This is a genomic window from Nonomuraea sp. NPDC049309 (genome assembly GCF_043196965.1).
GTDB classification, from domain to species: Bacteria; Actinomycetota; Actinomycetes; order Streptosporangiales; family Streptosporangiaceae; genus Nonomuraea; species Nonomuraea fastidiosa.
The window spans coordinates 1,804,895-1,859,121 of the sequence record NZ_JBICSH010000001.1; the positions used below are offsets into that span (position 1 = coordinate 1,804,895).

A 54,227-nucleotide genomic window follows, 5' to 3' on the forward strand; every position below is an offset into this window, starting at 1 on the left:
CAGGTGGGCGGCGGCGTCCCAGCGCTTGAGCACCTCGCCGATGTCGAAGTGCGCGCTCTCGCGCACGGTGACCAGCACGTTGGCGGTGACGAACACGTCCACCTCGACGGCGTGCACGCGTTCACCGTCGAAGTGCACCCCGTAGGCGGCGACGAACAGGTGGTTGTCGTAGATGTCCAGCTTGGGGCGCTGGTGGCCGGCCAGCACGTCCTCGACGGCCAGCTCGTGCAGCCCCAGCTCGTCGCCCAGCTTGTCCAGCTCGTCCCGCGTCGGCGAGCACAGGTCGAACCAGACCGTGGCCTCCGGGTCGCCCAGATGCCCGGCGACCTCCCTGATGGGGAAGCCCTCCTTCTCCAGGCGGCCGCCCCGGTACAGACGGGTGTGCATCAGCCCATCCTGGCCAGCAGTGCCGTGAGACGTCGAGCATTGCGCACGGCCGCTCCCCCAGGGTCGTTGTTGAAGTAGACATAGGCGTCGGGCCATGCGGCGTCGCGGACACGGGCGGCCCAGGTCCGCAGCGCGCGCTCTCCGTACGCGCAGGCGGATCTGCCCTCGTGGAGGCGTACGTAACCCCATGGCGCGGTGCGCCAGAACGGCGCCTGCAGCCGGCCCAGCCGGTCGGCCCAGCACAGGGCGGCTCCGCGCGCCCGCAGCACCGCCCGCGTCTCCTCGCTCCACCACGACGGGTGCCGCGGCTCCACGGCCACCCGCACGCCCTGCGGGAAGCAGGCCAGGCAGCGGTCGAGCAGGGCGGGGTCCGCGCTGAGCGACGGCGGGAGCTGCAGCAGGACCGGCCCCAGCTTCTCCGCCAGCCCGGCCGCGGCGGCCATCAGCCGCGCCACCGGCTCCTCGGGCTGGTTCAGCCGCCTGATGTGGGTGAGGAACCTGCTGGCCTTGACCGCCATCACGAACCCGGGCGGCGTGCGCTCGCGCCAGGAGGCGAACACCTCCCTGCTCGGCAGCCGGTAGAAGGCGTTGTTGCTCTCCACGGTGGGGAACTCGCGCGCGTACGTCTCCAGCCACAGCCGCTGCGGCACCCCCTGCGGATAGAGCACCCCGCGCCAGTCCTTGTACTGCCAGCCCGAGGTGCCGACCAGCCACGTCATGCCGTTGCGTCTACCCCGGCCCGCCGGGTGCAGTACTGTCCTGCTTCGTCAGGCCGAGGAGGACCTTGCACGCGATGGGCGCCAACCATGCGCACGGCACCGCCGTCTCCCGTTCCCGCGCCTCGCGGCGTACCGTGGTGGCCGGAGTGGCCGTCCTGGTGCCGCTGGCGATCATCACGCTGGCCGCGCTCGTCTGGCTCTGGCCGGAGGGCACGACCGAGGGGCCCGCGCCGGAGTCCGGCGTCGAGCGGCTCACCGGCACGGTCACGAGCGTCACGCTGACGCGCTGCCCCGCCGCTCCCGAGGGCGCGCCCGAGCCCGATCCCGCCACCTGCGGCAAGGCCGTCGTCAAGCTGACCGAGGGCCGCGACAGCGGCAGGAACGTCGAGCTGCGGCTGCCGAGCGGTCCTGGGGCGCAGCACTTCGCGCCCGGTGACGACGTGATCCTGCTGCGCGACGCCGACGGCGCCTACCAGCTCTCCGACCACGACAGGTCGATGCCGCTGTGGCTGTTCGGCGGCGCGTTCGCGCTGGCGGTGATCGCGTTCGGGCGCTGGCGCGGGGTGACGGCGCTGGCCGGGCTCGCGGTGACGTTCGTGCTGCTGCTGACGTTCGTCATCCCCGGCATCCTGGAGGGCAGGCCGCCGATGCTGGTGGCCATCGTCGGATCGGCGGCGATCATGCTGACCGTGCTCTACCTGACGCACGGCTTCTCGCTCTCCACGTCGGTCGCGGTGCTCGGCACGCTGGCCAGCCTGACGGTCACCGGGCTGCTGTCGTACGCGGCGCTCGGCCTGGCCGGCCTGAACGGCGTCACCGACGACAGCGCGCTCACCCTCGGCATGAGCCTGTCCATCGACACGCAGGGCCTGCTGCTCGCCGGGATCATCATCGGCTCGCTCGGCGTGCTCGACGACGTCACCGTCACCCAGGCCGTCACGGTGGCCGAGCTGGCCCGCGCCAACCCGTCCTACGGCTTCGCCCGCCTCTACCGCGCGGCCGGGCGCATCGGGCGCGCGCACATCGCGTCGGTGATCAACACCATCATCCTGGCGTACGCGGGGGCGTCGCTGCCGCTGCTGCTGCTGTTCAGCATCGGCGCGCAGCCCCTCGGCCAGGTGCTGACGACGCCGGTGATCGCGCAGGAGATCGTGCGCAGCGTGGCCGGCACGCTCGGGCTCATCGCGGCGGTGCCCATCACGACGGCCCTGGCCGCCCTGGCGGCCCTCCGCGACCGTGATCACGACCGTGATCATGACCGGCCCGATCCCGAGCCGGACGACGTGGGCGGCTTCTGGGACGACGAGCCCCCGCGCCGGGGCCGTGGTGACCGGAGCCCCGCGGACCGGGAGCCCGGCGGTTTCTTCACGCCCCGCGAGGCCGAGCCCCCGCGCCGGGGGGAGCCGCAGCGGGCGGCGCGGCACCGGCGTCGGGCGGGCGCCTGACGGCCGGGCTCAGCAGGGCTCCAGGCTGCCGTCCACGCGCAGCTTGCGCCGGGCGCGCTCGTAGAACGTGGTGCCCAGGCGGACCACCTTGGCCGCGCCGGGCCAGGCGGTCACGGTGATGCTGTCGCCGGGGCCGAGGTGGCCCATCACGTTGCCGTCCACCTCGACGGCCAGCCGCCCGCTGCTGGGCAGCACGGTGAGCGTCACCTCCTCGTCGGCGGGCAGCACCAAGGCCCGGTTGAAGGCCGAGTGCGCCGCGGCCGCCACGACCAGCACCGCCTCCACGCGGGGCGAGACGATGGGCCCGCCGGCGGAGAAGCTGTAGGCGGTGGAGCCGGTGGTGGTGGCCACGATGACGGCGTCGGAGGAGTAGCGGACGAACGGGCTGCCCGCCGGGGTGACGGCGACGTTGGTCAGCCCGCAGCCGGGGATGCGGACGAGCGCGATGTCGTTGAACGCGGTCACCTCGGTGCCGTTGACCGCGCTGCGGATGGCCATGCGCGGCTCGATCGTGTACTCGTGCCGGTCGATGGCCGACAGCGTCTCCGCCAGCTCGTCGACGCCGATCTCGGCGAGGAAGCCCAGCTTGCCGAGGTTGACCCCCAGGATGGGCGTCGGCCGCCCGGCGAGCAGCCGCATCGTGCGCAGCATCGTGCCGTCGCCGCCCAGCCCGACGAGCAGGTCGGCCCGCTCGACCAGGGCGTCGGCGTCGACCGGGACGGCGGTGCAGTCGATGCGGCCCACCTCCTCCGGCAGGCCGAGCACGGTGGCGCCCTTGTCGGCCGCCCACCTCAGGATGACGTCGATCGCCTTCTTCGAGTCGCGCTGGGGGTGCAGCACCAGCCCGACCGTCCCGACCATGCCCATGCCGCCAACCTTACGTGGGCCGCGGCGATGCGGGCGCAACGGGATCGGGATCTTGCCCGCCCGCGGGTCCGGTAGCGTCGTGCGCATGCGGCTTCATGTGGGATGCGCGATGTGGGCGCACGCGCGGTGGCAGGGGCGTTTCGTGCCCGCCCACCTGCCTCAGGCCGAGCGTCTGAGGGCGTACGCGGGGTGGTGCGACGCGGTCGAGGGCAACACCACGTTCTACGCCACCCCGGCCCGCGCGACGGTCGAGTCGTGGGCGGCGCAGACCCCGCAGGACTTCCGTTTCGTGGTCAAGCTGCCCAAGGCGGTCACCCACGAGCACCGGCTGATGGGCGGCGAGGCCGAGCTGCGGGCGTTCCTCGACGCCATGGAGCCGCTGGGGCCGCGCGTGCACGCGCTCTGGGTGCAGGTGCCCGGCTCGTTCGGCCCGAACGACGCCGGCGCGCTCGCGGCCTTCCTGCGCAGGATGCCCCGGGAGCACCGCTACGCCGTGGAGGTGCGCCATCCGGCGTTCTTCACCGACGAGCGGGCGGCCCGGCTGCTGGAGCGGGTGCTGGACGGCGCGGGCGCCGAGTGGGTGCCGTTCGACACCACGGTGATGTTCGCCGCGCCGCCTGTGAGCGACGCCGAGCGTGAGGCGTGGGAGCGCAAGCCGCGCCTGCCCCGCCGCACCCGCGCGCTCACCGCCCATCCGATCGTGCGCTACCTGGGCCGCGACGACGAGGAGCGCACGGTGGCGGGCTGGCGGCCGTGGGTGGACACGGTCGCCGCGTGGCTGCGCGAGGGCCGCTCGCCGACCGTGTTCGTGCACACCCCGGACAACGCGGACGCGCCTGCGCTGGCCCGCCGCTTCCACGACGAGGTGCGCGCGCTGGTGCCGGAGCTCGCCCCGCTCCCCGACCCGGAGCCGCACCAGCCGCTCACGCTCTTCTGAGACGGCTGGGGGCGGGCGGCCGTGGGCCGCCCGCCGTCAGCGGACCAGGCAGGGGCGCTTCGGGTCGAACGTCCACCCCTTGATGAGGTACTGCATGGCGATGGAGTCGTCGCGCGCGCCCAGCCCGTGGCGGAGGTAGCGCTCGTGCGCCTCGGCCAGCGCGTCCCTGTCCAGCTCGACGCCGAGCCCCGGCTTGTCGGGCACCCGCACCGCGCCGTCCTCGATCTTCAGCGGCGAGGTGGTGAGCGCCTGGCCGTCCTGCCAGATCCAGTGCGTGTCGAGCGCGGTGATCTCGCCCGGCGCCGCCGCCCCGACGTGGGTGAACATGGCCAGCGAAATGTCGAAGTGGTTGTTGGAGTGCGAGCCCCAGGTCAGCCCGAAGTCGTGGCAGAGCTGCGCGACGCGCACCGAGCCTGCCATCGTCCAGAAGTGCGGGTCGGCCAGCGGGATGTCCACCGCGTCCGCGCGTACGGCGTGGGCCAGCTCCCGCCAGTCCGTGGCGATCATGTTGGTCGCGGTGGGCAGCCCGGTCGCCCGCCGGAACTCCGCCATCGTCTCCCGCCCTGAGAAGCGGCCCTCGGCGCCGCAGGGGTCCTCGGCGTAGGCGAGCACACCGCCGAGCCCCCGGCACAGGCGTACGGCGTCGGCCAGCAGCCAGCCGCCGTTGGGGTCGAGCGTGACGCGGGCGCCGGGGAAGCGGCGGGCCAGCGCCTTGACCGCCTCGACCTCCTCCTCGCCGGGCAGCACGCCGCCCTTGAGCTTGAAGTCGGTGAAGCCGTAGCGCTCCTGTGCGGCCTCGGCCAGCGCCACCACCGCGTCGGGGGTGAGCGCCTCGCGGCGGCGCAGCTTCGACCAGCGATCCTCGCCCTCGTCGTCGACCAGGTAGGGCAGGTCCGTCTTGCCGGGGTCGCCGACGTAGAACAGGTAGCCGAGCACCGGCACCCGGTCGCGCTGCCGTCCCTCGCCGAGCAGGTCGGCGACGGACAGGCCGAGGTACTGGCCGTGCAGGTCGAGCAGGCAGGACTCGATGCCGGTGACGGCGTGCACGGTGGTGCGCAGGTCGAAGGTCTGCAGGCCGCGCCCGCCGGCGTCGCGGGCGGCGTAGCGGCCGGCCACCTCGCGCAGCAGGGCGCGGTAGCGGGCCACCGGCCGCCCGCCGAGCAGCGCGGCGGCCTCCTCGATGGTCTGCCTGATGGCCTCGCCGCCGGGCACCTCGCCCAGCCCGGTGCGCCCGTCGGAGTCGGTGACGATGACGACGTTGCGGGTGAAGAACGGCCCGTGGGCGCCGCTCAGGTTGAGGAGCATGCTGTCGTACCCGGCGACCGGGACGACCTCGACGCTCTCGATGGTGGGCGACATCTCGGGAGGTCCCCCCTAGCTGATCTTGTTGATGAGCGCGGTCAGCTCGGCGAGCTCGCCCTCGGTGAGGTTCTGCAGCGGCGGGCGCACCGGCCCCGCGGGACGGCCGACGGCGGTCAGCCCGGCCTTGATGATAGAGACCGCGTATCCCTTCATGCGATCGCGGATGTCGAGGTAGGGCAGGATGAACTCGCGGATGCGCCGGTAGACGGCCTCGCGGTCCTGGGCCAGCACGTCGGCGTAGAAGTCGAGCGCGTACTGCGGCACGAAGTTGAAGATGGCCGACGAGTAGGTGCTCATGCCGAGCTGCAGCAGCGGCAGCGCGAAGGTCTCGGCGGTGGGCAGGCCGCCGATGTAGGCCAGGCGGTCGCCGACGGCGGCGTAGATGCGGGTGAGGTTCTCGATGTCCCCCACGCCGTCCTTGAAGCCGATGAGCGTCGCGTTGCGGTCGACGAGCGTGGCGACGGAGCGGTCGTTGAGCACGGCGTTGGCGCGGCTGTAGACGATCACGCCGAGGCCGGTGGCCGAGCAGACGGCGGAGATGTGCTCGATCAGGCCCTGCTGCCCGGCCTCGGTGAGGTACGGCGGCATGAGCAGGATGCCGTCGGCGCCGGCCGCCTCGGCGGCCTTGGCCTGGGCGACGGCGTTGGCGGTGCCGCCGGTGGCGGGGGCCATCACGGGGAGGCGGCCCTTCACCTCGTCCACGGCGGCGCGGACGACCCGGTCGATCTCCTCGCCGGTCAGCGAGAAGCCCTCACCCGTGCCGCCGGCGGCGAACAGGCCGGCCACGGGGTAGCCGCTCAGCCAGGACAGGTGCTCGCGGTAGCTCTTCTCGTCGAACTGCAGGTCATCGGTGAAGTGGGTCACGGGGAACGACAGCAAACCGCTCTTGAGCTGGCTGGCCAACTCCTGCGGGGAGTAACTGGGCATGACGAGGCTCCTCGCTTGACATGCGGCCGTGGGGTTTCCCCGCACCGGCTGAAAGGTCCGACGTCCGCCAGGCTAGGAAGAGGAGCGATTCCTGTCCAAGTGCGATTCTCTATCCCGTGATGCCGTACGAGCATCACTCGCCGCGCGGCCCCCCGATGTCGGGCAGCAGCTCGAGCACCCGGCCGAGCGCGGGGTTGGTGGAGTTGCGGTCCCAGATGACGTGCAGCTCGACGGGTTCGCCGGTGGCGGCGGCCGGGTCGAGGGGGTCGCCGCCGCCGCGCACCAGGTCGCAGAAGGCGACGCCGTCCACGCCGAGCGAGCGCGCGCTCGCCGGGACGAGGGCCACGCCGCGCCCGGCCGCGACCAGCAGCACGGCGGTGAGGATCTGGTGGACCTGCTGCTCGATGCGCGGGTGCGCGTTGGTGAGGAAGCGGACGGTCAGCTCGTGGAAGTAGCGCGACTGCACGGGGTTGTAGCTGATGACCGGCAGGCCGTCGAAGTCGTCGGGGGCGAGCGGCCGGCCGAGCGTGGCGAGGCGGTGCCCGGCGGGGACGACGGCGCACAGCGGCTCGCGGAAGACGATGCGCGAGTCGAGGGTGGCGATGTCGAACGGCGGGCGGGCGAGGCCCAGGTCGAGCTCGCCGCGCAGCAGGCCGTCCACCTGCCCGGCGGTGACCCGTTCGTGCAGGATGACGTCGATGTCGGGGAGCTGCTCGGCCAGGCGGCGCAGCAGCGTGCCGAGCATGCTGATGGCGGAGACGGCGGTGAAGCCGAGCCGTACGGTGCCCGCCGCGCCGCTCGCGATCCTGCGCGCCCGGTCCCCTGCGGTGTCGACCAGGGAGAGCATGCGCCGGGCGTCCTCGAGGAAGCCGCGGCCCGCGTCGGTGAGCACGACGCGGCGGTTGTCGCGTTCCAGCAGCCTCACGCCGACCGCCCGTTCCAGCTTCTGGATGTGGCGGCTGAGCGGCGGCTGGGTCATGCGCAGCCGATCAGCGGCGCGGCCGAAGTGCAACTCCTCCGCGACCGCTACAAATGCCCGTATCTGATCGAGTGTCAGCATGATGCCGCAAGAGTATCACTTGATACCGAAATGACGTTGGACAGGCATCAAGCCAGGTCCCTAGTCTCCGGAGAACCGCACAGCGGAAACCTTGCCGTAACCTGACGCAACTCCATCTCCGCGCACAGAAGATCCACGGGCGCTCCTCGCCCGCATGAAGGAGAAGTCCATGCCGACATCTCGGACAGCCCCCCGCCGCATCCTCATGGGTGTCGTCGGCGTCGTCACCGCGATGACGCTGACCGCGTGCGGTGGCGTCAAGACGACCTCCTCCGGTGGCGGCGACGGGGACTATCCGTCGGGCAACATCGAGTTCAGCGTCGGCGCGTCCGCCGGCGGTTCATCCGACCTCATCAGCCGCGCGCTCGCCCAGGGCATCGCCAAGGAGCTCGGCGTCTCCGCGCCCGTGATCAACAAGCCGGGCGCCAACGGCGCGCTGGTGGCCAAGGAGCTGCAGGCCGCCAAGCCCGACGGATACAAGCTCGCCGTGCAGAACGCCTCGCTGTTCACCATCACCCCGCTCACGGTGTCGCCGTCCGAGGCCGTCAAGATCGAGGATTTCGACGTCATCACCGGCGTCTCGCGCGACGACTACGTGATGGCCACCAACCCCAAGTCCGGCTTCACGTCGATCGACGACATGAAGAAGGCCGGCAAGACCATCCGGTACGGCACCACCGGCGTCGGCACCGGCGCCCAGCTCGCCTCCGCGCTGACGTTCAAGACCGCCGGCATCGACGCCACGGCCGTGCCGTTCGACGGGGGCGCGCCCAACCTGACGGCCCTGCTCGGCAACCAGGTGGACGTCTCCACCATGCAGATCGGCGAGGCCATCGAGAACATCAAGGCCGGCAAGCTCGTCCCGCTCGCCGTCTTCTCCAAGGAGCGCATCCCCTACCTGCCCGACGTCAAGACCGCCATCGAGCAGGGCTTCGACGTCCAGGTGACGCAGTACCGCTTCCTCACCGCCCCCAAGGGCACGCCGGAGAACGTCAAGGCCAAGCTGCTGGAGGCGGCCAAGAAGACGTTCGCCACGGAGGAGTACAAGAAGTTCAACGAGCAGAACTCGCTCACGCCGATGGAGGTCTCCCCGCAGGAGGTCATCGACTCGCTGCAGAAGGACGCCTCGACGTACAAGGCGAAGCTCGACGAGTTCGGCATCAGCCTCGCCGGTTGATCCCTTCCTGCGAAGGAGTGTGCATGTCCGTGTCCGACCCGGCCTCCGACCCGGTACGGCCGCCGGCCTCGGCCTCCGAGACGGACGAGGCCGCCCTGCTGCAGGCCGAGGCCGACCGGCTCGCGGCCGAGATGGAGGAGGCCAGGCCGCCGCACGCGGGGCCGGCCGCCCAGGTCGGGGCCGCGCTGGTGACGCTGGCCGTCGGCGTGCTCGGCGCGATCGGCTCCTACGGGCTCGGGCTGGGTGAGCCGGCCCGGCCCGGCCCCGGGCTGTGGCCGTTCGCCATCAGCGTCGTGATCGCCGTGCTCTCGGTGGTGCTCCTCGTCACCGGCCGCGGCCTGCAGGACACCGAGCGGTTCTCCCGCGCGAGCCTGCAGACCCTGATCGGCCTGGCGACGCTGGTGGCGCTCGCCGCGCTGCTGCCGCTGATCGGGTTCGAGATCCCCGCGCTGCTGCTGATGTTCGTCTGGCTGCGCCTGCTGGGCAAGGAGTCGTGGCGTTCCTCCATCGTGATCAGCATCTGCGCCGTGGCCGCGTTCTACGTGCTGTTCGTGCTGCTGCTGCAGATCCCGCTCCCCCGCCTCATCTGAGGAAGTCCGAAAGACCCCATGGACATCTCCCCGATCCTCGACGGCTTCGGCGTCGTGCTGGAGCCGGCCAACCTGCTCTACTGCCTGATCGGCGTCATCATCGGCATGCTCATCGGCGTGCTGCCCGGCCTCGGCCCCGGCGCGACGATCGCCATCCTGCTGCCGATCACGTACGGCATCGGGCCGGTCTCGGCGATCATCATGCTGGCCGGCATCTTCTACGGCGCCCAGTACGGCGGCACGATCACCTCGGTCCTGCTGCGGCTGCCCGGCGAGGCGTCGTCGGTGGTGACCGTCTTCGACGGCTTCGCCCTGGCCAAGCAGGGCAAGGCGGGCACGGCGCTCGGCATCGCGGCCATCGGCTCGTTCGTCGGCGGCACGATCTCGATCCTCGGCCTGACGCTGGTCGCGCCGGTCGTGGCCGGCTTCGCGCTCGACTTCGGCCCGCCCGAGTACGCCGCGCTCGGCATCCTCGGCGTGCTGCTGATCTCCTCGATCGGCAACGGCAACAAGCTCAAGGCCATCATCGCCGCCTGCGTCGGCCTGCTGATCGCGACCGTGGGCCGCGACACCTTCACCGGCGCCGAGCGCTTCACCTTCGGCAGCCTCAACCTGGCCGAGGGGATCGACTTCATCCCCATCGCGATGGGCCTGTTCGGCCTCAGCGAGATCCTCTACAACCTGGAGGAGCGGCACGGCAAGGCGCACTCCCCCGCCAAGGTCGGCAACGTGTGGCCGTCGCGGCGCGACCTGGGCCAGGCCAGGGGCGCGATCGGGCGGGGCTCGCTGGTCGGGTTCGTGCTGGGCGTGCTGCCCGGCGGCGGCGCGGTGCTGTCGTCGCTGGCGGCGTACGCGCTGGAGAAGCGGCGCGCCAAGCAGCCCGAGCGGTTCGGCCGCGGCGCCATCGAGGGCGTGGCCGCGCCGGAGACCGCCAACAACGCCGCCGCCACCTCCTCGTTCATCCCGCTGCTGACGCTGGGCATCCCGGCCAACGCCACGATGGCGCTGATCTTCGGCGCGCTGCTCATCCAGGGCATCCAGCCGGGCCCGCAGCTCGTCACCGAGCACCCCGACGTGTTCTGGGGCGTCATCAACTCGATGTACATCGGCAACATCCTGCTGCTGATCATGAGCATCCCCATGGTGGGGGTGTTCGTGAGGATCCTGCGGGTGCGGCCGGCCGTCCTCGCCCCGATCACGGTGCTGATCACGCTGCTCGGCGCGTACACCGTGCGCAACCAGGTGTACGACATCTTCCTGGTGATCGCGTTCGGCGTGCTGGGCTACCTGATGAAGAAGTTCGGCTTCGAGCCGGGGCCGCTGGTGCTGGCGTTCGTGCTCGGCACGATGATCGAGAGCTCGGCGCGGCAGGGCCTGCTCATCTTCGGCGGCGACCCCACGGGCTTCCTCACCCGCCCGATCTCTGGCACAGTGCTCGCCATCGTGGTGATCGTCGCGGCCTGGCCGCTGATCCGCAAGGCGATGCGCGGCAAACCCGCGCCCAGCGCCGCCGACCCTGTGGAGGAGAGGATTTCATGACCGTTTCCGCCGGCCGGGTCAGCCGGGTCGTCGTCACGCCCGTCGCCTTCCGCGACCCTCCCCTGCTGAACGTGGTGGGCGTGCACCAGCCGTACGTGCTGCGCGCGATCGTGCAGGTGCACACCGACGAGGGGCTGGTCGGGCTCGGCGAGACGTACGCCGACCAGGCCCATCTCGGCCGCCTGGACGCGGTGGCGGCGGCGCTGCCCGGCGCGGACGTCTTCGACCTGCACGGCCTGCGCCGCGTCGTCGCCGAGGTGCTGGGCGAGTCGACCGGCGGCGCGGGGGCGAGCTTCGGCGGCATGCTGGAGGTCTCCAGCGCCGTGGACACCGTGGTGTCGCCGTTCGAGGTGGCGCTGCTCGACCTGCAGGGCAAGGCGCTCGGCCGGCCGCTGAGCGACCTGCTCGGCGGCGCCGTGCGCGAGCGGGTGCCGTACTCGGCGTACCTGTTCTACAAGTGGGCCGGGCATCCGGGGCAGGAGGACGACGACTGGGGCGAGGGCCGCACGCCCGAGCAGATGGTGGCGCAGGCGCGCCGCATGGTCGACGCGTACGGCTTCACCGCCATCAAGCTCAAGGGCGGCGTGTACGAGCCCCGCCACGAGGCCGAGACGGTCGAGGCGCTGGCGGAGGCGTTCCCCGAGCACAAGCTGCGCATCGACCCCAACGGCGCCTGGACGGTCGGCACCTCGATCGAGATGGCCGGCCGGCTGTCCGGGGTCCTGGAGTACCTGGAGGACCCGACGCCCGGCATCGAGGGCATGGCCGAGGTCTCCAAGCACACCGAGCTGCCGCTGGCCACGAACATGTGCGTGATCGCCTTCGAGCACATCAAACCCGCCGTGGCCGCCGACGCGGTGCAGGTCGTGCTCTCCGACCACCACCTGTGGGGCGGGCTACGCCGCTCGGCGCTGCTCGGCGGCATCTGCGAGACGTTCGGCCTGGGGTTGTCCATGCACTCCAACTCGCACCTGGGGGTCAGCCTGGCCGCCATGACGCACCTGGCCGCCGCCACCCCCAACCTCACCTACGCCTGCGACACCCACTACCCGTGGAAGACCGAGGAGGTCGTCAAGCCGGGCGTGCTGGAGTTCCGCGACGGCGCCGTGACCGTGCCGCGCGGGCCCGGCCTGGGGGTCGAGCTGGACGAGGACGCGCTCGCCGCGCTGCACGAGCAGTACCTGACGTGCGGCCAGCGCGGGCGCGAGGACACCGCGTACATGCGGTCGATCGTGCCCGGCTTCACCCCGAACACCGCCCGCTGGTAGCCGGTTCTACGGCGTCTGGAGGCGGGCGCGGCTGTTGGACAGGTGCAGCCGCATCGCCGCCCGCGCCGCCGCCGGATCACGGTCGGCGACGGCGCGGTAGATGTTCTCGTGCTCCAGCGTCACCCGCGTGAGGTGGGTGGCGTCGGAGACCGTGTAGACGTGGTCGAGGCGGGTGCGCGGCAGCATGATCATCATGGGGCCGAGCGAGGCCAGCAGGTCGGAGTAGAACCTGTTGCCGGACGCCAGCGCCACCTTCATGTGGAAGGCGAAGTCGGCCTCGACGGCGTGGCCGGGCTGCTCGCCCGAGCGCCCGAGGTCGATGAGGGCCCGCTCGATGGCCTTGAGCTGCAGGTCCGTACGGCGCTCCGCGGCGAGCCCGGCGGCCTCCGTCTCGATGCCGATGCGGAAGTCGATCATGTCGAGGACGTCGCGGTGGGTGCGCACCTGCGCCGCCTCCACCGAGAAGGCCGTGGGCGGCGGCAGCGCCAGCACGAACGAGCCCCGGCCCTGGAACGTCTCCACCAGCCCGGCCGCCTGCAGCCTGGAGATCGCCTCACGGACCACGGTCCTGCTGACGCCGAACTCCTCGATCAGCGACGACTCGGTGGGCAGCTTCTCGCCCGGCTGGATCTCGCCGGCCAGGATGCGGGCCTTCAGCCGCTCGACCACCTCGTGCGCCAGCCCGCGCCCTCTGTCCCGCCCGATCCTGCGCCCGCCCGCCTTCTGCGGGGTGTCCTTCTGGTCGCTCGGCACGGCGGACAATCTACCGGCCGTGGAACTCGGCGTCGTCGATCAGCCAGTCGCGCGCCCGCCCGGAGAGGGTGAGCCCCAGCCCGGGACGGCCGGGCACGTGCATGCGCCCGCCTTCGATGCGCAGCCGCTCCCTCGAACAGCGGTGCGAGCCATTCGATGTGCTCCACCCACGACTCGTGCGGGCAGGCGGCGGCGAGGCGCGCTCCTTGACCTCCTCCAGGGGCGCCTGGAGGTATCCGCCGGAGGTGTTGTAGACGGGCACGGAATCGCGGTAGGCGCCCGGCAGCTTGGCCGGCGGCAGGCCCGCCCGCTTGGCCTTCAGATCCCACAACGCCACATCGACGGCCGCCGGCGCCTGCGTGGCACACCCGATCGCCCCACCGACGCACCCGCCCACAGCAGCGACTCGTACACCTTGCCGATGTCCGACGGATCCCGCCCGAGCAGGTTCTCGCCGATCTCCTTGGCGTGCGCGTACTGGGCGGGCGTGCCTGCGCGGGTGGTGCAGGAGAAGCCGAGCCCGCGCAGCCCGTCGCGGGTGCCGATCTCGCAGGTAAGCACGTCGATCCTGGACAGGGGCCGCTGACGGCCCGTGGCCACCTTGGCGTCGCTCACGGGGGTCGCGAGCGGCACCGCGTACCTGCCGAACCGTACGGACGCGACCGCGTCGCCCACGGCCGCCGTCACGCCTTGCCGAACTCGACGCGCTCGGTCGTCCACGCGCGGCACTGCTCGCTCAGCGTGAACCCGAGCCCGGGACGGTCCGGCACGATCATCCGGCCGTCGCGGGTCTCCAGCCGCTCGTTGAACAGCGGGTTCAGCCACTCGAAGTGCTCGACCCACGGCTCGCGCGGGTAGGCGGCGGCCAGGTGGAGGTGGATCTCCATCGCGAAGTGGGGCGCGAGCTGCAGCCCGGCGTGGTCGGCGAGGGCGGCGATGCGCAGGAAGGAGCTGATGCCGCCCACGCGCGGGGCGTCGGGCTGGATGATGTCGGCGGCGCGGGCCTCGATGAGCCGTACGTGCTCGGCCACGCTGGAGAGCATCTCGCCGGTGGCGATCGGCGTGTCCAGCGCCTCCGCCAGCCGGGCGTGGCCTTCGGCGTCGTAGGCGTCCAGCGGCTCCTCGATCCAGACGAGGTTCATCTCCTCCACCGCCCGCCCGAACCGCAGCGCCGTGATCCGGTCCCACTGCTGGTTCGCGTCCACCATCAGCGGCACGTCATCACCCAAATGCTCGCGGACGGCCACCAGCCGGCGCAGGTCCTCCCGAATGTCCGGCTGACCCACCTTGATCTTGATCCCGCCGATCCCGTCCGCCAGGGACTGCGAGGCGCGCTGCTTCACCTCTTCGATCGGCGCGTGCAGGAACCCGCCCGAGGTGTTGTACGTCCTGACCGAGTCGCGGTAGGCGCCCAGCAGCTTGGCCAGCGGCAGGCCCGCCCGCTTGGCCTTCAGATCCCACAACGCCACATCGATCGCCGCCAGCGCCTGCGTGGCCACACCCGAGCGCCCCACCGACGCACCCGCCCACAGCAGCGACTCGTACACCTTGCCGATGTCGGAGGGGTCCTGCCCGATGAGGTTCTCCCCCACCTCCTTGGCGTGCGCGTACTGCGCGGGGCCGCCCGCCCGCTTGGAGTAGCTGAACCCGACGCCGGAGTGGCCGTCCTCGGTCGCGATCTCGGCGAACAGGAACACGACCTCCGTCATCGGCTTCTGCCGCCCGGTGAGCACCTTGGCGTCGCTGACGGGCACGTCGAGGGGGAGCGTGACGGAGGAGAGCGTGACGTGGCGGATGCGGTCGGCCATGACGGAACCTCGCGGGGTCAGGTGGGCATGGTACGCAGGTCATCGTACAAATCCGATATTCATACGACAACTTGCCCGCCCTGGCTCCGGCGTCACGGGGGAGGTCCCGCCCTCCGGAGAGAGCGGGACCTCGTACGCGGGAGATCTAGAACGGCCAGTCGGCGTTGCGGCCGGCCTCCACGAGCGGGATCAGCCGGAAGGCGGCGTCCGACAGCCCGCCGAACGTGTGCCGGTCGCCCTCCCCGGACGGGCCGTGCCCGTACCGGTAACCGGCGAGGTTCCACGTGTAGACCGGGACGTGCCCGGGGACCTGCCGGGCCGGCTCCGCACCGCGATGGCCGCCCCACGCCTGCTCGTCGGTGACGATCACCACGCGGTCGTGCCCGCGGAAGTGCCGGCGGACCGCCTCCGCGGTGTCGGTGCCGCCCAAGTTGCCGAACCGCCCCATCACCTTCAGCACCGACTCGCCCGCGCGGAACGGGACCGGCGCCGAGGACGTACCGAACTGCACCAGATCCGCCGCCTCGGCCCGCAGGGCGAGCGCGGACCCGAAGACGGCCGCGGAGTCGGCGCGGTTGAGGCCCGACTTCGCCGAGACGCCGCCGAACATCGACCCCGACCGGTCCACCAGGATCAACGTGCGGCCCGGCAGGGCCGGCACGTTCGCCAGCGAATGGCCGAGCGCCTGCTCCAGCGGGTAGGCCCAGCGCAGCGACCGTGCCGCCCGGTACGCGGCGAGGAACCGGAACGGGAACTGCCTCGACCGGCGCACCTGCTCCGCGTCGGCCAGCCTGGCGGCGACGGTCTGCGCCACCGCGTCGCCGACGCCGGCCTCGTCGAAGTTGCGCAGGTTACGCAGCAGCGCCATGTACCCCATGGCCGGGATCACGGCCTCCCACGCCCGCGCGTCCATCGGCCCCTGCAGCCAGCCGGCCAGCGCCTCCCACGTCATGCCCGCGTCGGCCAGCGTCGCCGCGACCGCCTCAGGCCGCCCCTCGGTGACGATCGCGCGGCGCTCCCCGACCGGGACCGCCATCAGCCGCGCGCGCCGGTGCAGCATCGCCAGCGACTCGGGGATGCCGTTGTCGCGGTTGTGGCGGCGGTCGAGGGCGTGCGCGAACAGGTCGCCCTGCCACGGCTTGTCCTCGGCCGGGGCCGGGTGGACGAGCTCGATGACGTCGCCGAACCGGTACCCCTTGGAGCCGGTGTCGTACTTGAGCAGGTTGCGCTCGGTGTAGAGCCGCTGGACGGCGTCGGCGATGCCGCGCTTGACGGGCTTGGGGATCGCGCGGCCGTAGCGGGACGCCCAGTAGGCCAGGGCCTCGCCGGGCTCGTCGGCCCGCTGCAGCACGCTGCCCACGAGCCGGCGGTTCAGCCCCTGCCGGCCGGCGGCGAGCCGCGCCTTGACCGCCTCGAGCGCGGCGACGACGCTCGCGGAGCGCATGTTCGCCTCGGAACGCAGCCACGGCAGGAACCTCGCCATCCACTCGCCGTCCTCGACGGCGACCCGGTGGACGAGGTCGCGGAACCGGTCGTCGCGCTGCCCGGCCTTTTCGTAGAAGGAGTCCTCGCCCACCATGTTCGTGACCGCGAGGAGGAACAGCTCGCTCTTGGCGTCCCGCGCGTAACCGGGTGCGCCCTCGTGGGTCGAGCCGGACGGAACGCTCTCCGTCTTGACCGGACTCGACACGGCAGGACGGGTGATGGCGCGGTTGAACTTGGACATGACGAAGCCCCCTCGGAGATCGCTGCGAGAGGGCCCCGGTCACAAGGACGTGCCCGAGATCAGAAGCGGCGAGGCACTTTCGACCGCTGCTCTTCCCTCTGAGCTACCGGGACCGAAGCCCCGGGCAGGACTCGAACCTGCGACCCGCGGTTTGAGGATGAAGAAATCCTCACCTGCGCACCGGGCACGCACTTGCGATAGGCGACCCTCCCGAGATCAAAACGGCGACGGGACGCATAGCGTGCTGCCGCTTACACCACGGACGGCGATTCACCGCCCGCCGGGACTCGAACCCGGACCACTCGAACCAGAATCGAAGGAACCGTCACCTGCGCACCGGGAAGGTGCTTTTCTGTTGTGCGGCTCAGAGGTCGGAATCGGCCTCCGGGAGAATTTCTCCCAAAGAAGTACCCGGCGGCCATTCGCACCTGAGCCACCGCCAGGTTAGCGAAAGCCTCCGGCGAGCGCTTCCGAATATCTCCGCCGGATCCGCCCGCATGCCGCCTGGTGCGCAACGCCGTAAGGCCACGCCGGCGAGAACCGGTCAGCGTCCTTGCCCCGGCCGATCGGCCGGATGCGCCCCGCCGGCGGCGCGCTGAGCAAGCGGGAGCTGGAGGTGCTGCGCCTGGTCGCCGCGGGCGCCGCCGACAAGGAGATCGCCCGCGCCCCGCTGATCAGCGAGACGACCGTGAAGACGCATCTGCAGCATGTCTTCGCCAAGCTGGAGGTGGACAGCCGCACCCCGGCGGTCGCCGTGGCGCTGGAACGCGGCCTCATCTGAGCATCAGAACCTGAGGGGAGCGCCCGAACCGCGCGAACGACCGGCGCGCCCGGCCCGCGCTGATATCGCCCCACGTTTGTGCCGGGGCGGCATCCGATGCGCCGAAGAATCGCCATGACGAAGTTCAGCGGAGCCGCAACGGGGATTTCCACCGGCATTCGAATCACCGAGGCGGGAACGAACGATTCACGGACCTGCGAATCCGCCGACCCGTTCTTCTCGCGGGTCGGCCGTACGATGGCCGTATGAGCCGGAAAGGCGTCGTACTGCTGGTGATCGCCGCCGCCTTCGTCGTGCCCGGAGCGGCCGTGATTCTGGGGAAGACGGCTCCCGCGGAGACGTCCAGAGGCGTGGAGAACACCCGATCTCCAGAAGACGTCTCGTCCTACTGGACCAGGGAGCGCATGGACGAGGCCACCGGAGGATGAGAGGCTGCGCCTGCTCCTGACGGCGCGGTGCTCATGGACCCGTCACAGGCCGGGCCGGGCGGTGGCTCCCCGCCCGGCTCCCCCCGAGAACGCGGAAGGGGTGCCAGAGACTCTGGCACCCCTTCTCCCACCAGTCGGGACGACAGGATTTGAACCTGCGACCCCTTGACCCCCAGTCAAGTGCGCTACCAAGCTGCGCTACGTCCCGGTGGTTGTGTCGGCCGCCCCCTGCGGGGCGGGACGTCATAACCTTAGCGCACATCGGAGGTGCACGCGTACACGAAAAGCGGGAGCGGAGGCGGCCAGTGGGGCGTAGGCCGAGCATCGATCGCAAAGAGTTGGCCAGGCTCGTCGCGGAAGGGCTGACGGTGCAGCAGCTGGCGGCTCACTTCGGGGTGAGCGAATCGGGGGTGCTCCAGGCCAAGCGGGCCGCCGGACTGGCCAAGCCGATGCTCGACCACAGTGCCGCACTGCCGTGGAAGCTGGCGAGGAGGCACTCCCAGTCGGGGCCGGCCACGAACCTGCGCAACCTGTCGGCGGCGGCCCAGGGCAAGCCGCCCGCCTCCGAACGGCTGAACACCGCGCTGCGGTGGGCTCAGCGGCTCGTGGACGCGGGCCTGGACGTGGCCTACGACCCCGAGGAGGGCTTCAGCGAGGTCCCCGCCTCCCCGGAGGGCTCGCACGTCGCCAGGGTGCTCGAGGCGGCCAGGAAGGCACTCGAAGCTCACTGACGCGTGGGTTTCGGCATACCCGCTCAGGGCAGTCGCTGGTCCTCGACAGAGAGACCGGAGGCGAAAACATGACCACCTGGGCATGGGTGGCCGTCGTCGTGATCGTGGTGGTGGCGCTCGCCGCAGTGGGATATCTCGCGCTGCAGCGGCAGAAGCGTCGTTCCCATCTCCGCGAGCGCTTCGGCCCCGAGTACGAACGCGCGGTCGCCGAGCACGACGATCGCCGCGAGGCCGAGCAGGAGCTGCTGGAACGCGAGCAGCGCCACGCGGAGCTGGACATCAGGCCGCTGTCGGCGGAGTCGCGGGAGACGTACGCGGTCCGCTGGACCGAGGTGCAGGAGCGCTTCGTCGACGCGCCCGGCTACGCGGTGACCGAGGCGGACCAGCTCGTGACGGCCGTGATGGCCGAGCGCGGCTACCCCACGGAGGACTTCGAGCAGCGCCTGTCCGACCTGTCGGTGGGCCACGCGGAGACCCTCGATCACTACAGGACGGCTCACGAGATCAGCGGGCGCGCGGCCAGAGAGGACGCCTCCACGGAGGACCTGCGGCAGGCCATGGTGCACTACCGCGCGCTGTTCGAGGAGCTGCTCCACGAGACCACCCGAGGACGGTGAGCACGACATGAACGGCGACGACGAGCTGAAGGCCACCTACGGCGACCCCCACAGCGGCCCTCACGGCGACGGCGGGGACGAGTTCGACAACGGCGGCCAGGACGGCGCCGGAGACGCCCTCAGGGACGATCTGAGGGACGATCTGAGGGACGACGTGGCGGCCCGCAGGCCCGCCGGCGGTGCCGGTGACGCCGGCGACCCCACCAGCGATCCCTCGGGCGAGCCCATCCGCGCCCCCAACGCCCACCCGGCGACCGCGCACGCGGACCCGGCGCACGAGAACGCGACCACCCATGACGGCACCGGCCTGGCGCATGACGACGCGATCCCCCGTGACCGCGGGGCCACGGGGGATCGCGCACGAGCCGGCGCACGACCGGCGCACGACGGCGCGATCGTCCGCGACGGCGACGAGCCGGCAGGGGCCGACCGCACTCCCCCGTACGGCGACGAGCCGGTTCGGTCCGAGGCGGGGGCCGACCGCATCCCTCCGTACGACGACGACCCGGCCCGCGCCCCCTACGCGGACCCGGCCCCGGCGCACGCGGCCCCCGGCGACATCGTCCTGTTCGACCAGGACACCATCCAGGTGCAGACGCGCTGGCGCGACCTGCAGGCGTCGTTCGTGGACGACCCTGGCGAGGCGGTACGGCGCGCGGACGGGCTGGTCGGCGAGGTGGTGGAGTCGCTCACCAGCAGCCTGACGAGCCGTACGGAGGCGCTGCGCGGCCGCTGGAAGGACGCGGGCGAGGCGGAGACCGAGCAGCTTCGGCTGGCGCTGCGCGACTACCGGAACGTGCTGGAGCGCCTGCTCGCGCTCTCCGGCTCCCCGGACCCGCAGCAGGCGGACGAGCCCCGGCACAGCGTTCTGGGATCGAGGTGACGTGCCTTGCTCGCGATCGTGGCGGCCGTCATCTTCGGCCTGGGTTTCCTGCTGGACCTGGTAGGGGCGTCGATCCCCGGCGGGTTCTCCGGCATGACGTTCGTCCTGCTGGGGCTGACGCTGCTGGCGCTGCATCAGGCGGGGGTCGGCACGGCCGGCGTCCGCACGGGCTCCGGCGGCTGGCGCGGCAGGGCCCGCCGGTAGGGCTCATGAGGACGAGCGGAGGGGCCCGGACGTCCGGGCCCCTCCGACGTGAAGGCTTCCGGCGTGAAGGAACGGGAGACGTCAGGCTTTGGCGGGGAAGCGCATGGTGACCGTGCTGCCGTCGCCGCCGACCCGCAGGGTCAGGTCGGAGGAGAGCAGGCGGGCCACCCACAGCCCCATGCCGCCCACGGAGCCGGGCATCGGGCCGGGCTTCCACGAGCCGTCGTCGTGGATCTCGACGACGAGGTCCCCGTCGTGCGTCCAAGTGCGGATGAACGCGTGGTCGTGCCCGTGGGTGACGGCGTTGGTGGCGACCTCGTTGACGGCGATGACGAAGTCGCCGATGGCCTCGCCGGGCATGCCCGCGGCCCTGGCCTCCTCCTCGGCGTGCTGCCGGACCCGCGGCAGGTCCGGCAGCGTGAAGCGCAGGCTTTTCGCGGGCGCGCCGGGCGGCGGGCCCGTATGGCCCCGCTGAGGCTCCACGTCCTCGTTCACCCGGTGACCGCCTCCGTCAGGAGACCAGTTCGGCGCGCAACTGGTCGAGGACTTTGCGCAGGATGCGGGACACGTGCATCTGCGAGATGCCGAACTCGGCGGCGATCTCGGCCTGCGTCATGTTGCCGAAGAAGCGCAGCAGCAGGATGTGCTTCTCGCGGGACGGCAGCGCGTCGATGAGCGGCTTGACGGCCTCCCTGTCGACCATGGTGCTCAGCGTGTCGTCGTCCTCCGGTATGACGTCGCCGAGCGAGGCGGCGTCGTCGTCGGTGCCGAGCGGCGCGTCGAGCGAGAGCGTGCTGTACGCGGCCGAGGCGTCGAGCGTCAGCAGGACGTCCTCCTCCGTGATGTTCATCTTGGCGGCGAGCTCCGCCACGGTCGGCGACCTGCCGAGGTCCTGGCTGAGGTCGGCGACGAGCCGGTTGAGCTCCGAGCGGCGTTCCTGGTAGAGGCGCGGCACCCGGATGGCCCAGGTGCGGTCGCGGAAGTGCCGCTTGACCTCGCCGGTCATCGTCACGACCGCGTAGCCCCTGAACGCGTGGCCGAGGGTCGGGTCGAAGCCGTTGACGGCTTTCATCAGGCCAACATACGCGGCTTGGAGGAGATCCTCCAAAGGCTCGCCGCGGTAGCGGTAGCGCCGGGCGATCTCCATGGCGAGCGGCCTGTGCATCTCGACGATGCGCTCGCGCAGGCGTTCCCTGTGGCTGTCGGGCGTCTCTTCCTTGACCATCTCGGCAAGGAGTTCTTCCGCGGTCATATCCTCGAGGACGTATTCCTGCACAGCCATCGCTGCTCCTCATATGGATCGCAGGCGGCCCCCGCAAGGAAAAAAGCCCATGCAGAGGCACGCCTCGTCTGGTCGCGAGACCGAAGCCCTCTGCTGGACTTCCGGAACCAGTGTCCCCCATGCCGCCGGAAGTATTCCTCGATCCCCTGGTGACAGTAGGGTTGCTCCGTGACATTGCCGGAGAACGGCGGGGAGCCCGTGGCGTCCCTCAGCCTGACGTCGTCGACCGTGGACGGGATCGCCGTGGTGCGGGTCGACGGCGTGCTCGACGCCACGACGCGCGCCCAGTTCGCCGACTATCTCACCATGGCCGGTTCCGATCTGATCCTCGATCTGGCCGGGGTGACGTTCATGGACTCGCGTGCGCTGGGGCTGATCGTGCATCGCTGGCAGGCCAGCCTCTCGGCCGGGAACAAGTTCGCCCTCATCGGGGTGGAGTACACCAAGTCGAAGGTGATGTGGATCACCGGTCTCGCCCAGCGGCTGCCGATCTACGACACGCTCGAGGACGCGCTCGCCGCCGTCAACAAGTAGCCGCCGCACGAACGCGCGCCCCGGGGACGGGCGGGCGGGTCAGCCGCGCTTCGGCGCCCTCGGCGACGTCGACGACTTCGACGACGTCGACGACTTCGACGACTTGCGCTGGTGCTCCTCCACCAGGAGCCTGGCCAGGTCGGCCACCTTCACCTGGTGGTGCTGGGAGATGCGGCGCAGCTCCTCGAACGCGGCCTCGGCGCTGCACCCGCTGGTCTGCATGATGATGCCCTTGGCCTGGTCGATGAGCGACCGCCCGGCCAGGGCCTCCTGAAGCTGCGCGGCGTCGGTGCGCACCTCTTCGAACTCCCACATGTTCGCCATGGCGACGCCGACCTGCTCGGCCAGCATGTCGGCGAGCGAGCTCGCGCCCTGCGGCGAGAACGCGCCGGGGCGTACGGAGTAGAGGCCGACGACGAGCAGGGCGGGCGGCACCTCGATGGGCACCACGAGCACCGAGCGGACGCCCGAGCGGATGGCCAGCGCGTCGTAGCGGGGCCAGCGGGTCTCGGTGAGCACGTCGGTCACGGTGGCGCGGCCGCCGCTCTGCCTGGCCTCGATGGACGGGCCCTCGCCCAGCTCGCGTTCGCCCTCGACGAGGAGGATCAGCTCGCTGTGCGAACCGGAGACCAGCACCCGGTGGTCGCGCCAGTGCTCGGCCGAGGCGCCCGAGCAGCCGGGGACGCCCGCCGCCAGCGCCGCGGTGAGCCCGCGCAGCACGCTCTCCGTCGAGGTGTCCTCACCGAGGCGGCCCAGCGCGGCGAGGTCTCGCGCGAGTCCGGGGGTGATCATCGCGGTCGATTCCATAGCGACAAGCATCTACCCCTTATGGCTGGCATTATCCCGGGTGGCGTAGCGTTCAGACATGACCATGCCGGACCTCGAACAAGCGCTGGACGCGCTGGCCGGGCGCGTCGCTTCGCTGCGCGAAGCGAGGGCCGCCTACCCCAGCGACCTGGCGCCCACACTCGACGCGGCGCTGGCCGAGCTCGACACCGCCACCGAGCTGCTCGCCGAGGCCCGCGAGGAGCTGCGCAAGGCGCCCCGGCGCCCGGGCGGCAAGAAGGACGGCGGGCAGCGGGAGCTGAAGCTGCTGCGCCAGGTGTTCCGCTCCTTTCCCGTGCCGGTCATCGTGCTGGACGGCGGCGGCGTGGTCAGGCGGATCAACCCGGAGACCTCGCGCATGCTGGGCAGCCCCGACGGCTATCTCGTGGGCCGCTCGTTCCCGCTGCTGGTGGACGTGTCGCGGCGGGCGGCGTTCCGGTCGCATCTGACGGCGGTGCTGCAGACGGGGCAGCCGTCGGCGTTCGAGACGCGGCTCGCGCATCAGGGGCGTACGCACACCGTGCAGGTGGCGCTGACCAGGCTGACGATGCCCGGCGAGCCGCAGCAGATGGTGGCGGCGGTCGCGCTGCCGACGGAGGTGCAGCTGCCGGAGCCGGGCGCGCGGCGGCCCGAGCAGGACGACGGCGCGCTGCTGCTGGCCGCGGCCAGGCGCCAGGACCTGCTGAGCAGGATGGCGCGGCTGCTGCTGGAGGAGGACGCGCTGATGCGTCCTGGCGCGCTGCAGCGGGCCACGCGGCTGCTCGCGGCCGAGTGGGCCGACTGGGTGATCGCGGACCTGCTGCGCAACGGGCTGCCGCACCGCGCGGCGGTCATGGCGCCCAAGAACCATCCGCTGGGCGACCTGGTCAGGCAGGTGGAGTCGGCGGATCCGGCGGGCAGCGCGATCGTGATGCAGGTGCTCGACCGCCGCACCGGCGTGGTGCAGGAGATGGTGGACGACGAGTCGCTGCTCGGGTTCTGCGCGGAGGGCCCGCTGCTGACCGCGATGGGCGCGGGCTCGCTGCTGTCGGTGCCGATCGGGCACGGCGAGGGCGTGCTGACGCTCGTGCGCGCGCACGACCGGCCTCCGTTCGGGCTCGCCGACCTGGGCGTCATGCAGGAGGTGGGGCTGCAGCTCGGGCTGGCGCTGCGGGCCCAGGTGAGCTTTCAGAGCCGCTCGCGGGCGGCGGACGCGCTGTCGGCGAGCGTGGCGCCGCGCAACCTGCCCGACGTGCCGGGCTACGAGGCGGCGGCCGTCTACAACCCGGGCTCGTCGGTGGGCGCGGAGTTCTACGACGTGTTCCCGGTCGCGGGCGGCGGCTGGGGCTTCGCGCTGGGCGGCGCGGCCGGCAAGGGCGAGGAGGCGGCCTCGGTCAGCGCGATGGTCAGGGGCGGCCTGCGGGTGCTGAGCGTGTGGGAGTCCGACCCTGAGCCGGTCATGCGCAAGGTGAACGAGGCCCTGGTGGCGCAGGGCACCGGCATGTTCGTGATGGCGGTGGCGGGGTTCGTCAAGGGACGGCGGATCCGGCTGTCGTCGGCCGGCCACCATCCGGCGGCCGTCCTGCAGCCGGACGGCGCGGTGCGCTTCGCGGCGGGCGGCGGCGTGCCGCTGGGCATCTCCCCCGAGGCCGAGACGGAGGTGCAGACGCTCACGGTGGCCGCGGGCGAGACGCTGGTGCTCTATTCGGAGGGTCTGGTCTCCTCGCGCAACGAGCGCGGCGAGCCGTACGGCGAGGAGCGGCTGGCCGACGTGCTGGGCCGGTGCGCGGGCCAGCCGCCGTCCGCCGTGGTCAAGACGGTGGAGGAGGACCGGCACGCGTTCTCAGGCGGCCAGGTTTGGGATGAGATTGTGGTGTTCGCGCTGCGCGGTGTCTGATTCGCGGGGGTTTGCGAATGGGACAAAGCTGGGTATGGTCGGAGACGTAGAACGACGTGCCTAAGACGCAGGCACACCTTTGAAGCTGCTTTTTCATGCTGAGGTGTGCCATGAACATCGCCATCGTCGCTTCCGCCAACGGCAACCAGCGCCACCGCATTCTCTCCGTCGCACGGGAGCTGGGGCGCGAGCACCACGTGACGATCTACTCCCGCCGTGACAGCGCCGACGGCAAGCCCAAGACGCGGGTGGCCCCGGGTGTCACGCTGGAGAGCATCGACGTGGGGCCCGCCAAGGAGCTGGCCGCCGACGAGGTGGCGCCGTATCTGAACGAGGTCGGCCTGCATCTGGGCAAGCGCTGGTCGCAGGACCGCCCCGACGTGATCCACGCGTTCTCGTGGACCGGCGGGCTGGTCGCGGTGGCGGGCGCCGAGGGCCTCGGGGTGCCGGTGACGCAGACGTTCCACCGGATCGACGCCGTGCACAAGGACTTGGAGCGGGCGCTCGGACGCCGGGCCAACGCGGTCATCGCGGGCTCGGGCGACGAGGAGTCCGCGCTCATCAGGCTCGGCGTCCCGCGCGGGAACATCTCCGTGGTGCCGTACGGCGTCGACACCGAGCGCTTCCAGCGCCGGGGCGCGGTGGCCACGCGCGGCAGCCGCAAGCGCCTGCTGCACGTCGGGCCGCTCTCGATCGACCGGGGCGCGCACACGATCGTGCGGGCGCTTCCCGGCCTCGGCGACGACGTGGAGCTGGTCATCGCCGGCGGCCCCGAGCCGGACGAGCTGGAGCAGGACCGCGACGCCCGCCGCCTGCGGGCGCTCGCCGAGCAGCTCGGCGTCGCCGACCGGGTGACGCTGCTCGGCCAGGTGAAGCGCTCCGCCGTGCCGAAGCTGATGCGCAGCGCGGACGCCGTGGTGTCGGTGCCGCGCGAGGCCGTGACGGGCATCGTGGCGCTGGAGGCCATGGCCTGCGGCGTGCCGGTGATCGCCTCGGCCGTGGGCGCGCACCTGGACTCCATCATCGACGGCGTCACCGGGCTGCTGGTGCCGCCGGACCGGCCGGCCCGCACCGCGCAACTGGCCCGCGAGCTGCTCTACGACCCCACGCTGCGCACCGCGCTCGGCTACGCCGGCGCCGACCGGGCGCGCTCGCGCTACTCCTGGGAGCGGGTGAGCCAGGAGCTCGTCCGGGTCTACGAGTCCTGCGCCTGATCCCGCTCCCCCGGCACTCCCCGCATCGACGCTCCCCCGCGATCACCCCGGCAGGTGGCTCTCAGCCACCTGCCGTCTCCCTGCCACGAGCCTCAAGACGAGCGCCCGCTCTCAGCACCGGCTGCTCAGAGGAGCCGGGCGGCCTTCAGCGCCAGGTGCACGGCCAGGCGGTCGTCGCCGTCCGACAGGTCGCGACGGGTGAGCCGCTCGGCCTTGGCCAGCCGGTAGTAGAGCGTCTGGCGGTGCACGCCGAGCTGCGCGGCGGTCTGCTGCACGTGGCCGCCCCGATCGAGATAGACCTCCACCGTGTGGGCGAGCTCGGCGTCCAGCGCCGCCGCCTCCGCCGCCAGCTCGCGCAGGTCGGCCTGGCTGAGCCGGGCCAGCAGGCGATGCACGCCCAGGTCCTCCCAGCGGGCGATCGGGGCGTGGCGCGGGAAGTGCTCGGCGATGCGCAGCGCCTGGCGGGCCTCGCGCCAGCTCAGCCACGCCTCCCCCGGGTCGTCGCGGGGCGCGCCGACGCCGGCCGCGGTGCCGTAGGCGCCCTGCACCGTACGCGCCACCTCCTCCGCCAGATGCGCTGGGGCGAGCAGCGCCACCGGCGAGCCGGTACGGGCGAGCACGCCGCGCGGCAGCGTCCACAGGGCGGCCACACGCTCCGGCGACTCGCGTACCGCGATGGCCGTCACCGGGCCCGTCACCTCCAGCGACACCGAGGCGCGCTCCTCGGGGTCGGCCGAGAGCAGGGCGCGCAGCCCGTACCCGAGGTCCTGGCGGCTGCGCGCCTCCTGGGCGAGCGCGGCGGCGGCCCTGGCCACCAGCGGCGCGGCCGACGCGAGCCGCTGGTCGGTCAGCTCGCCCGAGTCGAGCAGCCACAGGTAGCCGTAGGTGACCTCGGCGTGCCGCAGCGGCCAGCAGACCCTGGCGAGAACCTTCAGCTCGGCGTCGGCGGGGATCCGCACCGGGCCGCTCGCGCGGGCAATGCCGTAGCGCTCGAAGTACTCGCGCACCTCTCCGGTGGCGCGGCGGCGCAGGATCGACTCCTGGCGCACCGTGTCGATGTCGCCGTGCTGCGCGCCGTAGGCCAGCAGGCGGAACGAGCGGTCCTCCAGCGTCGCGGACGCGCCCAGCCGGGCGGCGATCTCATCCACGATCTCTTGCAGGTCTGCCGAGTTGTGCATTTGTACGACAGCCTCCCACACCGGGCGTTACGCGCGTCGATGGCCCCCTCTGAGCTGGCTTTTTAGACTCGAAGCATGCTGGGTCAACTGCTGCTCGCCGCTTCGCGGAGCGGGCTCGTACGCCGTTCCGTCTCAAGCTTCCCGCTCACGAAGAGGGTCGTGAAGCGGTTCGTCGCGGGTGAGAGCGTTCAGCAGGCCCGTGACGCCATCGAGCGGCTGCGCGACGCGGGGCTCGCCGTCACGGTCGACCATCTCGGCGAGGAGACGCTCGACGCGCGGGCCGCCGAGGCGGTCACCGACGCGTACATCACGCTGCTGCAGACCATCAGGCCGCTGGACCTCGGCAGGCGGGGCGAGGTGTCGGTCAAGCTGTCGGCCATCGGGCAGCGGCTCGACGAGTCGATGGCGCTGGAGCACGCCCGCGAGATCTGCGCCGCCGCCGCGGCCAACGGCTCCACCGTGACGCTCGACATGGAGGACCACACCACGGTCGACTCCACGCTGACGATCCTGCGCAAGCTGCGCGAGGACTACCCCGACACGGGGGTGGCGATCCAGGCGTACCTGTTCAGGAGCGAACAGGACTGCCGCGACCTCGCCGCCGAGGGCTCCCGCGTACGCCTGGTCAAGGGCGCCTACCGCGAGCCCGCCTCCGTCGCGCACCAGGGCAGGACCGCGGTCGACAGGGCGTACGTGCGATGCCTGCGGATCCTCATGGCGGGGAAGGGGTACCCCATGGTGGCGACGCACGACGACCGCATGATCGCGATCACGGAGCTGCTCGCCGACCGGTTCGGCCGGACGATCGGCGACCACGAGTTCCAGATGCTCTACGGAATCAGGACCGACCTACAGGAGTCCCTGGCGGGGGCAGGCCACACGGTCCGCGTCTACGTCCCCTACGGCGACGACTGGTACGGCTACTTCATGCGCCGCCTGGCCGAGCGCCCCGCCAACGTCGCCTTCTTCCTTCGTGCCCTTGGGGGTAAGTAAATGGATGCCATCAGCAACGTCCCCGTGCCCGCGAACGAGCGCGTGTACGGCTACGCGCCCGGCAGCCCCGAGCGGGCCGCGCTGGAGGACCGTATCAAGGAGCTGACCGGTTCGACGGCCGAGCTCACCATGACCATCGGCGGCGAGCAGCGTCCGGGCGGCGGTGCCCCCATCGACGTCGTGCAGCCGCACAACCATGCCTCCGTCCTGGGCCGTACCAACGACGCTACGGCCCGGGACGTGCAGGACGCCATCGACGCCGCGCTGGCGGCGGCGCCGTCCTGGCGCGCGATGTCGTTCGACGACCGGGCGGCGATCTTCCTGCGGGCCGCCGACCTGCTGGCCGGGCCGTGGCGGGCGACGCTGAACGCGGCGACCATCCTCGGGCAGTCGAAGTCGGTGCAGCAGGCGGAGATCGACTCGGCCTGCGAGCTGATCGACTTCCTGCGCTTCAACGTCTCGTACGCGCGCAAGCTCTACGCCGACCAGCCGATCTCCTCGCCCGGCGTGTGGAACAGGATGGAGTACCGCCCGCTCGAAGGCTTCGTGCTGGCGATCACGCCGTTCAACTTCACCGCCATCGCCGGCAACCTGCCGACCTCCGCGGCGCTGATGGGCAACGTCGTCGTCTGGAAGCCGTCGCCCACCCAGCAGTTCGCCGCGCACTTCACGATGCGGCTGCTGGAGGCCGCCGGGCTGCCTCCCGGCGTCATCAACATGGTCACCGGCAACGGGCAGGCCGTCTCCGAGGTGGCGCTGACCCACCCGGCGCTGGCCGGCATCCACTTCACCGGCTCCACCGCGACGTTCCAGCACCTGTGGCGGACCGTCGGCGAGAACATCTCCGGCTACCGCTCCTACCCGCGCCTCGTCGGCGAGACGGGCGGCAAGGACTTCGTGCTCGCCCACCCCTCCGCCGACCCGGCCGTGCTCTCCACCGTGCTGATCAGGGGCGCCTTCGAGTACCAGGGCCAGAAGTGCTCGGCCGCCTCCCGCGCGTACGTGCCGCGCTCGATCTGGAACCGCATGCGTGACGACTTCGTCGCCACCGCCGAGTCGCTGACCGTGGGCGACGTGGCGGGCGACCTGTCGACGTTCATGGGCGCGGTCATCGACGCGCGGGCCTTCGCCAAGCACAAGACCGCCATCGACCGGGCGCGGGCGGCCGGGAACATCGACGTGCTCACCGGCTCGTACGACGACTCCGTCGGCTACTTCGTCAAGCCGACCATCCTGGAGTGCGCCGACCCCACCGACGAGATCTTCGTCAAGGAGTACTTCGGGCCGATCCTCGGCGTGCACGTCTACGACGACGGCGACTACGACACGGTGCTCGACCAGATGGAGGGCATCGCGCCGTACGCGCTGACCGGCTCGATCGTCGCCGACGACCGGTTCGCCATCGCCGACGCCTCCCGGCGGCTGCGCTTCGCGGCCGGCAACTTCTACATCAACGACAAGCCGACCGGCGCCGTCGTGGGCCAGCAGCCGTTCGGCGGCGGCCGGGCCTCCGGCACCAACGACAAGGCGGGCTCGATCCACAACCTGACGCGGTGGGTGAGCGCCCGCGCGATCAAGGAGACGTTCGTGCCTCCGACCGACCACCGTTACCCGCACATGGGCTGAACCGCCCATCACAGCTGAGAGCCTCCCGGTCCTGCCCCGGGAGGCTCTCGGCGTTCCTGGGCACGGCGCCAGGACATCCCGGCACGGCTCCCGGCCACCGGCACGGCTTCGGTGCGTGCTCTGATGGCATGAAGTGCAAGGATCGTGTCATTGACGCCCTCGCAGGGCCGCCACCAGCATGGAAGGCATGCAGCGACGAGTCCTCATCGTCGTCTTCCCCGGTTTCCAGCTCCTCGACATGGCCGGGCCGGCCGACGTCTTCGGCACCGCCACGCACATCAGGCCCGAGGCGGGCTACGCCGTCGAGGTGGGGTCGGCGGCGGGCGGCGAGGTCACGGCGGGCAACGGCGTGACGGTCACGACCCGGCCGCTCGCCGGGATCAGCGAACCGGTGGACACGCTGATGGTGGCGGGCGGGCCGTCCGTGCCCGAGCGGCTGGCCGACGGCGAGCTGATCGGGCAGATCGCCCGGATCTCGACCCGGGCGCGGCGTACCGCGTCGGTGTGCAACGGCGCGTTCCTGCTCGCCGAGGCCGGCCTGCTCGAACGGCGGCGCGCCACCACGCACTGGCTCGTCGCCGACGACATGCGCAGCCGCTACTCCGGCGTGGACGTGGACGCCGACCCCCTCTACATCGAGGACGGCGACGTGTGGACGTCGGCGGGCGTGCTGTCCGGCGTGGACCTCGCGCTCGCCCTCGTCGCCCGGGATCACGGCCACGACCTCGCCCGGAAGGTCGCCCGCGGGCTCGTGGTCTATCTGCACAGGCCCGGAGGGCAGAGCCAGTTCAGCACCGCCATGCGGGCGCTGACGCCGCGCAGCGAGCCGCTCAGGGAGCTGCAGAGCTTCATCGACGCGAACCCGGCCGCCGACCTCAGCGTGCCCGCGCTCGCCGCGCGGGCCGGCATGAGCCAGCGCCACTTCTCCCGCGTCTTCACCGCCCAGACCGGCATGTCACCCGGCCGGTACGTCGAGCGCAGCCGCGCCGACACCGCCAGGCGGCTCCTGGAGATCACCTCGCTGCCGCTCGACGCCGTGGCCAGGGAGTCCGGGCTCGGCTCCCCTGAGACCCTCTACCGCGTCTTCAGGCGGCACTGGCGGACCTCCCCCGGCGACCACCGGCGCCGGTTCCAGTCGAAGGAGAGGTAATCCTCATGCACGTCGCCATCCCGCTCTACCGCCGCTTCACCGCGCTTGACGTGGCCGGGCCTTACACGGTGCTGAGCATGGCGCCCGGGTTCTCCGTCACGCTCGTCGCCGCCGAGCGCGGGCCCGTCTCCGACGACTGGGGCACGTTCCGGCTCGAGGCCACCGCCACCTACGACGAGGTGCCCACGCCCGACGTCATCCTGGTGCCCGGCGGCACCGGCACCCTCGACGTGCTCTCCGACGAGGCGCTGGTCGGCTGGATCCGGCAGGCGCACGAGCACACCCGCTGGACCACCTCCGTCTGCACCGGCTCGCTCCTGCTCGGCGCGGCCGGCATCCTCAAGGGCCTGCCCGCCACCGGCCACTGGGGGCTTCTCGACCTCCTCGAGCAGTACGGCGCCGAGCCGGTGAGCTCGCGCGTGGTCACGACCGGCAAGATCGTCACGGCGGCGGGGGTGTCGGCGGGCATCGACATGGCGCTCTCCCTCCTCGGCCAGGCCGCCGACGAGGCCACCGCCCAGGCCGTGCAGCTCGCCATCGAATACGACCCCGAGCCGCCCTTCACGTCCGGCTCCCTGCGTACCGCCCCGGAAGGCATCCCCGAGCGCGCACTCCACCTCCTGACCGACGTCCCCGCCTGACAGCCGGCCTGTCCGCCCCCACCGCACCACGGCAAAACGGGGTGGACGGGCGAGCGGCCGAAGCCGGCCACCGCCACCCACTCCTCCGGCGCCTCGCCGCGCATCCGCCGCCGGCGGGCCGGCTCGTCCCCCCGCCGGCGGACCACGTCGTCGAGCAGGTGGTCGAGCAGGTGGTCGAGCAGGTGGTCGAGGGCCCTGGCGGTCTCGGGGTCGCCGGGCCGATCGCCGTAGGCGAAGCCGCCCGGCGGGCGACGACGCTGCCGTGGCTGCTGCTCGCGCTGTACGCGGGCGCGGTGGCCGGCAGGACCGACCGGCGGCGCATCATGGTGCGGGCCAACCTCGCGCGCGCCGCGCTGCCGGCCCTGGTCACCGTGCTCGCGGTCACGGGCTCGCTCGGCTACCGGGTGCTGCTCGCGGCGGTGCTGCCGGCCGGAGTGAGCGAGGTGTTCGCCGATCTCTCCGCTGCCGGGTATGCGGGGCACGTACGCGCCGGCCGCACCCGACCGTGTACGGCCGATGCGGACCTCCATCAAGGAGGCGCCGGCGTTCCTGTGGTCGCACCGGGTGCCGCGCGGCCTGGCGCTCACGGCCGGGGCGGCCAACGTCGCCAACGCCGCCTACTTCGGCGTCTTCGCGCTCTGGGCGGTCGGCGAGGGGCCGGCGATCGGGCTCGAGCCCGCCCAGTACGGCCTGATGACCACGGCGCTGGCGGCGGGCGCCATACCGGGGTCGCTGCCGTCGGAGCGGGCGACGCGGCGGTTCGGGGAGCTCCGCATGCTCCTGGTCGGCTGGATGATCTCCAGCCTGCTGCTCCCGGCGCCCGTGCTCGTGCCGTCCCCGTGGGTCCTCTGCCCCACCGCCGTTGCTCTGGGGCGTGGCCGGCGCGGCGGTCAACGTCCTGGTGATCTCGGCCCGGCAGCGGCTCATCCCGGTGGAGCTCCTCGGCCGGGTCAACTCGGCGTACCGGCTCATCGGCATGGGCTCGATGCCGCTCGGAGCGGCTCTCGGAGGCGTCGTGGCCGAATTCACCGGGGTTCCTGCCGTCCTCACAGGCGCGGCTGGAGTATGTTTGGTGGCTGTCGGGCCGCTGTGGCGTGCTTTGTCGGATCGGTTTTCCGCGCCTCCGACCAGCACCGCCGCACATTCCGACATATCCGGATCACGTTAGGCACCCAAGAGCCTGTACGGAAGTGACATGATTATCCCCGAGCATGAGGGGATGGTATGCGGCAGATCGGCGGACGGTACCTCCTGAACGAGGAGGCCGGTCGTGGGGGTATGGGAGTTGTCTGGCGGGCGTTCGATCAGCTCCTTCACCGTACGGTGGCGCTCAAGGAGCTGACCCTTACCGGCGAGGTCGAGATGGTGCGCCGGAGGGTGCTCCGTGAGGCCAGGATGGCCGCCGGGCTCAGCCACCCCAATATCGTGACGGTGCACGACCTGATCGAGGAGGGCGGCAAGCTCTGGATCGTGATGGAGTACCTCGACGGGCTCTCATTGCACCAGCTGCTCTCGCAGGTGGGCACGCTGCCCGCGCAGTCGGTGGCGGCGATCGGCCAGCACCTGCTGGCGGCGCTGCGCACCGCGCACGAGGCGGGCGTGCTCCATCGCGACGTCAAGCCCGCCAACGTCATGCTGACGGGCGACCGGGTGGTGCTCACCGACTTCGGCATAGCGACAGCCGAAGGCGACATCCGCATGACCACGTCGCGGCGGCTGCGCGGCACGCCGGCGTTCATGGCGCCCGAGCGCCTGCACGGCGGGCCGGCCAGCAAGGAAGCGGACATGTGGTCGTTCGGCGCCACCCTGTACAGCGCCATCGAGGGCCAGCCGCCCTACCCGGGCCAGGACGCGGCGACCGTGCTCGGCATGGCGCGCAGCGGCCCCTACCCGCCACCGCGCCGCGCCGGGATCATGCGCCCGCTCATCGAGGGCCTGCTGCACCACGACCCGGTGCGCAGGTTCACCCTGGAGCAGACGGCGGGCCTGCTGGCCGGCATGCGCGCCAGCGCCTACCAGGCGGCCATCTGACCCCACCGTTCCGGTTCCCGCCTCGGCCGCCGAGCGCCGGCCGAGGCGGGAGCCGGGGGTGCGCGCGTCCCGCCGTCGTACGGCCGCCCTTCGGAGCGCGTAGGACCCAAGCGCGCCGCCCTTCCACGTGAGACGCGAGCGCGCCGCCCTTCCGCGCGAGACGCGGGCTTTCTGCGTAAGCCGCAGGCGCGCCGCCTTTCCGCGTGAGACGCGGGCTTTCTGCGTAAGCCGCGGGCGCGCCGCCTTTCCGGAGGAGCGCAAGACACGGCGCCGCCTTTCCGGGGGCGCGCAAGACACGGGCGCTCCGGCCCTTGTCGGGGCCTCAGCCTTCCTTCTTGGCGCGAGCCTCGGCCTCGGCGGCGTCCATGGCCTCGGCCTCTTCGGGGGTGGGGGCGGTGCCGCCGAGGTGGGCCGGCTGCCACCAGACGCCGGGCGGGATCTCCGGGTACGTGCGCTGCGCCCTGTCCACCAGCTCGGTGAGCCGCCCACGCAGGTCGGCGACGTGATCGGTGACGTTCTCACCGCGCTTGGGGTACATCGGCTCGCCCACCAGGATCGTCATGGGGATGTGCCGCTGCAGCAGCTTGCGCGGGCGCCCCTTGGTCCACAGGCGCTGGCTGCCCCACAGCGCGACGGGGATGACGGGCGTGCCGGTGGCCTGGGCCATGCGGATCGCGCCGTTCTTGATCTCTTTGACGGTGAACGAGCGGCTGATCGTGGCCTCGGCGAACACGCCGACGACCTCGCCGGCCTTGAGCATCCGCAGGGCGGTGGCGTACGAGCCGGCCCCCGCGCCCCGGTCGACCGGGATGTGGTGCATGCCGCGCATCAGCGGGCCGGAGATCGGGTGCTCGAACACGTCCTCCTTGGCCATGAAGCGCACCAGCCGCTTGGACGGCAGCGCGGCGAACCCGGCGAAGATGAAGTCGAGGTAGCTGATGTGGTTGCTGACCAGCACCGCTCCCCCCGACCGCGGCACATGCTCGGTCCCCTCCATGTGGAAGCGGATGTCGAGCACGCGAAAGAGGGTCCGCGCGGCGGCGATCACCGGCGGGTACACGATCTCAGCCATGAGCAGACCGTAACCTACCCGGGCGGGTCCGGCGGACGTGGGGAGCCCGGCCATCCGCGCCAGGACGGCCCCTGGCCTGCGGGCTCGCACCGGCCGTCGCGTACACGACGTCCACCCCGCCCACGCCACGACACCTGGGCCGACATCCACCTCACCCACGCCATGACCTTGCCTGGAATATCCATCCCGCCTGCGCCATGACGCTTGCGCGGTCGTGAAAAAGGGCAGATGTTCTGACCATGAAGAAGCTCATCAACACGGCTGATTCCGTCGTTGAGGACGCATTGAACGGCATGGCCGCGGCTCACCCGTCGCTGCGGGTCCGCGACAACGTGGTCTATCGGGCGGCGGGGCCGCGGCCGGGCAAGGTGGGCCTGGTGTCGGGCGGGGGTTCGGGGCACGAGCCGCTGCACGCGGGGTTCGTCGGTTACGGCATGCTCGACGCCGCCTGCTGCGGCGAGATCTTCACCTCGCCGGTGCCCGACCCGATCATCGAGGCGACCACGGCCGTGGACGGCGGCGCCGGGGTGCTGCACATCGTCAAGAACTACACCGGCGACGTGCTCAACTTCGAGATGGCGGCCGACCTGGTCGAGGGCGTCGAGGTGGCGAGCGTGCTGGTGGACGACGACGTCGCCGTACAGGACTCGCTCTACACGGCGGGCCGGCGCGGCACGGGCGCGACGCTGTTCGTGGAGAAGATCGCCGGCGCGGCCGCGGAGGAGGGCCGGCCGCTGCAGGAGGTCGCCGCGGTGGCGACGGAGGTCAACCAGCGCAGCCGCTCCTTCGGCATCGCGCTGACCTCCTGCACGCCGCCCGCCGCCGGCAAGCCCATCTTCGACCTGCCGGAGGGCCAGGTGGAGCTGGGCATCGGCATCCACGGCGAGCCGGGCCGCAGCCGGGTGCCGCTGGCGCCGGCGCGCGAGCTCGCGGGCCTGGCGATGGACGCGATCCACGGCGACATGCCGCTGCGCGGCGACCTGCTGGTCATGGTCAACGGCATGGGCGCCACCCCGCTGTCGGAGCTGTACGTGGTGTTCGGCGAGGTGGCCGCGTACATCAAAGGCAAGGGGGCGAGGGTGGCGCGCTCGCTCGTGGGCAACTACGTGACGAGCCTCGACATGCAGGGCTTCTCGGTCACCGTCTGCCTGCTGGACGACGAGCTCACCCGGTTGTGGGACGCGCCTGTCGAGACGCCGGGACTGCGCTGGGGGCGATGATGGACACCGATCTGTTCGTTGCCTGGTTCGAGGAGAGCGCCAGGCTGATCCGCCGCGAACGCGACCGACTGACCAGGTTGGACGCGGCGATCGGCGACGCCGACCACGGCACCAACCTCGACCGCGGCTTCTCGGAGGTGTGCAAGGCGCTGGCCGACGATCCTCCAGGCTCGCCGTCGGAGGTGCTGACGACGGCGGGTTCGATCCTGATCCGCCGGGTGGGCGGCGCGGCGGGTCCGCTGTACGGGTCGTTGTTCCGGCAGATGGGCAGGGCGCTGCGGGAGTCGCCGGTGACGCTCGCGGGGTTCGCGGCGGCGTTCGAGGACGGCGTGGTGGCGATCGAGCGGCTGGGCAAGGCCACGCCGGGCGACAAGACGATGGTGGACGCGCTGACCCCCGCGTCCCGCGCGCTGGCGCTGGCCGTACGCGACGGCGTGGGCGTGCACGAGGCGCTGGTCAAGGCGGCGGACGCGGCCTTGGAGGGGGCGAAGGCCACGATCCCGATGCAGGCGAAGAAGGGCAGGGCGAGCTACTTGGGAGAGCGCAGCATCGGCCACGAGGACCCGGGTGCCGCCTCGGCGGCGCTGCTGCTCGAAGCGCTGGCGAGCGTGGCGGGATGAGGGCCGCGGGCGCGCGCTCGTGGCCGGGCTCTGGAGAGGCGGTGCGATCGTTGGGCTGCGAGGCGCTGTGATGGTGGGCGTGGTGCTGATCTCACACAGTGCCGGGCTGGCGACCGAGGCGGTACGGCTGGTCCGGGGTATCGCGGGCGATGACGTGCCGGTGGCGGCCGCGGGCGGGACGGCCGACGGCGGGCTGGGCAGCAGCGTGGAGCTGATCGAGGCGGCGGTGCGCAGCGTCGACACGGGCGACGGGGTGGTGCTCATCCCCGACATCGGCAGCTCGGTACTGAACGCACGGCTGCTGGCCGATGAGGGCAAGGCGGTGGTGGCCGATGTGCCGTTCATCGAGGGCGCGATCGCGGCGGCGGTGACGGCGGGCGCGGGAGAGCCGCTGGCCGAGGTCGTGGCGGCCGCCGAGGAGGCCCGCACCCAGCGCAAGTTCTGACACGGGCGCCCCTCGGCGGCGGGCGCAAGACCTCGGAGGACGGGCGGGAACCGTCAGTGGCCCTTGAACGCCTCCTCCAGCCACCAGGAGCCGCGCTCCCTTGTCACCTTGCCGTGCACCAGCAGCGGGCGGTCCCTGGGCCCGGAGAGCCAGGCGGAGACGCCGGCCAGGTCCTCGCGGCGGGTGACGGTGACGGCGTCCATGCCGTGGCCGCGCGCGATGGCGGCGAGGTCGGCGGGCGGGAACGTGACCGTGCCGAGCGGGTGGCCGTGCGGGCCGAAGTGGTGCACCTCGGCGCCGTAGGCCTCGTCGTCGTACACGACGATCACCATCGGCAGCCCCAGCCGGGCCACGGTCTCCAGCTCGGCGAGGCCCATGAGGAGGCCGCCGTCGCCGAGCGCGGCCACGGGGAGCCGGTCGGGCCTGGCGAGCGCGGCGCCGATCGCGGTCGCGAGGCCGAGACCGACGGACTGGAACGCCTGGGTGAAGCAGAACCCGTTCTCGTCCGGCACGTCCAGGAACATCGACGGGTATCCCATGAAGTTGCCGGAGTCGACGGCGACGACGCGCTCGGCGGGCAGCAGGTCGTCCAGGCCGATGGTGAGCGTCCTGGGGTCGATCCTGCCGCCGGCGCCGTCGTCCTCGTACGGCACCGCCCGCCACCGCCCCTCGGCCTCGATGCGCGCGGCCAGCTCGGGCGTGCGGTAGCCGGCGCGCCGCGGCACCGCCTGCGCGAGGGCGGCGGCGGCCTCGGCGACGTCGCCCACGACGCCGATGTCGGCGGGCACGTGGGTCTTGAGCGCGGCGGGTTCGAGGTCCACCTTGGCCACCCTGGCGCCGGGCGAGACGAGCGTGCCGTGGCGGGTGGTCCACATGTTGAGCGCGCAGCCCCAGCCCACGATGAGGTCGGCGTCCCTGATCAGCTCGGCCGCGAGCGGGGTGGCGAAGCCGCCGCAGACGTCGAGGTCCCAGGGGCTGCCGCGGAACAGTCCCTTCGCCACGGCCGAGGTGGCGAGCAGCGCCCCGGTGCGCTCGGCCAGCGCCTCCAGCTCGCGGCGGGCGTGCCGGGCGCCGCGGCCCGCGATGAACACCGGCCGGTCCGCCGACTCCAGCGCGGCGGCCAGCTCGCCGATCTCGGGCGCGGCGCGGGGCGCCGCGGGCTCTCCGGGCACGTCGAGGTCGCCGGAGCAGGGCGCGGCCTGGACGCCGAGCGGCAGGTTGAGCAGCACCGTGCGCCGCTCCCCCGCCGCCACCCGGTAGGCCCGGGCCGCCTGTGCGGCCGCCTCGCCCGGGTCGGCGGCCCGCATGGCGACCGCGCCCACCGCGGCGGCGAGCCCGGCCTGATCGATGTGGAAGTTGGACTGCGGCTCTGTGGCCTCGCCCGCGAGCACGACCAGCGGCGTGCGGCTCTTGGCCGCCTCGGTGATGCCGGTCAGCGCGTTGGTCAGCCCGGGGCCCTGGTGCACCGAGACGATGCCGGGCCGGCCGCTCATCCTGGCCCAGGCGTCGGCCATGGTGGCGGCCCCGCCCTCGTGGCGGGCGGCGACGAAGCGCACGCCGGCGGCCACGAGGGCGTTGGTGACGTGGAAGTTGCCGCTGCCGACCACCCCGAACGCGGTCTCGGCCCCGCAGGCGGCCAGGGCGCGGCCGACGGCCTCCGCGACGATCAACGTTCCACCAGGGCGAGCACGCGGACAGGGCTGCCGGAGCCGCCCACGATGGGCAGCGGCGGCGCGACCACGACGGCGCCGGTGACGGGCAGCCGGTCGATGTTGCGGAGCTGGGTGAGCCCGTACTTGCCCGCGCCCAGGAGGAAGGAGTGGCACGGGAACGGCGGGTCGAAGGAGTGGGCGGCGCCCGCGTCGGTGCCGACGGTCTCGACGCCGATGCCGAGGATGGGCGTCTCGGAGGCCAGCCACTGCGCGCACTCGGCGGAGATGCCGGGCGTGTGCGGGCCGTTCTCGTCGGCGTTGAGGAACGCGGCCTGGTCGCCGGAGCGGGCGTCCCAGCCGGTGCGGTAGAGCAGCCAGCCGCCGTCGGGGAGCGGGCCGTTGGCGCGCTCCCACTCCTTGACGTGGTCGATCTGGAGGAGGAAGTCGGGGTCCTTGGCCGCCTCGGCGGCGAAGTCGAGCACGACGGCGGGCGCGATGAGGCTGCGGGCCGGCACCTGGGAGACGTCCTGCCCGTCGCGGGCGGTGACCCAGTGGACGGGGGCGTCGAAGTGCGTGCCCGTGTGCTCACCGGTGTGGATGTCGTTCCAGTACCACGCCGGGCCGCGGTCGTCGTACCGGCTGATCTCCTCGAGCCGGAACGGGATCGTGTTGGCGAACGGCTCGGGCAGCTGGAGGATCGGCGTCTCCGCGGTGAGTGGCGCGGTCAGGTCGATCACCTCGATCGCCCCGCTGCGCACGCTGTCCACGAAGCTCTGCAACACCGACATGTCTTCCTCCTTGGTAGGGCTGAGCCGCATCCTCCTACGCCCGCCTTACCAGAGCAAACACGCCGATTCCCGGCGCGTCAGGCTTTGGTCCACTCCGTGCAGCCGCCGGTCTGGAACGCCTTGTCCGTGGGCTGGATGGTGACCACGGCGGCGCCGCTCGGCATGCCGGCCGCGATCACGTCGCCGCTCTCGTCGCGCAGCCTGGCCCAGTAGCACATCGTGAACCCGGCGGCCGGTCCGCTGGTGCGGTAGGTGCCGGGCTGGATGTCGACGCCGACGCGGAGGGTGCGCAGGGACGCGGAGTTGGTGAGCGCCCCGCCGCCGGGCTGCGTCCGCGCGGGCACGCTCTGGGCCGGCGGCTGGTCAGGCGGGCCCTGGGCAGGTGGACTCTGAGCAGGCGGCATCTGCCCGGGAGGGCTCTCGGCAGGCGGCGTCTGTACAGGAGGTGTCTGCGCCGGTGGGATCTGGGCGGGATCGGTGGGTACGCCCTGCGTCGGCTGCGCGGGAAGCCCGGTGTCCGCGGGAGGCGTCCGGCTCTTCTCGACCGTCACCGTCACCCTCGGCGCGGGCTCGCCGCTCGACGACGAGGAGCCGGCGCCCAGCCCGACGAACACCCCCAGCAGGAAGCCCAGCAGCGCGGCCAGCCCCGCGACGAGCACGATGATCGGCGGGCTGCTCGTCGCACGGGGGTATTGCGGGTAGTCAGGGGGAGGCGGCCCGTACATCACGGGTCTCAGCGTGCCACCCCTGTCAACCCCGCACTGTCAACCCCGCACTGTCAGCCAGCACTGTCAGCCCAGCACTGTCAGCCCAGCACTGTCAGCCTCACGCTGTCACCCCTGAACGGGCCGGGTCAGCGGTGCAGGTAGTCGACGAGCGAGGCCTTCTCCGTCTCCAGCTCCTCGATGGCGCTCTTGACGACGTCGCCGATGCTGACGATGCCGACGAGCCGGCCCTGGTCGACGACGGGCATGTGGCGGAAGCGCTGGGTGGTCATGGTGCGGCGCAGCGAGTCGACGTTCTCCTGCGGCCCCACCGTGGTCACCTCGGTCGTCATGATCGACGACACCGGCATGTCGAGGATGGCGGCGCCCCGGTCGTGCAGGCGGCGTACGACGTCGCGCTCGGAGACGATGCCCTCGATCGTCACCCCGTCAGAGGAGACGACCACCGCCCCGATGTTGCGTTCGGCGAGCTTGGCGAGCAGCTCGCGGACGGTGGCGGACGGTGCCACGCAGGTCACGTCGCTGCCCTTGTTCCGAAGGATCGTACCGATGAGCATGTGCACCACCTCTGTCCCTCAGTGTTCCAGGCCCGTGTCCAGAGCAAACAAGCGGGTGAGAAGCCGGTCGAGCGGTCCCGTAGGCTGCCTGCGTACGAACCCGACACGTCACTCAGGGACCGTGAGAAATGACCGAGCGGCTCAACACCGGAAGCCATGATCTGCCCGTCACCGAGGAACTCGCCGCGTTCATGCGGACCGGGTGGGCGAGCGAGCGGCGGGCGGAGATCGCGCCCCGGCCGATCGCGCCGTGGGCGGCCAAGCGGCGGGCCGCGCTGGCGCAGCGCTTCCCCGGCGAGCGGCTGGTGATCCCGGCGGGCACGCTGAAGGTGCGCAGCAACGACTGCGACTACCGGTTCCGGCCGCACAGCGCGTACTCGTACCTGACGGGGGCGAACGAGTCGGACGACGTGCTGGTGATCGAGCCGTCCGGCGAGGCCGTCCTGTACGTCAGGCCGCGCGCCCCGCGTGCCGAGGGCCAGGAGTTCTACCGCGACCGCCGCTACGGCGAGTTCTGGGCCGGGCCGCGCCCCGACCTGGCGGAGGCGTCCGAGCTGTACCAGATCGAGTGCGCCCACATCCGCGACCTCGATCTGACGGGCCCGGCGCGGGTGCTGCGCGGCGTGGACCCGTCGGTGGACGCGCGGGTCGAGCGCGGCGACGGCGACGCCGAGCTGGAGTCGTTCCTGTCGGAGATGCGGCTGGTCAAGGACGAGTGGGAGGTGGGCGAGCTGCGCTCGGCGGTGGACGCGACCGTGCGCGGTTTCGAGGACGTCGTGCGCGCGCTCCCCCAGGCGTTCGGCCACTCGCGCGGCGAGCGGTACCTGGAGGGCGTGTTCGGCCTGCGGGCGCGCCTCGAGGGCAACGCGGTCGGCTACGAGAGCATCGTGGCCTCGGGCTCGCACGCCTGCGTGCTGCACTGGATCCGCAACGACGGCGCGCTGCGCCGCGACGACCTGCTGCTCATGGACGCCGGCGTCGAGTCCGACACCCTCTACACCGCCGACGTGACCCGCACGATCCCGCTGTCCGGCCGCTTCAGCCCGGTGCAGCGCCAGGTGTACGAGCTGGTGTACGAGGCGCAGACGGCGGCCATCGCGACGCTGCGGCCCGGCGCCCGCTTCCGCGACTTCCACCTGGCGGCGATGCGCGTCATCTGCGACGGGCTGCGCGAGTGGGGGCTGTTCAAGGAGTCGACGGACACGCTCATGGAGACCGGCCTGTACCGCCGCTACACGCTCTGCAGCAGCGGCCACATGCTGGGCCTCGACGTGCACGACTGCGCGAAGTCCAGGGCGGAGGTCTACCTGGACGGCGTGCTGGAGGAGGGCAACGTGCTGACCGTCGAGCCGGGCCTGTACCTGCAGCCGGACGACCTGACGCTGCCGGAGGAGCTGCGCGGCATCGGCGTGCGCATCGAGGACGACCTGCTGATCACGGCGGACGGCGCGGTCATGCTGTCGGACGGCCTGCCCCGCCACCCCGACGAGATCGAGTCCTGGATGGGCGGGCTCCTCTGACGGGCCTGCTGTGACGGGCCTGCTGTGATGGCCTGTTCTGAGAGGCCGGGCACGTTTCGCTGGGCGAGGCGACCGCGTACGCGATCGTGGCCGCGGCATCGGAGGACCAGGACTGCCTGGACGGCGAGCCCGCCGAGAAGTGATCAGCGGCGGCAGGTCGGCGTGGGGTCGAGGAACACCTGCCGCACCTGGGGGAACCGCTCGCGCAGCCGGCGTTCCACCTCGTCGGCCGCCTTCTCGACGCCGCGGGCCGTGGCCTCGTCATGGAAGTCGATCTTGGCGGCGACCAGCACCGCGCCCGGCCCGATCACCATCGTCAGCAGCTCGACCACGCCGGCCACCTCGGGCTGGTCGAGCAGCACGGCGCGAATGCCGTTCTCGACGCTCTCGGGAGCGGCCTGGCCGATGAGCAGCGACAGGTTCGTCCTGATCAGGGTGACCGCGACGACCAGCAGGAGCAGGCCGATCACGACGGAGGCGACGCCGTCCCAGAGCGCCGAGCCGGTGAGCTGTGAGCCGAGCAGCCCTCCTGCGGCCACCAGCAGCCCGATGAGCGCGGCGCCGTCCTCGAACAGCACGGCCTTCAGCGCCGTGTCCGAGGTCACCCGCACCAGCCGCAGGGGCGGGATGCCGTACCGGCCGGCCTCGCGGCGCAGCTGCGCCACCCCTTTGAGGAACGAGGTGCCTTCGAGCACGAACGCGACGGCCAGCACGACGTACGAGGGGATGAGGTTGGCCAGCTCCTCGCCGTGGCCGATCTCGTGCAGGCCGTGCGTGATGGAGAACCCGGCCCCGCCCACCAGCGTCGCCACCGCCGCCATCAAGGCCCAGACGAACCCCGCCTTGCCGTGCCCGAACGGATGCCGCCGGTCCGCCGGCTTGCCCGACCGCCGCACCGCCACCAGCAGCAGCAGCTCGGTCACGGTGTCGGCGGCGGAGTGCGCCGCCTCCGACAGCATCGCCGCCGAGCCACCGATGAGACCGGCGATCAGCTTCGCCGCCGCGATCGCCAGGTTCGCGGCGCCCGCCACGAGCACCGTGCCCAGGCTCTCGCCAGACTTCTCGCCCATAGCGCCCAACCTTACGTGCGCTAGATTGAGTGCGTGAGTGAGCCCCGCTGGCTGTCGCCTGCAGAACAACGTGCCTGGCGTACACATCTGGCGGTCCACAAGCTGCTCATGCACCGGCTCGACCGCGAGCTGCACGCGCACTCGCTCTCGCTCAACGACTACGAGATCCTCGTCAACCTCTCCGAGAGCCCCGGCCGCCGCATGCGGATGAGCGAGCTGGCCGACGTCACCATCCAGTCGCGCAGCCGGCTGTCGCACCAGATCTCCCGCATGGAGGCCAAGGGCCTGGTCGTCAGGGAGGACTGCCGCGACGACCGCAGGGGCACGTACGCGGTGCTGACCGACGAGGGCTGGGAGACCATCCAGCGGGTGGCGCCCCACCACGTGCGGGGCGTGCGCGAGCACTTCGTCGACCGGCTCACCGACGACCAGCTCGACGCGCTCGTGAGCGCGTACACGCCGATCATCGAGCACCTGAAGAAGCTGCGCTGACACCCAACCGATATGCGCGAGCCGCCACGCGTGATCCCCGCGCTGGCTAGCATCCGGTCATGCTCAGAAAGCTACTGATCGTGGCGGTCCTCGCGCTCGCGGCGGCGTGCTCGTCAGGCGGCGCGGGGCAGGAGCTGCCGGCCGGGCCCGACGTGATGAAGAAGGCCGTGGACGCCATGAAGACGGTGAAGTCGGCCGCCTTCTCCATCGCGACCGAGGGCAAGCCGAACGTGCCGCTGAAGAAGGCCGACGGGCGGCTCACGGCGGAGGGGGACGCCGACGGCACGATCACGCTGGAGGCGCTGGGCAACCTGCTCGAGGTCACCTTCGCGGTGGTCGGCGACACCGTTCACTTCAAGGGCGCCACGGGCGGCTTCCAGAAGATGACGCGGCAGCAGCTCGCCCAGATCTACGACCCGTCCGTCATCCTGGAGCCCACCAAGGGCGTCGCGCAGCTGCTCGCCTCCGGCACCGACCCCAAGGTGGAGGCCGTCGAGAACGGCTCCTACCGGGTCGCCACCACCTTCCCCGGCAACGTCGTCGGCCAGATCGTTCCCGGTGTCACGCAGGGCGTGAACGCCACGATCTGGATCGACCAGGCCAGCGGCAGGCTCACCAAGGCCAGCCTGCCGCTGCAGGGCGGCACGGTGACGGTGTCGTTCAGCGACTACGACGCGCCGGTCACGATCAAGCCGCCCGCGGAGTGAGGTCGCGTTCCGGCCGGAAGCGCGCCGGGCCTGACAGGTTCGATCCTGACGGGCTTATCGGGACGGGCCTTATCGAGATGGGCCTGATCGGGACGAGCCCGATCGAGACGGGTTTGATCGGGACGGGTTTGGTCGAGACGGGTTGATCGTGACGGGGAGGGCTTGATGGGTGCGGGGGCTTCGCCGGAGGGCGCGGTGAGGCGCGCCCGGCGGGTGGTGCTCGGCGCGGGCGGCGCGGTGGTGCTGCTCGCCGCGCTCGACGCGTACGTGGTGGTGACGGTCCTCGTCGGCATCGCCGAGGACGTCGGCATCCCGCTCAACCGCCTCGAACGCGCCACCCCGATCGTCACGGGCTTCCTGCTCGGGTACGTCGCCGCGATGCCGCTGCTCGGGCGGCTCTCCGACCGGTACGGCCGCCGCCCGCTCATCCACGCCTGCCTGGCCGCCTTCGCGGTCGGCTCCGTGCTGACCGCGCTGGCCGCCGGGGAGATCACCGTGGTGGCCGGGCGCACCGTGCAGGGGGTCGCGGGCGGTGCGCTGCTGCCGATCACCATGGCGGTCATCGGCGACCTGTGGGAGGAGCGCGAGCGTTCCGTCGCCCTCGGCGCCGTCGGGGCCGCCCAGGAGCTGGGCAGCGCGCTCGGGCCCCTGTACGGCGGCCTGCTCGCCGGGATCCCCGGCACGGTGGTCGCGGGGGTCGAGCTGGGCGGCTGGCACGCCATCTTCTGGATCAACGTCCCGCTCGCCGCCCTCGCCGCGTTCGCCATCCACCGCGCTCTCCCACCCGGCCGCCTCGTACGCCTGCCGAGCCCTTCCGGCGAGAGCGGCACCCCGGTCGCCTCGCAGACGGCCGCGCACCCAGCGGTGGCCGCACACACCGGACCCGCTCAAGCCGTCGCGCCCGCCCGCCCCGTCGCAACCGACGGAGCGAGGCGAACCGACGCACTCGCGGCAACGGCCACAGGAGCGGGCGAGGCGCGCATGGGCACGGAGGCGGAGGCGACCGCAGGCGCGGGCGCCGAGACAGCCCCAGGCGCGAGCGCGGAGACAGCCGCACCCACGGACGCGGAGGCGACCGCAGGGGCGGGTGCGGAGACGGGGCGGGTGGATGTGGTCGGCGGGGGGCTGCTGGCGGTGACGCTGGCGCTGCTGATCGCGGGGCTCTACAACCCTGATCCGGCCGAAGGCGTGCTCCCGCCGTGGGGCCTGCCGCTGATCGGGGCGAGCGTGGTGGCCGGGGCCGGGTTCGTGTGGTGGGAGGTGCGCTCCCCCGTACGCCTGCTCGATTTGACCGGCACCCCTAAGGGCCCGCTGCTGGCCACGCTGGGGGTCAGCTTCCTGGCGGGGGCGGCGCTGCTGGTGACGATGGTGTTCGTGCCGATCGCCGCGCAGACCCTGCTCGGCGCGGACGAGCTGGGTGCGTCGCTGGTGCTGGCGAGGTTCCTGGCGGCGTTGACGGTGGCGGCGTTCGTGGGCGGGCTGCTGGCCCGCCGCCTGGGCGAGCGGGTGGTGGCGGTGGCCGGCATGGTGCCCGCGGCGGCCGGTTACGCGCTGATGAGCCGCTGGCCGCCCGACCTGGCCGAGGCGGGCCTGACGGTGGACCTCACGCTGGTCCTGGCGGGCCTGGGGCTCGGCCTGGTGATCGCCCCGGTGTCATCGGCGGTGCTGCGGGTGAGCCGGGCGGACCAGCACGGCGTGGCGTCGGCGGCGGTCGTGGTGGCGCGGATGATGGGCATGCTGATCGGCATCGCGGCCGTGTCGGCGTGGGGGTTCTCCCGGTTCCAGTCGCTGACGGCGCACCTGGACACGCCGCTGCCGTTCGGGGTGGACGCGGAGACGTACCGGCGTCAGCTCGCCGAGTACACCGAGCTGGTGCAGGCGGCGCTGCACACCGAGTACACCGAGATGTTCCTGGTCACGGCGGTCATCTGCCTGCTGGGTGCGGCGGTGGCCGCCCGCATGCCGGCCCGCCGCTGAAAGGCCCACGTGCCGGCTCCGCCGCTGACGGGCGGGCGGTGACGGCCGGCGTGCCGCCGGGAGGCGGACCGCCGGGGGCGGGAGTCGGCCCCGCTGCGGGGCGGCCCGGCGCGAAGAGGCCGCCCCTCGGCGGGGTTCAGGGCGTCAGGCGGTGCAGGTCGCGCGGGAACGCGGCGACCTGCCGGACGTTGGCGGCGCCGGTGAGCCTGGCCGTCCAGCGTTCGAGGCCGAGGGCGAAGCCGCCGTGCGGCGGCATGCCGTACCGGAACGCCTGGAGGTACCCCTCGTACGGCCCGGTGTCCTCACCACGGGCGGCCAGCGCGCGGACGTAGTCGTCGTAGCGGTGCAGGCGCTGCCCGCCGGTCACGAGTTCGAGGCCGCGGAAGAGCAGGTCGAACCCGTTGGTGTAGCCGGGCCGGTGCGGGTCGGGGTGGGTGTAGAAGGGCCGCTTGGCCATCGGGTAACCGGTGACGAAGAGGAACTCCGACCCGTGCTCGCGATCGGCCCACTCCGACAGCCACCGTTCCTGCGCGGGCGACAGGTCGGGCTCGGACGAGCAGGTCAGCCGCTGCGCCTCGGTGAAGTGCACGACCGGGATCTCGGCGGGCACCTCGGGCAGGCGCAGGCCGAGCAGCGAGACGGCGGGCGCGGCCCGGCGGCGTACGGACTCCAGCATGCCCGCCACCACCTCGCGCAGGACCGCCATCACGTCCCGGTGGTCGCGGATGAAGCCCAGCTCGGCGTCCAGGCTGGTGTACTGGGCGAGGTGCCGTACGGTGTCGTGCGGCTCGGCGCGGAAGACGGGACCGACCTCGTAGACCCGCTCGAACACCCCGACCATCGCCTGCTTGTAGAACTGCGGCGACTGCGCGAGGTAGGCGGGCCTGCCGAAGTAGTCGATGGCGAAGACGTTCGCGCCGGACTCGGTGGCCGAGCCGACGATCTTCGGCGTGTGGATCTCGGTGAATCCGAGCCGGTCGAGCGTCTCGCGGAACCCGGCGACGCCCGCGGCCGCGATCTTCAGGGGCGCCCGCAGCAGCGGGTGCCGCAGCGCGACCGGCGCGTGGTCGAGCACGGTGGGCAGCGCCGCGGTGACGGCGGGCCGGTAGAGGTCGAACGGCGGCGCCGCGCCCGGCCGGGCCAGCACCTCGATCGAGGGCTCGACCAGCTCGTGGCCGCCGGGCGCCTGCGGGTTGGCGGCCACGGTGCCGGTGACCGCGACCACCGTCTCTTCGGCGGGCAGGCCCCAATCGGACGGCCCGGCCTGACGGGTTCCGGATGGCGGGTCGTTCGCGGTGACGGCCTGGGCGAGCCCGGCGCGGTCGCGTACGACGAGGAAGGACACGGACTTCAGCCGCCGGCGGCGATGGACCCAGCCGGCGATCGTCACTCGTTGCCCGGCGTGCTCAGCGAGCTCCGCCGACAGAACACGAGAGATCATCACAACTCCTGCGAAGGATTGCATGATCCCTTGGGAGTGCGGGGGAGAAGGGAGACTCCCGGTGCCACCGCACTTTCACCGCCCCCGGCGAGCGGGGGCGGCCTCGTTACGGCCCGATGACGGGGGCCGGCCGGCGGGGCATTTCCTCCCCGCACTCAGGAGTGTCTTCACCGGCGGGTCACGGCACCGCCTTCGCAGCTACCGGCGGCTCTCTGCGGCCGTGGGTCCCGCGGCTACTCGTCTCCGTCAACGTTTGCCGGCGACCCTATCACTTGTCCTTCTTGCGCTTCTCCCGGATTTTCATCGTCACCTCGATGGGCGAGCCGGCGAAGCCGAACTCCTCGCGGATGCGCCGCTCGATGAAGCGCCGGTAGGTGTCCTCCAGCCAGCCGGAGGTGAACAGCACGAACTTGGGCGGCTCGATGGCCGCCTGCGTGGCGAAGAGGATCTTCGGCTGCTTGCCGCCGCGCACCGGCGGCGGGGTCTCGCGCACCAGGTCGGTGAGGAACGCGTTGAGCCGCGCCGTCGGCACCCGTGTGGACCAGGAGTCGAGCGCCTTCTCCAGGGCGGGCACGAGCCGGTCGAGGTGGCGGCCGGTCTTGGCGGAGATGTTGACGCGCAGCGCCCACGGGGTGCGGACGAGCTGCCGGTCGATCTCCTTCTCCAGGTAGTAGCGGCGGTCCTCGTCGAGCAGGTCCCACTTGTTGAAGGCGACCACCATGGCCCGGCCCGACTCGATGACCAGGCCGATGATGCGCAGGTCCTGCTCGGTGAGCGGCTGGCTGGCGTCGATGAGCACGACCGCGACCTCGCTGCGTTCGAGCGCGGCGCGGGTGCGCATGGCGGCGTAGAAGTCGGCGCCCTGCAGCTCGCGGTCGCGCCGCCGGATGCCGGCGGTGTCGACGAAGCGCCAGGTGCGCCCGCCCAGCTCGATCAGCTCGTCGACGGGGTCGCGGGTGGTGCCGGCCATCGGGTCGACGAGCACGCGCTCCTCCCCCGCCAGCTTGTTGAGCAGGGAGGACTTGCCGACGTTGGGCTTGCCGAGCAACGCCACGCGGGCGGGCCCGCGCTCGCCGTCGAAGGTGACCTTCGGCGTCTCGGGCAGCAGGTCGAGCACGACGTCGAGCAGGTCGCCGCTGGAGCGCCCGTGCAGCGCGGAGACGGGGTGGGGCTCGCCGAGCCCGAGCGACCACAGCGCGCTGGCCTCCAGCTCGAGCTGCTGGTTGTCGACCTTGTTGGCGGCCAGCACGACCGGCTTGCCCGACTGGCGCAGGACGGAGCCGACGATCTCGTCGGCGTCGGTGGCGCCCACAGTGGCGTCGACCACGAACACGATCACGTCGGCCAGCTCGACGGCGACCTGCGCCTGCTCGGCGATGCGCGCGTTCATGCCCGTGGCATCGGGGTCCCAGCCGCCGGTGTCGACCACGGTGAAGCGGCGGCCCCGCCAGTTGGCGTCGTAGGTGACGCGGTCGCGGGTCACGCCCGGCACGTCTTCGACGACCGCCTCGCGGCGGCCGATGATGCGGTTGACCAGCGTGGACTTGCCGACGTTCGGCCGGCCCACGATGGCCACGACGGGCAGCGGCGTGCTGTCCTCGTGCTCGCCTATCTCAAGGTCTTCGAGGTCGGCCTCGACCCAATCCCCCGTTGTCACTGTTCATCGTCCTTTGTGAGTCCCGCACCGGACTTCGGGTCAGGTGCGCTCTTTGACCAGTCTCAACACTTCCGCGATGACCTCGTCCAAGGTCAGGTGGGTGGTGTCGAGCTCGACGGCGTCCTCCGCCATCGAGAGCGGGTCTGTCTTCCGTGTCGAGTCAAGGGTGTCACGCCTGGCCATGGCCTCGCGCTGCGCCTCCACCGTCGAGCCGGCCACCTCGGCGCTGCGCCGCAGGGCGCGGGCCTCGGCGCTGGCCGTCAGGTAGACCTTGACGGCGGCGTCGGGGCAGACGACCGTGCCGATGTCGCGGCCCTCCACCACGATGCCGCCATCGCCGGCGATCTCGCGCTGGAGCGCCACCAGGCGGGCGCGCACCTCGGGGACCGCCGCCACCAGCGAGACGGCGCCGGTCACGTCGGCCTCCCTGATCGGCCCCGCCACGTCGACGCCGTCGACGTGGATGGTGGGGCCGTCGGGGTCGGTGCCGGAGACGATCTCGGGCTCGGCGCAGCGGGCCGCGATCGCGGCCGGATCGCTGAGGTCCACGCCCTCGCGCAGCATCCACCAGGTCATCGCGCGGTACATCGCCCCGGTGTCCAGGTAACGCAGGCCCAGCGCGCGGGCGACCCCGCGCGACACGCTCGACTTACCCGACCCCGAAGGGCCGTCCATCGCGACGACCAGACCGGCCACGGCCTCTCCCTCTTCACGTTTCGGCTTGCCTGGAAGAGGCTACCGCCTCCGGGTCAGTCGGCGATCCAGCTCGCGTGGAAGCCGAGCGGCACGCGTACCGGAAGATGCACGGTGGCGACGGGCTCGCCGGTGAAGTCCTGCGCGGACAGGATCACCAGATCGGCGGCTCCCCTGCCGGGGTCGTTGACGTAGGCGAGCACGTAGCCGTCGTCCTCGGCCGCGCCGGAGCCGTCGCCGGCCGGGACGAAGACCGGCTCGCCCGCGTACGCCTCGCGCCCCATCCGCCGCGTCTCCCGCGTGCCGGTCGTCAGGTCGTGCTTGATCAAAGTGTTGTCGAACGCCGCGTCCGGCATGTCCTTCAGGTCGGTGGCGCCGGGGTAGAAGCGCTCCTCCACGTCGAAGGTGGCGACCGTGTAGCCGTAGCGGTACGGCCGTCCGGTGCGGCGCTCGTCCATGCGCGGGAACTCCTGCGGCCGGTCGTCGAGCCGGGTCTCCGTCACCTTCCCCGTCCGCAGGTCGATGCGCCAGCGGTCCAGCGTGGGCGCGCCCCCGAGATCCAGCCGGCCGCCCACGAACCGCTTGGGGTAGCGCACGGCGTCCACGACCACCGCCTCGCCCTCCTCGTAGGCGTTGAGCGTGTGGAACACCCAGCACGGCGACACCTCGAACCAGCGCACCTCACCGGTGGCCCGCGACAGCAGGCCCAGGCGCGGCGTGTGGTCGTCGTTCCACGCGACGGGCAGCGGCGTCCCCTTCTCGGCCTGCTCCATGCTGAACGTCACCGGCAGGTCGTAGATCACCACGTAGTGCTCGGTGAGCGCGAAGTCGTGCATCATCGGCGCGTCGGGGACGGGGATCTCGGTGACCTGTGCGACCTCGCCCTTGGCGTCGATGACGATGTGCTGGTGGTGGTCCCAGCCGAAGAAGTACGCCATCGCGTGCAGCTCGCCGGTGACCGGGTCGAGGTGAGGGTGGCCGGTGTAGCCGCCGGGCAGCCTCCCGCCGAAGTCGCACGGGCCGATCGTGTCGAGCTCGTACGTCAGCTCGTACGGCCGCGCTCCCCCTTCCTGCGTCGCGAACGTGCGCCCGGCCACCCCGATCACGTGCGTGTTGGGCGCGAGGTCCAGGCCGGCGTGCACCGGCCCGGAGCGCGGCTCCTCGCCGAGCCGCTCGGCGACGGAGGCGCTGCGCACCCATCGGTTGCGGTACCACTCGGCGCGGCCGTCGCGCAGCCGGATGCCGTGCACCATGCCCTCGGGGAGGAGCATGTGGGCGGCGGCCGGGTCGTCGAGGCTGATCGGGTTGGGGCCGTTGCGCAGGTAGCGGCCGTTCAGCTCGGCCGGGATGCGGCCGGTGACCTCCAGGTCGACGGCGGTGATCTCCTCGGTGGCGGGGGCGAAGCCGCCGGTGAACGGTGTGGTGCTCATGCTCTCCCTCTCCTGTCGTGATCAGGTGCGGCGTTCGTCCCGGGTCATGAACGGGGTGAGCACCGAGGTGCACAGCAGCCGGTAGCGGGCCGGGGCGTCGGCCTCGTCGAAGTAGCTGGAGATCTCCAGGCTGACCGCCCCGTGCACGGCCATCCCGAGCAGGTCGGCGATCTCCGCCGCCTCGGCCCCGGCCAGCTCCCCCGCCTCCAGGCATGCGGCCACGCCCGCGACGAGCATGCCGAACGTGCGCTTGGCGGTCCGGACGGCCTCCTCGCCCGCCTTGAACCCCGGCAGGGCGCCGAGGAACATCACGCGGTAGTAGTCGGGCTCGGCCAGCGCATGGTCGCGGTAGGCGGCCAGCATGGCCATCAGCCGGTCGAGCGGGCCGCCGTCGCGCGGCACGTCCAGCAGCCGCCGCTCCAGCCGGGCGAAGCCCTCCAGCCAGAGGGCCTCGCTGAGGCCGTCCTTGCCGCCGAAGAGCGTGTAGATGACCTTCGTGGAGCAGCCGGCCTCGGACGCGATGCGCCGCACGGTCAGCGCCGCCGGCCCTTCGTTGATGAGCAGGTTCTTGGCCGCTTCGAGGATGGTCGCCCGGACGACGTCCTGCCCTTGGCGCTGGGCCTCCTGGTACGGGGTGCTCACGGTAACGCCGTTTCTTGTCGGTAACACTGTTACCGATCTTTGTACGCGAGACCACCCGGCCTGTCAACGGGACGGCCGGGGCGCACGCGGAGCGGGGCGCGTCTCACAGAGCCGGAACTAACACCCCAAAACGGGATCTACCCACTCTCTGCGAGCAAGTCGTTACTTATCGTGATTGCAGGGCATCAGGCAGGTATGACAACCGCACCGAACCCGATCGACCTGCAGAAACACCTGAGCGGGGTCGACTACCCGGCCAGCAAGCAGGATCTGATCAAGGCGGCTCGCGAGCAGAACGCGAGCGAGGACATTCTCAAGGCACTCGAATCCATGCCGGACCGCGAATACGACGGCCCGAACGCCGTCAGCCAGGCGATCACCAAGCGCTGATCCGTCCGGCAACGCCATCGGGCGGGACCCCACAGGGTCCCGCCCGATGCACGTCCAGGTACCGGATGCGACCTGCCGCCGGGCGGCCCGGCGCAGACGCGTGTCAGGGCACCTGCCAGCCGCGCTCGTGCAGGGCCTCGGTGAGCGTGTCTGCCGCGCCGGGCTCGACCGACAGCTCGGCGATGCCCAGCGGCAGGCCGGGGGCGTGCTCAAGCCGGACGTCCTCGACGTTGACCCCGACCTCGTCGCACACCTGGAACAGCCGGGCGAGCTGGCCGGGACGGTCGCCGATGACCACCTGCACGACGGCGTAGGCGGAGGCGGGCCCGCCGTGCTTGCCGGGGATGCGGTCGTGCCCCGCCACGCCCCGCTTGAGCAGCTGGGTGATCTCGTCGCTCGCGGTGCCGTCGCCCTCGGCCAGGGCGCGCAGCGCGCTGGCCGCGCCGGCGAGGTCGCTCGCCACGGCCTCGAGCACCTCGGCCACCGGGCCCGCGTTGCCGGACAGGATGCCGAGCCACAGCCCGGGGTCGCTGCCCGCGATGCGCGTGACGTCGCGGATGCCCTGACCGGCCAGCCCGAGCGCGACGTCGGTGGCGTCGGCCAGCCGGGCCGCCACCGCCGATGCGGCCACGTGGGGTGCGTGCGAGACGACTGCGACCGCGCGGTCATGGTCGACGGCGCTCACCTCGACGGCGTTGGCCCCGCACAGCTCGATCAGCCGCAGCACCGCCGCCTTCGCCCCGGGATCGGCCTCCTCCGTCGGGCACAGCGCCCACGGACGCCCCAGGAACAGGTCCTCCCTGGCGGCGCCGGGCCCCGACTTCTCGCGCCCGGCGAGCGGGTGGGAGGCGACGTAGGACGCCAGGTCGCAGCCGAGCTGCCTGGCCCGGTGGATCGGCTCGCCCTTGACGCTGGCCACGTCGGTGTAGAAGCGGGCCGCGCCGATGTGCTGCAGCTCGTGCAGCTCGGTCGCCACGGCCGCGGGCGGCACCGCGATGACCGCGAGGTCCACGCCCTCGGCCGGGGGCGTGCCCGGCCGCCACTCCTCGCCTGCGCCGAGCTCCCGTGCCAGCCGTACGGCTCCCTCGTCGCGGTCGGCGAGCAGCACCCGGACGCCCCGCTTGCGCAGCGCCAGCGCCGTGGAGGTGCCGATGAGACCGGTGCCGACGACGAGCACGGTACGAAGATCCATCTCGATGTCCTGTTGGTCGGGCTGAACTGTTGAGAGGTGCCGCGCGGCCGGCCTGCCTGCCGCGTCCTGTGCCCGGGGGGCCAGGTCCCGTGCCCGGGCTTGAGCCTGCCGTGCCTGTTCCTGGGCTCTATGGTCCTGGGCGCCGTGGTCTTGGGCCCGGTGGTCTTGGGCCCGGTGGTCTTGGGCGCGGAGCGAATCTACTGGGCGATGTCCTGCCGCAGCGCCACCGCGCCCCGCAGATAGACGTGGTGGATCTCGGAACGCGGCCGGTCGGTCTCGATGTGGGCGAGCAGGCGCACCACGCGCGGCAGCGCCCCTGGAACGTCGATCTCGGTGGCGCAGATCAGCGGCACCTCATGGAAACCCAGCTTGCGCGCG

57 protein-coding genes, 1 tRNA gene and 1 pseudogene (2 of these 59 running past the window's edge) are annotated in these 54,227 nt (G+C 72.2%); 29 read left to right on the forward strand and 30 right to left on the reverse strand.

Annotation, left to right across the window (positions count from 1 at the left end; translation table 11 throughout):
- Both ACGFIM_RS08135 and ACGFIM_RS08140 read right to left on the reverse strand, forming a co-directional pair.
- A protein-coding gene (locus tag ACGFIM_RS08135) for a magnesium transporter CorA family protein (RefSeq protein ID WP_393196536.1) crosses the window boundary here: on the reverse strand, positions 1-387 show its 5' end (the start). Its footprint begins 582 nt before the window's first position; 387 of the gene's 969 nt are visible here — the first part of the coding sequence; its start codon is at positions 385-387; the stop codon falls past the left edge of the window.
- Positions 387-1,106, reverse strand: a complete 720-nt coding sequence (locus ACGFIM_RS08140; protein WP_393196539.1) for a DUF72 domain-containing protein — start codon at positions 1,104-1,106, stop codon at positions 387-389. The genes ACGFIM_RS08135 and ACGFIM_RS08140 overlap by 1 nt, the downstream gene beginning before the upstream one ends.
- Before the next feature lie 74 nt (positions 1,107-1,180).
- Here ACGFIM_RS08140 and ACGFIM_RS08145 point away from each other — a divergent pair, with 74 nt between their 5' ends.
- Positions 1,181-2,551, forward strand: coding sequence for a YibE/F family protein (locus tag ACGFIM_RS08145; protein ID WP_393196542.1), 1,371 nt, complete (start codon positions 1,181-1,183; stop codon positions 2,549-2,551).
- A 9-nt stretch (positions 2,552-2,560) separates the two neighbouring features.
- On the opposite strand, the gene ACGFIM_RS08150 is transcribed toward ACGFIM_RS08145, so the two are convergent.
- The gene (locus tag ACGFIM_RS08150) at positions 2,561-3,418 is read right to left on the reverse strand and encodes an NAD(+)/NADH kinase (RefSeq protein WP_393196545.1); all 858 of its coding nucleotides are present in this window, start codon (positions 3,416-3,418) and stop codon (positions 2,561-2,563) included.
- A gap of 85 nt (positions 3,419-3,503) precedes the next feature.
- On the opposite strand from ACGFIM_RS08150, the gene ACGFIM_RS08155 reads away from it, so the two are divergent.
- Positions 3,504-4,355, forward strand: coding sequence for a DUF72 domain-containing protein (locus ACGFIM_RS08155; protein WP_393196547.1), 852 nt, complete (start codon positions 3,504-3,506; stop codon positions 4,353-4,355).
- 36 nt (positions 4,356-4,391) lie between these two features.
- Here the strand turns inward: ACGFIM_RS08155 and ACGFIM_RS08160 are convergent, their stop codons facing one another.
- The 3 genes from ACGFIM_RS08160 to ACGFIM_RS08170 all read right to left on the reverse strand — a co-directional run bounded on the left by ACGFIM_RS08160 (position 4,392) and on the right by ACGFIM_RS08170 (position 7,704).
- The gene (locus ACGFIM_RS08160) at positions 4,392-5,714 is read right to left on the reverse strand and encodes an enolase C-terminal domain-like protein (RefSeq protein ID WP_393196549.1); all 1,323 of its coding nucleotides are present in this window, start codon (positions 5,712-5,714) and stop codon (positions 4,392-4,394) included.
- A gap of 15 nt (positions 5,715-5,729) precedes the next feature.
- Positions 5,730-6,644 (reverse strand): 5-dehydro-4-deoxyglucarate dehydratase, encoded by a 915-nt coding sequence (gene kdgD / locus ACGFIM_RS08165; RefSeq protein ID WP_393196552.1) that lies wholly within the window; start codon positions 6,642-6,644, stop codon positions 5,730-5,732.
- A gap of 133 nt (positions 6,645-6,777) precedes the next feature.
- On the reverse strand, positions 6,778-7,704 hold the full coding sequence (locus ACGFIM_RS08170) for a LysR substrate-binding domain-containing protein (RefSeq protein ID WP_393196555.1): 927 nt from the start codon (positions 7,702-7,704) through the stop codon (positions 6,778-6,780).
- A 169-nt stretch (positions 7,705-7,873) separates the two neighbouring features.
- On the opposite strand from ACGFIM_RS08170, the gene ACGFIM_RS08175 reads away from it, so the two are divergent.
- Genes ACGFIM_RS08175 through ACGFIM_RS08190 form a run of 4 tightly spaced genes read left to right on the forward strand, consistent with a single transcriptional unit; the run spans position 7,874 to position 12,278 of the window.
- Entirely contained in the window at positions 7,874-8,881 is a 1,008-nt protein-coding gene (locus tag ACGFIM_RS08175; RefSeq protein WP_393196558.1) for a tripartite tricarboxylate transporter substrate binding protein, read from the forward strand.
- Positions 8,882-8,904: 23 nt separating this feature from the next.
- Positions 8,905-9,471: a tripartite tricarboxylate transporter TctB family protein gene (locus tag ACGFIM_RS08180; RefSeq protein ID WP_393196561.1), complete on the forward strand. Its 567-nt coding sequence runs from the start codon at positions 8,905-8,907 to the stop codon at positions 9,469-9,471.
- An 18-nt stretch (positions 9,472-9,489) separates the two neighbouring features.
- Positions 9,490-11,010, forward strand: a complete 1,521-nt coding sequence (locus ACGFIM_RS08185; protein ID WP_393196564.1) for a tripartite tricarboxylate transporter permease — start codon at positions 9,490-9,492, stop codon at positions 11,008-11,010.
- Positions 11,007-12,278, forward strand: coding sequence for a glucarate dehydratase family protein (locus ACGFIM_RS08190; RefSeq protein WP_393196567.1), 1,272 nt, complete (start codon positions 11,007-11,009; stop codon positions 12,276-12,278). Before ACGFIM_RS08185 ends, ACGFIM_RS08190 begins: the two co-directional genes overlap by 4 nt.
- Positions 12,279-12,284: 6 nt before the next feature.
- Here the strand turns inward: ACGFIM_RS08190 and ACGFIM_RS08195 are convergent, their stop codons facing one another.
- The 5 genes from ACGFIM_RS08195 to ACGFIM_RS08215 all read right to left on the reverse strand — a co-directional run bounded on the left by ACGFIM_RS08195 (position 12,285) and on the right by ACGFIM_RS08215 (position 16,565).
- Entirely contained in the window at positions 12,285-13,031 is a 747-nt protein-coding gene (locus ACGFIM_RS08195) for a FadR/GntR family transcriptional regulator (RefSeq protein WP_393196570.1), read from the reverse strand.
- 10 nt (positions 13,032-13,041) lie between these two features.
- The gene (locus tag ACGFIM_RS08200; RefSeq protein WP_393196573.1) at positions 13,042-13,362 is read right to left on the reverse strand and encodes a hypothetical protein; all 321 of its coding nucleotides are present in this window, start codon (positions 13,360-13,362) and stop codon (positions 13,042-13,044) included.
- Entirely contained in the window at positions 13,350-13,718 is a 369-nt protein-coding gene (locus ACGFIM_RS08205) for a hypothetical protein (RefSeq protein WP_393196576.1), read from the reverse strand. The genes ACGFIM_RS08200 and ACGFIM_RS08205 overlap by 13 nt, the downstream gene beginning before the upstream one ends.
- Positions 13,715-14,839 (reverse strand): mandelate racemase/muconate lactonizing enzyme family protein, encoded by a 1,125-nt coding sequence (locus ACGFIM_RS08210; protein WP_393196579.1) that lies wholly within the window; start codon positions 14,837-14,839, stop codon positions 13,715-13,717. The genes ACGFIM_RS08205 and ACGFIM_RS08210 overlap by 4 nt, the downstream gene beginning before the upstream one ends.
- Before the next feature lie 145 nt (positions 14,840-14,984).
- Positions 14,985-16,565 (reverse strand): TROVE domain-containing protein, encoded by a 1,581-nt coding sequence (locus ACGFIM_RS08215; protein ID WP_393196582.1) that lies wholly within the window; start codon positions 16,563-16,565, stop codon positions 14,985-14,987.
- Positions 16,566-17,139: 574 nt separating this feature from the next.
- Between ACGFIM_RS08215 and ACGFIM_RS08220 the strand changes: the two genes are divergently transcribed.
- Both ACGFIM_RS08220 and ACGFIM_RS08225 read left to right on the forward strand, forming a co-directional pair.
- A complete protein-coding gene (locus ACGFIM_RS08220; RefSeq protein ID WP_393196585.1) occupies positions 17,140-17,346 on the forward strand; it encodes a response regulator transcription factor in 207 nt (68 codons plus the stop codon).
- A gap of 245 nt (positions 17,347-17,591) precedes the next feature.
- Complete coding sequence (locus ACGFIM_RS08225) at positions 17,592-17,774, forward strand: hypothetical protein (protein ID WP_393196588.1); 183 nt, start codon at positions 17,592-17,594, stop codon at positions 17,772-17,774.
- A 134-nt stretch (positions 17,775-17,908) separates the two neighbouring features.
- Here the strand turns inward: ACGFIM_RS08225 and ACGFIM_RS08230 are convergent.
- Positions 17,909-17,982: transfer RNA gene (locus tag ACGFIM_RS08230), tRNA-Pro, on the reverse strand.
- Between the two features lie 130 nt (positions 17,983-18,112).
- On the opposite strand from ACGFIM_RS08230, the gene ACGFIM_RS08235 reads away from it, so the two are divergent.
- The 4 genes from ACGFIM_RS08235 (at position 18,113) to ACGFIM_RS08250 (ending at position 20,209) form a co-directional block, all read left to right on the forward strand.
- Positions 18,113-18,505 (forward strand): hypothetical protein, encoded by a 393-nt coding sequence (locus ACGFIM_RS08235; protein WP_393196591.1) that lies wholly within the window; start codon positions 18,113-18,115, stop codon positions 18,503-18,505.
- A gap of 68 nt (positions 18,506-18,573) precedes the next feature.
- Complete coding sequence (locus ACGFIM_RS08240) at positions 18,574-19,122, forward strand: hypothetical protein (RefSeq protein WP_393196594.1); 549 nt, start codon at positions 18,574-18,576, stop codon at positions 19,120-19,122.
- A 7-nt stretch (positions 19,123-19,129) separates the two neighbouring features.
- Positions 19,130-20,005: a hypothetical protein gene (locus ACGFIM_RS08245; protein WP_393196597.1), complete on the forward strand. Its 876-nt coding sequence runs from the start codon at positions 19,130-19,132 to the stop codon at positions 20,003-20,005.
- 6 nt (positions 20,006-20,011) lie between these two features.
- Entirely contained in the window at positions 20,012-20,209 is a 198-nt protein-coding gene (locus tag ACGFIM_RS08250) for a hypothetical protein (RefSeq protein WP_393196600.1), read from the forward strand.
- An 81-nt stretch (positions 20,210-20,290) separates the two neighbouring features.
- Here the strand turns inward: ACGFIM_RS08250 and ACGFIM_RS08255 are convergent, their stop codons facing one another.
- Both ACGFIM_RS08255 and ACGFIM_RS08260 read right to left on the reverse strand, forming a co-directional pair.
- A complete protein-coding gene (locus ACGFIM_RS08255; protein ID WP_393196603.1) occupies positions 20,291-20,704 on the reverse strand; it encodes an ATP-binding protein in 414 nt (137 codons plus the stop codon).
- Positions 20,705-20,720: 16 nt separating this feature from the next.
- A complete protein-coding gene (locus ACGFIM_RS08260; protein ID WP_393196606.1) occupies positions 20,721-21,491 on the reverse strand; it encodes a SigB/SigF/SigG family RNA polymerase sigma factor in 771 nt (256 codons plus the stop codon).
- 168 nt (positions 21,492-21,659) lie between these two features.
- Here ACGFIM_RS08260 and ACGFIM_RS08265 point away from each other — a divergent pair, with 168 nt between their 5' ends.
- Complete coding sequence (locus ACGFIM_RS08265; RefSeq protein WP_393196609.1) at positions 21,660-22,025, forward strand: STAS domain-containing protein; 366 nt, start codon at positions 21,660-21,662, stop codon at positions 22,023-22,025.
- Between the two features lie 39 nt (positions 22,026-22,064).
- Here the strand turns inward: ACGFIM_RS08265 and ACGFIM_RS08270 are convergent, their stop codons facing one another.
- On the reverse strand, positions 22,065-22,832 hold the full coding sequence (locus tag ACGFIM_RS08270; protein ID WP_393196612.1) for an ANTAR domain-containing response regulator: 768 nt from the start codon (positions 22,830-22,832) through the stop codon (positions 22,065-22,067).
- Positions 22,833-22,890: 58 nt separating this feature from the next.
- Here ACGFIM_RS08270 and ACGFIM_RS08275 point away from each other — a divergent pair, with 58 nt between their 5' ends.
- Positions 22,891-24,726 carry a SpoIIE family protein phosphatase gene (locus tag ACGFIM_RS08275; RefSeq protein WP_393196615.1) on the forward strand — a complete coding sequence of 612 codons (1,836 nt, stop codon included), beginning with the start codon at positions 22,891-22,893 and terminating at the stop codon, positions 24,724-24,726.
- 110 nt (positions 24,727-24,836) lie between these two features.
- On the forward strand, positions 24,837-25,940 hold the full coding sequence (locus tag ACGFIM_RS08280; RefSeq protein WP_393196618.1) for a glycosyltransferase: 1,104 nt from the start codon (positions 24,837-24,839) through the stop codon (positions 25,938-25,940).
- A 125-nt stretch (positions 25,941-26,065) separates the two neighbouring features.
- Here ACGFIM_RS08280 and ACGFIM_RS08285 read toward each other — a convergent pair whose 3' ends face one another.
- Positions 26,066-27,118: a PucR family transcriptional regulator gene (locus tag ACGFIM_RS08285; protein WP_393196621.1), complete on the reverse strand. Its 1,053-nt coding sequence runs from the start codon at positions 27,116-27,118 to the stop codon at positions 26,066-26,068.
- Positions 27,119-27,193: 75 nt separating this feature from the next.
- On the opposite strand from ACGFIM_RS08285, the gene ACGFIM_RS08290 reads away from it, so the two are divergent.
- The 5 genes and pseudogenes from ACGFIM_RS08290 to ACGFIM_RS08310 form a co-directional block, all read left to right on the forward strand.
- On the forward strand, positions 27,194-28,111 hold the full coding sequence (locus ACGFIM_RS08290) for a proline dehydrogenase family protein (protein WP_393196624.1): 918 nt from the start codon (positions 27,194-27,196) through the stop codon (positions 28,109-28,111).
- Entirely contained in the window at positions 28,112-29,737 is a 1,626-nt protein-coding gene (gene pruA, locus ACGFIM_RS08295) for an L-glutamate gamma-semialdehyde dehydrogenase (RefSeq protein ID WP_393196627.1), read from the forward strand. It begins immediately after the preceding gene.
- A 187-nt stretch (positions 29,738-29,924) separates the two neighbouring features.
- Entirely contained in the window at positions 29,925-30,887 is a 963-nt protein-coding gene (locus ACGFIM_RS08300) for a GlxA family transcriptional regulator (protein WP_393196630.1), read from the forward strand.
- Between the two features lie 5 nt (positions 30,888-30,892).
- Positions 30,893-31,528 carry a DJ-1/PfpI family protein gene (locus ACGFIM_RS08305; RefSeq protein ID WP_393196633.1) on the forward strand — a complete coding sequence of 212 codons (636 nt, stop codon included), beginning with the start codon at positions 30,893-30,895 and terminating at the stop codon, positions 31,526-31,528.
- Positions 31,529-31,821: 293 nt separating this feature from the next.
- A pseudogene (locus tag ACGFIM_RS08310) lies at positions 31,822-31,905 on the forward strand (hypothetical protein); the annotation flags it as partial.
- Positions 31,906-32,145: 240 nt separating this feature from the next.
- On the opposite strand, the gene ACGFIM_RS08315 reads toward ACGFIM_RS08310, so the two are convergent.
- Positions 32,146-32,385 carry a hypothetical protein gene (locus tag ACGFIM_RS08315; RefSeq protein WP_393199760.1) on the reverse strand — a complete coding sequence of 80 codons (240 nt, stop codon included), beginning with the start codon at positions 32,383-32,385 and terminating at the stop codon, positions 32,146-32,148.
- A gap of 367 nt (positions 32,386-32,752) precedes the next feature.
- On the opposite strand from ACGFIM_RS08315, the gene ACGFIM_RS08320 reads away from it, so the two are divergent.
- On the forward strand, positions 32,753-33,559 hold the full coding sequence (locus ACGFIM_RS08320; protein ID WP_364054448.1) for a serine/threonine-protein kinase: 807 nt from the start codon (positions 32,753-32,755) through the stop codon (positions 33,557-33,559).
- Positions 33,560-33,881: 322 nt separating this feature from the next.
- On the opposite strand, the gene ACGFIM_RS08325 is transcribed toward ACGFIM_RS08320, so the two are convergent.
- Positions 33,882-34,631 (reverse strand): lysophospholipid acyltransferase family protein, encoded by a 750-nt coding sequence (locus ACGFIM_RS08325; RefSeq protein ID WP_393196636.1) that lies wholly within the window; start codon positions 34,629-34,631, stop codon positions 33,882-33,884.
- Positions 34,632-34,870: 239 nt separating this feature from the next.
- On the opposite strand from ACGFIM_RS08325, the gene dhaK reads away from it, so the two are divergent.
- From dhaK to ACGFIM_RS08340, 3 genes are all read left to right on the forward strand, one after another.
- Positions 34,871-35,851, forward strand: coding sequence for a dihydroxyacetone kinase subunit DhaK (gene dhaK / locus ACGFIM_RS08330; protein WP_393196639.1), 981 nt, complete (start codon positions 34,871-34,873; stop codon positions 35,849-35,851).
- Positions 35,848-36,471 carry a dihydroxyacetone kinase subunit DhaL gene (gene dhaL, locus ACGFIM_RS08335; protein WP_393196642.1) on the forward strand — a complete coding sequence of 208 codons (624 nt, stop codon included), beginning with the start codon at positions 35,848-35,850 and terminating at the stop codon, positions 36,469-36,471. Before dhaK ends, dhaL begins: the two co-directional genes overlap by 4 nt.
- Before the next feature lie 82 nt (positions 36,472-36,553).
- Positions 36,554-36,916 (forward strand): PTS-dependent dihydroxyacetone kinase phosphotransferase subunit DhaM, encoded by a 363-nt coding sequence (locus tag ACGFIM_RS08340; protein ID WP_393196645.1) that lies wholly within the window; start codon positions 36,554-36,556, stop codon positions 36,914-36,916.
- A gap of 53 nt (positions 36,917-36,969) precedes the next feature.
- On the opposite strand, the gene ACGFIM_RS08345 is transcribed toward ACGFIM_RS08340, so the two are convergent.
- From ACGFIM_RS08345 to ACGFIM_RS08360, 4 genes are all read right to left on the reverse strand, one after another.
- On the reverse strand, positions 36,970-38,586 hold the full coding sequence (locus ACGFIM_RS08345; protein ID WP_393196648.1) for a thiamine pyrophosphate-binding protein: 1,617 nt from the start codon (positions 38,584-38,586) through the stop codon (positions 36,970-36,972).
- Entirely contained in the window at positions 38,583-39,356 is a 774-nt protein-coding gene (locus tag ACGFIM_RS08350) for a cyclase family protein (RefSeq protein ID WP_393196651.1), read from the reverse strand. The genes ACGFIM_RS08345 and ACGFIM_RS08350 overlap by 4 nt, the downstream gene beginning before the upstream one ends.
- Before the next feature lie 77 nt (positions 39,357-39,433).
- The gene (locus ACGFIM_RS08355; RefSeq protein ID WP_393196653.1) at positions 39,434-40,084 is read right to left on the reverse strand and encodes a hypothetical protein; all 651 of its coding nucleotides are present in this window, start codon (positions 40,082-40,084) and stop codon (positions 39,434-39,436) included.
- A 125-nt stretch (positions 40,085-40,209) separates the two neighbouring features.
- A complete protein-coding gene (locus tag ACGFIM_RS08360; protein ID WP_393196655.1) occupies positions 40,210-40,638 on the reverse strand; it encodes a CBS domain-containing protein in 429 nt (142 codons plus the stop codon).
- Between the two features lie 128 nt (positions 40,639-40,766).
- Between ACGFIM_RS08360 and ACGFIM_RS08365 the strand changes: the two genes are divergently transcribed.
- Positions 40,767-42,158, forward strand: coding sequence for an aminopeptidase P family protein (locus ACGFIM_RS08365; RefSeq protein WP_393196658.1), 1,392 nt, complete (start codon positions 40,767-40,769; stop codon positions 42,156-42,158).
- Positions 42,159-42,301: 143 nt separating this feature from the next.
- On the opposite strand, the gene ACGFIM_RS08370 is transcribed toward ACGFIM_RS08365, so the two are convergent.
- Entirely contained in the window at positions 42,302-43,228 is a 927-nt protein-coding gene (locus ACGFIM_RS08370) for a cation diffusion facilitator family transporter (RefSeq protein ID WP_393196661.1), read from the reverse strand.
- 33 nt (positions 43,229-43,261) lie between these two features.
- Between ACGFIM_RS08370 and ACGFIM_RS08375 the strand changes: the two genes are divergently transcribed.
- From ACGFIM_RS08375 to ACGFIM_RS08385, 3 genes are all read left to right on the forward strand, one after another.
- Positions 43,262-43,720: a MarR family winged helix-turn-helix transcriptional regulator gene (locus ACGFIM_RS08375; RefSeq protein ID WP_393196664.1), complete on the forward strand. Its 459-nt coding sequence runs from the start codon at positions 43,262-43,264 to the stop codon at positions 43,718-43,720.
- A gap of 59 nt (positions 43,721-43,779) precedes the next feature.
- On the forward strand, positions 43,780-44,427 hold the full coding sequence (locus ACGFIM_RS08380) for an LppX_LprAFG lipoprotein (RefSeq protein ID WP_393196667.1): 648 nt from the start codon (positions 43,780-43,782) through the stop codon (positions 44,425-44,427).
- 165 nt (positions 44,428-44,592) lie between these two features.
- Positions 44,593-46,404 carry an MFS transporter gene (locus ACGFIM_RS08385; RefSeq protein WP_393196670.1) on the forward strand — a complete coding sequence of 604 codons (1,812 nt, stop codon included), beginning with the start codon at positions 44,593-44,595 and terminating at the stop codon, positions 46,402-46,404.
- Between the two features lie 136 nt (positions 46,405-46,540).
- Here ACGFIM_RS08385 and aspS read toward each other — a convergent pair whose 3' ends face one another.
- From aspS to ACGFIM_RS08410, 5 genes are all read right to left on the reverse strand, one after another.
- The gene (gene aspS / locus ACGFIM_RS08390) at positions 46,541-47,845 is read right to left on the reverse strand and encodes an aspartate--tRNA(Asn) ligase (RefSeq protein ID WP_393196673.1); all 1,305 of its coding nucleotides are present in this window, start codon (positions 47,843-47,845) and stop codon (positions 46,541-46,543) included.
- A 268-nt stretch (positions 47,846-48,113) separates the two neighbouring features.
- Positions 48,114-49,502 (reverse strand): ribosome biogenesis GTPase Der, encoded by a 1,389-nt coding sequence (gene der, locus ACGFIM_RS08395; protein WP_364054490.1) that lies wholly within the window; start codon positions 49,500-49,502, stop codon positions 48,114-48,116.
- Positions 49,503-49,541: 39 nt separating this feature from the next.
- Positions 49,542-50,198, reverse strand: a complete 657-nt coding sequence (gene cmk / locus ACGFIM_RS08400; protein ID WP_393196676.1) for a (d)CMP kinase — start codon at positions 50,196-50,198, stop codon at positions 49,542-49,544.
- A gap of 53 nt (positions 50,199-50,251) precedes the next feature.
- On the reverse strand, positions 50,252-51,625 hold the full coding sequence (locus ACGFIM_RS08405) for a carotenoid oxygenase family protein (RefSeq protein ID WP_393196679.1): 1,374 nt from the start codon (positions 51,623-51,625) through the stop codon (positions 50,252-50,254).
- A gap of 21 nt (positions 51,626-51,646) precedes the next feature.
- Positions 51,647-52,267: a TetR/AcrR family transcriptional regulator gene (locus tag ACGFIM_RS08410; RefSeq protein ID WP_393196682.1), complete on the reverse strand. Its 621-nt coding sequence runs from the start codon at positions 52,265-52,267 to the stop codon at positions 51,647-51,649.
- Positions 52,268-52,462: 195 nt separating this feature from the next.
- Here ACGFIM_RS08410 and ACGFIM_RS08415 point away from each other — a divergent pair, with 195 nt between their 5' ends.
- The gene (locus ACGFIM_RS08415) at positions 52,463-52,657 is read left to right on the forward strand and encodes a DUF2795 domain-containing protein (protein WP_393196685.1); all 195 of its coding nucleotides are present in this window, start codon (positions 52,463-52,465) and stop codon (positions 52,655-52,657) included.
- Positions 52,658-52,760: 103 nt separating this feature from the next.
- Here ACGFIM_RS08415 and ACGFIM_RS08420 read toward each other — a convergent pair whose 3' ends face one another.
- On the reverse strand, positions 52,761-53,849 hold the full coding sequence (locus ACGFIM_RS08420; RefSeq protein WP_393196688.1) for a prephenate dehydrogenase: 1,089 nt from the start codon (positions 53,847-53,849) through the stop codon (positions 52,761-52,763).
- 197 nt (positions 53,850-54,046) lie between these two features.
- Positions 54,047-54,227: the 3' portion of a chorismate mutase gene (aroH, locus tag ACGFIM_RS08425; RefSeq protein ID WP_364054508.1), read on the reverse strand. It continues 179 nt past the right edge of the window; 181 of the gene's 360 nt are visible here — the last part of the coding sequence; its start codon lies off the right edge, out of view; the stop codon is at positions 54,047-54,049.

Excerpts from the sequence above, each read along its gene's own strand:
- aspS (WP_393196673.1), bottom strand. The coding sequence starts at position 47,845 with ATGATCTCTCGTGTTCTGTCGGCGGAGCTCGCTGAGCACGCCGGGCAA.
- ACGFIM_RS08215 (WP_393196582.1), bottom strand. The coding sequence starts at position 16,565 with ATGTCCAAGTTCAACCGCGCCATCACCCGTCCTGCCGTGTCGAGTCCG.
- ACGFIM_RS08380 (WP_393196667.1), top strand. The coding sequence starts at position 43,780 with ATGCTCAGAAAGCTACTGATCGTGGCGGTCCTCGCGCTCGCGGCGGCG.
- ACGFIM_RS08145 (WP_393196542.1), top strand. The coding sequence starts at position 1,181 with ATGGGCGCCAACCATGCGCACGGCACCGCCGTCTCCCGTTCCCGCGCC.
- ACGFIM_RS08290 (WP_393196624.1), top strand. The coding sequence starts at position 27,194 with ATGCTGGGTCAACTGCTGCTCGCCGCTTCGCGGAGCGGGCTCGTACGC.
- ACGFIM_RS08180 (WP_393196561.1), top strand. The coding sequence starts at position 8,905 with ATGTCCGTGTCCGACCCGGCCTCCGACCCGGTACGGCCGCCGGCCTCG.
- ACGFIM_RS08365 (WP_393196658.1), top strand. The coding sequence starts at position 40,767 with ATGACCGAGCGGCTCAACACCGGAAGCCATGATCTGCCCGTCACCGAG.
- ACGFIM_RS08270 (WP_393196612.1), bottom strand. The coding sequence starts at position 22,832 with ATGGAATCGACCGCGATGATCACCCCCGGACTCGCGCGAGACCTCGCC.
- ACGFIM_RS08190 (WP_393196567.1), top strand. The coding sequence starts at position 11,007 with ATGACCGTTTCCGCCGGCCGGGTCAGCCGGGTCGTCGTCACGCCCGTC.
- ACGFIM_RS08300 (WP_393196630.1), top strand. The coding sequence starts at position 29,925 with ATGCAGCGACGAGTCCTCATCGTCGTCTTCCCCGGTTTCCAGCTCCTC.
- ACGFIM_RS08210 (WP_393196579.1), bottom strand. The coding sequence starts at position 14,839 with ATGGCCGACCGCATCCGCCACGTCACGCTCTCCTCCGTCACGCTCCCC.
- ACGFIM_RS08170 (WP_393196555.1), bottom strand. The coding sequence starts at position 7,704 with ATGCTGACACTCGATCAGATACGGGCATTTGTAGCGGTCGCGGAGGAG.
- ACGFIM_RS08275 (WP_393196615.1), top strand. The coding sequence starts at position 22,891 with ATGACCATGCCGGACCTCGAACAAGCGCTGGACGCGCTGGCCGGGCGC.
- dhaK (WP_393196639.1), top strand. The coding sequence starts at position 34,871 with ATGAAGAAGCTCATCAACACGGCTGATTCCGTCGTTGAGGACGCATTG.
- ACGFIM_RS08160 (WP_393196549.1), bottom strand. The coding sequence starts at position 5,714 with ATGTCGCCCACCATCGAGAGCGTCGAGGTCGTCCCGGTCGCCGGGTAC.
- kdgD (WP_393196552.1), bottom strand. The coding sequence starts at position 6,644 with ATGCCCAGTTACTCCCCGCAGGAGTTGGCCAGCCAGCTCAAGAGCGGT.
- ACGFIM_RS08285 (WP_393196621.1), bottom strand. The coding sequence starts at position 27,118 with ATGCACAACTCGGCAGACCTGCAAGAGATCGTGGATGAGATCGCCGCC.
- ACGFIM_RS08220 (WP_393196585.1), top strand. The coding sequence starts at position 17,140 with ATGCGCCCCGCCGGCGGCGCGCTGAGCAAGCGGGAGCTGGAGGTGCTG.
- pruA (WP_393196627.1), top strand. The coding sequence starts at position 28,112 with ATGGATGCCATCAGCAACGTCCCCGTGCCCGCGAACGAGCGCGTGTAC.
- ACGFIM_RS08325 (WP_393196636.1), bottom strand. The coding sequence starts at position 34,631 with ATGGCTGAGATCGTGTACCCGCCGGTGATCGCCGCCGCGCGGACCCTC.
- ACGFIM_RS08305 (WP_393196633.1), top strand. The coding sequence starts at position 30,893 with ATGCACGTCGCCATCCCGCTCTACCGCCGCTTCACCGCGCTTGACGTG.
- ACGFIM_RS08260 (WP_393196606.1), bottom strand. The coding sequence starts at position 21,491 with ATGGCTGTGCAGGAATACGTCCTCGAGGATATGACCGCGGAAGAACTC.
- ACGFIM_RS08280 (WP_393196618.1), top strand. The coding sequence starts at position 24,837 with ATGAACATCGCCATCGTCGCTTCCGCCAACGGCAACCAGCGCCACCGC.
- ACGFIM_RS08245 (WP_393196597.1), top strand. The coding sequence starts at position 19,130 with ATGAACGGCGACGACGAGCTGAAGGCCACCTACGGCGACCCCCACAGC.
- ACGFIM_RS08225 (WP_393196588.1), top strand. The coding sequence starts at position 17,592 with ATGAGCCGGAAAGGCGTCGTACTGCTGGTGATCGCCGCCGCCTTCGTC.
- ACGFIM_RS08385 (WP_393196670.1), top strand. The coding sequence starts at position 44,593 with ATGGGTGCGGGGGCTTCGCCGGAGGGCGCGGTGAGGCGCGCCCGGCGG.
- ACGFIM_RS08185 (WP_393196564.1), top strand. The coding sequence starts at position 9,490 with ATGGACATCTCCCCGATCCTCGACGGCTTCGGCGTCGTGCTGGAGCCG.
- ACGFIM_RS08420 (WP_393196688.1), bottom strand. The coding sequence starts at position 53,849 with ATGGATCTTCGTACCGTGCTCGTCGTCGGCACCGGTCTCATCGGCACC.
- dhaL (WP_393196642.1), top strand. The coding sequence starts at position 35,848 with ATGATGGACACCGATCTGTTCGTTGCCTGGTTCGAGGAGAGCGCCAGG.
- ACGFIM_RS08320 (WP_364054448.1), top strand. The coding sequence starts at position 32,753 with ATGCGGCAGATCGGCGGACGGTACCTCCTGAACGAGGAGGCCGGTCGT.
- ACGFIM_RS08350 (WP_393196651.1), bottom strand. The coding sequence starts at position 39,356 with ATGTCGGTGTTGCAGAGCTTCGTGGACAGCGTGCGCAGCGGGGCGATC.
- ACGFIM_RS08405 (WP_393196679.1), bottom strand. The coding sequence starts at position 51,625 with ATGAGCACCACACCGTTCACCGGCGGCTTCGCCCCCGCCACCGAGGAG.
- ACGFIM_RS08370 (WP_393196661.1), bottom strand. The coding sequence starts at position 43,228 with ATGGGCGAGAAGTCTGGCGAGAGCCTGGGCACGGTGCTCGTGGCGGGC.
- ACGFIM_RS08150 (WP_393196545.1), bottom strand. The coding sequence starts at position 3,418 with ATGGGCATGGTCGGGACGGTCGGGCTGGTGCTGCACCCCCAGCGCGAC.
- ACGFIM_RS08360 (WP_393196655.1), bottom strand. The coding sequence starts at position 40,638 with ATGCTCATCGGTACGATCCTTCGGAACAAGGGCAGCGACGTGACCTGC.
- ACGFIM_RS08140 (WP_393196539.1), bottom strand. The coding sequence starts at position 1,106 with ATGACGTGGCTGGTCGGCACCTCGGGCTGGCAGTACAAGGACTGGCGC.
- ACGFIM_RS08415 (WP_393196685.1), top strand. The coding sequence starts at position 52,463 with ATGACAACCGCACCGAACCCGATCGACCTGCAGAAACACCTGAGCGGG.
- ACGFIM_RS08240 (WP_393196594.1), top strand. The coding sequence starts at position 18,574 with ATGACCACCTGGGCATGGGTGGCCGTCGTCGTGATCGTGGTGGTGGCG.
- ACGFIM_RS08175 (WP_393196558.1), top strand. The coding sequence starts at position 7,874 with ATGCCGACATCTCGGACAGCCCCCCGCCGCATCCTCATGGGTGTCGTC.
- ACGFIM_RS08155 (WP_393196547.1), top strand. The coding sequence starts at position 3,504 with ATGCGGCTTCATGTGGGATGCGCGATGTGGGCGCACGCGCGGTGGCAG.